Source organism: Marininema mesophilum, from assembly GCF_900106775.1.
GTDB lineage: Bacteria > Bacillota > Bacilli > Thermoactinomycetales > DSM-45169 > Marininema > Marininema mesophilum.
This window is the reverse complement of the sequence record NZ_FNNQ01000001.1, coordinates 1-57,671: the sequence shown is the minus strand read 5'-3', so window position 1 is coordinate 57,671 and position 57,671 is coordinate 1. Positions and strand designations below refer to the sequence as shown.

Sequence of the window (57,671 nt, the reverse complement as noted above, 5' to 3'; positions counted from 1 at the left end):
ACAGATATACTGGTTACCGATTTTTCCAGCTGTTATACTGATTACCTCTTGCTCAACCGTCCTGTTCTGTTTTATTGTTACGACCTAGATGAGTACCTCACAAAATCAAATGAAATGTACCATGACTACTATGATGTAACACCGGGTCCAAAAGTGGAGAGTTTCGCTTCGTTCATGGAGGCTTTGGAGGATGTGGTTAACGGGCGAGATTCCTATGATGAAGAACGTAAGGAAGTTCTCGATATCTTCTATGAGAAAAAGAACCAAAAAACAGTGACGGATCAACAGGTTGCTTATATCTTTGAACATATCTTGAAATTGGAATATAAAAAGACAGCGTCGGTATCCTCATCATCCAAAAAGGACCATCACCATTTCACAGCATAAAAAAACCCCTTAATTAAACGGGGCTACTGGATTATTATTGAATTAACCGATGTTCTTTTGCCCAACGTTGTAGGCGTTTTAAGTAATTCGATCCTTTGCGTCTTACTTCTTCCACACGGGGGCCATAAATAATAGTGATCTTCATTAGGCTTGTCCCCTTTCTAGCTAGATAAAATAACGTATGTTTGTGTATCACAAAGTATGACATTGAAAAACGGATAACAATTGCCCTTCTTTTCGCGTAACGAGTTCCCCTTAGATTTATTGATTAGTTGGAAGTAATCTGGAGGGGGTGTTGCAAAAAAGAAGGGGTTTTTTATACTCACATGAGTGTCATTTAAGTGCAATGAGGGATTAAAGTATTGATCGGGCGCCGATAGGATTCTCGGGTAGTTAGCGCACTCAATTCATTTCTGCTTCATGCAACTCCCAAGTTCAGGGGTGTACCATCACCCCGTCCCATGCAGTTAGAAATGTACCCGCATGGGCGGCGTACCTGTTACCAGTACGTTAAGTTAGACCCAGCTCTCACTCTCATGGTTTTCCTAGTAGGAGAGGTTGGTTATTAGCTACTAGAACCCCACCCATGACGTACGTGAGAACAGCGGGATGAGCACCGCTCATGCGTTCACTATATCAAAACGTGTTGCGCTTGCTTAGCACCCCCAAAAAAGCAGGGGATGCAGAGCAACGCCGACTTTCATCCCACCCTTGAAAGAAGTGGGCTTTCAGTCGGCATCAATCTGTAAAAGGAACATCATGATTGGCAGAAGGAAAAAGAATCCAACATAGAATGACTTATTGACAGACAAGAGATCGTAGTATACTCTATTATCAAAAAAATGATAATTGTTATCAGGTAAAAATCGGAGTTAAGTTGTAGTATATCCGATCTCAAAAATTCTCCAGGGGTTGTCTAAGGGATAAGTGGAGAGATATAGATGTTCCTAAAATGGGGAAGGTTAAATCATAGGCAATGGGTCTATCCAACAAGGTGATAGAGCGGGAGGTGGTTACGGGGCACATGAGTGATTGAACCAGCCCGGTATTTTTTGGTGTTAAAATGGATGGGGAATGGGGAAGCAAATAAGGAATAACAGGGAAAACAGCTCGTCAGAAAAAAAAGTTGACGATTTTCCCTAAATTTCCTGCCTAGGGGATTTTAGTTTGTGTATTTATTGTCAATGATTTTAATAGGAAAATCGTTTACCATGTTTTTATAGGCAAGTTTATCACCCATCGTAGCTTATCCACCGTTTTCATGAAGGAAACAGATCCCCTGATGTGGAATCGAATAGGCAATGGAATGAAAGCTTCAATGGGCTATACGTTTCACACTTCGGAAAAAACGGTCCAAACTGCTTTTGGGATGATAGAAATGCAAATACATAAGGCAAAGGAGAAATTTTCTATGGAAATGCACGGACAGGAAATGCAAGGACAAGAATGGGAATCACAAGAACTGGAAGAAACAATGGAGGAAAAGATCCGCAAGGTCGTTCGCGACGAACAAGCCCTTATACTTTCCGCACTACGGAATGGGCTGGATCATGCCTTGTTGCACTACTTGACAGAGCATGGTTTTGAGGAAATTCCTGAAGAGTTGCGTGCGCCAAGTAGACTAGGTACTGACGCTGATGAAGAAGCACGAGATCAAACTCCATTAGTAGACCCAGCATTAACTAAAGGAATTCACAAGAAAACGATTCAAGCAGCTGAATTAGTTGCACAAATCCTACGTGACCACGGTTCCCTTCGCTTGTCTCACTTGAAAGAGGAAGTGGAAAAACGTGGAGGTAATCTAGGTAGTAACCCCACTATCTTGATGAAAAGCATCATGAAGATCTGTCCTGCTGTGCAAAAAACAGGTCGTGGACGTTTTACCTTTCTACCGTAATTGCATCGATTTGAATTAAAAGCTCTCAGTTTATTAAGCTGAGGGCTTTTTTCTGTTTGCCCAAAAAGCACATCCAGTGGTGGGTAATAATCCCTTTTTATCAGCGGCGCCCTCAGCATAATGGTTAATCGTTACCATATATTATCCTTGATCCCTTACTAAGCTGCACCTAGGGTGCCTTAAGGATTTACTATCAGGTATGGCTGTGGAGCTATGTATCTTTTATTAGAAGGTAAATGGGGATCATCCTGCAACTCTTCTTTTTTTGAAAACAGTTTCCATTTACCGTAACTAGAATATAACGGTAATTTCAAACTTACCAAAGGATGATTCATTTTTCAAATGGATATTTACTTGTATTGCTTTGCTGATGGATGAATATGGGTGATGAGGAGAGATTAGCTGTCGATTTAGGCACTTTTTCCCCAAATCATTTGATTTACGAGATTTTTGGAAGGAGAGGTGGGAGAACCGTTGATATAGCTGGTTGTAAGAGTGCAGGGTGGTCATTTTTTATAAGATATTAGTGAAGTTAGTCCGCTGGTTAATTAGATATAAATTATCCTATTCAGTCGATGCGGGTTAATATCTAAAGGAATCATTTTCATGAGGTTCTATAAGGTTTTTTTATGTAGTGGTTTAAGGTCGTTTTGATATGATTTACTTGAGGGTTAATAAAGGAGATGACTACTGAACGTCGAATTTTGACTATGTATAGGAGATAAAGAAGGAAATATATACTCAATATCCAATCGGATATCCTGATTTTGAAACTAATTTGCTTTCAAAGGAGTGGATCTTGTTGAGTTTTATCTCGAGGCTTCAACAATCTTTTGCGCCCTTGCATGCTCCGACGGCCCAGGAATTGAAAGGTGTTTTGGATCATTTGCAAGTAACCGAAGAGGATCTCCGTACTTTTTTGGAAGATCCAGGTATACATCCTTATGGAAGAAAGATGCTATTTCAATCCGAACATGTAGAAGTGTTAATTATGAACTGGGCACAGCATTTTAAATGTGCTCCTCATGATCATGGTAACTCCCATGGCTGGGTTCATGTCGTCAAAGGGGTATCTACCCAGACGATCTATTCACTCCAACGGGAAATTCCAGTTCCTCAGCACACAGGTGTTACAGAGGAAGGGGCTAGCTTTTTTGCACCGAGAACCATGGTCCATGATATGGAGAACCAGAGTGAATCTTCATTGGTTACGCTTCATGTCTACTCACCACCGATTTCTGGAATGAAGGTGTATGATTTAGAACGATGTATGGCTTGTGTTGTTAGTGAGGATTGTGGTGCTTGGTGGCCTGAGGAACAACGTCAACGGCTTGCGGAGATGAAGTTGGATGGGGAGGCAGTGATGGGATGAGCTTTCTTCGATTAATGAACCTCGTACAGGATGATGCGATTACTCGGGATGAAATTGAGCAATTTATGTGTAGTAATACTTTTTATTTGTATGAATTTACTGATTTCAAGGAAAAAGGCCCTAATATCTTATTTAAAAATGCTGATCGTCGTTGTGAATGTAGGGAAGTAGAAGGGAAGGAAAATTCGATCCCTCGAAGATTTCCCGAAGCAAAGAAGTTGATTGGGATCGTACACAGTCGACTGCAATATGAGGAATTCTCTTTTGTTGATGGGGCTTATACGACAATCAAACGTGAGCGGATTGGTATTGGGGAGACATTGGTTATCCCTCCAGATACAACCTACCGCCTATATTCAGTGGATGAGAGTAATCCAGCTCAGGTCATTGAAGTTAGCTTATCTGATACCTGTGAATTTATGTTTCATTCTCATCCGGCAGCTCCCATCCATGGTCTGGAAACGGATCTGACCGATTACTACTACGGTTACGATGAACGCTACAAAAAGGTGTACGCAGAAGGAGGAACCCTTTGGGAAGAGGAGGGAGCAAATGAGGCTTTAGTATGGTTTGCGCAACATTATGGCTTAAAGGGTAAGCGTGTGATCGATCTTGGGTGTGGAGAAGGACGAGACAGCCTCTATCTGGCTCAGCAGGGTGTCCATGTAACAGGTGTGGATGTGGCGCGTTCCGCCCTTGAAAAAGCTAGAGAGAGGGCGAGAGCGGGGGAACTCTTCTGTACATTTTTGGAACGTGATGTTCTTTATTTGCGCAATATTCCTGCTGAAACCTTCGATTTTGCGATCAATATGGGATGCTTACATATGATTACAGAGGAAGAGCTTAGGTTAAAGCACTTACAGCGAGTTTATCAAATCGTAAAACCGGGGGGCTATTTTTTACTTGCCCATTGCCGAGAGAAATGGTTAGAGGGATTCTTCTCCGTGCCAGATTACGATACAGTGGGTCCAGTTGTACCAGGAAGGGTTATCGAAAGGAAGATCCGTACCAAAGAGGGAAGTAAGATGATTCCTTTGGAATTGTTGCCATACAAGGAAGCATCCAGCGATGAACTAACGAAGGAATTGAAAAAAGCGGGCTTTTCTGTTGTCCAGGTATTTAATGAATTTACAGAGGCCTTTGGCAATACCAATGTTCTCGTTGCTCAGAAACCACAAACATTACAGGAGGGATTTGATTGAAATTTCGTTTGTTCTTTATACTCCTGTGCTTGGTATGGGGGTCAACCTGGCTGGCAATTAAAATTGGGGTGGATCATGCCCCCCCTCTTTGGTCAGCAGGTACTCGATTCTTTTTAGCAGGGGTATTGCTCCTGTGCTGGTATCGATGGAAGCATGGGTCCTTCCGATTGGAAGGGAAAGCTTTCCGACATCTTTTCATCCTTGGAGTATTAGTCATCGCCGTAACCTTTGGTTTGATCTACTGGGGGGAACAATGGGTTTCCTCGGGCTTGACGGCTGTATTGGTGCAGGGATTGATTCCAATTTTGATGCTACTCTTTAGTTCGTTGTACCGGCAAAGTAGATTAAATGCTCCATTGATAGGGGGAATCGTCCTCGGACTATTAGGAGTGTTCGTAATCTTTATGCCTCAGGTTCAATCTCCAGATAATAAAATGGCTATTCTTGGAATGATATCGATTATTTTAGGAACCACAGCATATTGTTGGGGAGCTGTCATTAGTAAAGATACTCTCAATCAATACTCTTCCATTCTTGTATCTGGTTTAGAAAATCTACTAGGGGGTGCCATCCTGATGGTAGTGGCACCCTTTGTGGAATGGAAGGAGATCATCTCATGGGAATATGTCCACCAGACTTTTGTTATTAGCTGGTTATATCTCGTTATAATCGGATCGATTGTTGGATTTACCATGTTTACTTATCTTTTAAAAGAATGGGGAGCCATCCGTGTTTCCTTATACTCTTTTTTCACCCCGATGGTAGCGATCCTTTTGGGTACCCTCATATATGGAGAGAGGATTACCTGGGAACAGCTTCTTGGGTCAGCGATGGTTTTACTAGGTGTTTGGATAACCAACCGTTATACTTCAGAAAAAAAGCGCCAACAGCAACCTGTACAACTTCAAAGAGAGTGAGGACCTTTGTATCTTGCTAGATTGAGATAGAGGAGGAGGCCATGTACGCTAAGCTTCATTCCTGTACCGTATTAGGGATTGATGGAACGACTGTCGAGGTGGAAGTCGATATTAGCAATGGTTTACCCGTCTTCGATATTGTTGGCTTACCCGATACAGCCGTGCGAGAATCTAGAGATCGAGTTCGTTCTGCGGTTAAAAATTCAGGGTGCCAGTTTCCTTTACAACGAATCACGACCAATCTAGCACCTGCGGATTTAAAAAAGGAGGGGGCTGGGTTTGACTTAGCGATTGCAGTAGGGGTATTAGTAGCGAGTGGTCAATTACCTGCAGAGGGTTTGGAGAAGGATTTATGGATAGGGGAACTTGCTTTGGATGGGACACTCCGTCCCCTTAGTGGAGTACTCCCTATGGTGATTGCCGGTAAACAGGCGGGTTTTAAGCGTGTCTGGCTTCCGGGTGCCAATCGGATAGAGGCTAACCTCGTTGAGGGAATGGAAGTGCTACCTCTTCGTTCCTTGACAGAAGCCGTCTGCCTTCTAAAGGGGGAAGCGAAAGAGCTAGATCCATGGGAAATACAGGCAAGTACAGTAGAAGAAGACACCTCCTTAGTAGATTTTGCGGATGTACAGGGACAGGCACAAGTTAAACGAGCCATGGAAGTAGCCGCAGCAGGGATGCATAATTTACTCTTTATTGGCCCACCAGGGTCTGGGAAGACGATGCTAGCTAAACGGATTCCTTCTATATTGCCTGATATGTCTATGGATGAGTCGCTGGAGGTAACCAAGGTATATAGCATTGCAGGTAATTTAACGGAGAAAGGAAGGCTTGTAGATAGACGCCCCTTTCGTTCTCCCCATCATACCATCTCCCAAGTGGGCCTTACGGGAGGGGGAGCCATACCAAAGCCTGGGGAAGTAAGTCTGGCCCACCGAGGTGTTCTTTTTCTCGATGAGATGCCGGAGTTTTCTAAAAGCGCACTGGAAGTATTACGACAACCCTTAGAAGATCGTGAGGTTACGATTAGTCGGGCAAGGGCGGTGTTAACCTATCCTGCCCAATTTATGTTGGTCGGTTCGATGAACCCGTGTCCTTGTGGATTTTTTGGATACTCGGAGGAACGAGGTTGTATCTGTACACCTTACCAGGTGCAACGCTATCGCTCGAAATTATCTGGTCCGCTTTTGGATCGTATCGATATCCATGTAGAGGTGCCTAGGGTGGATTTTCAGACACTTTCAAGTGAGGCACGAGGGGAGAGCTCAACTCTCATCCGAGAAAGGGTAAATAGAGCCCATCAGGTGCAGAAGGAACGCTATCATGGAAAAGGTATGCTGAACAACGCAGCCATGTCCCCTTCTTTAATTCGTCAACATTGTGCGATAGATCAGGAGTCGAGCAGCCTCCTGCGCCAGTCCTTTGATGCTCTTGGGTTATCTGCTAGAGCTCATGACCGCATTCTCAAGTTAGCGCGTACGATTGCGGACCTGGAAGGTTCAGAGAGGATCGAGGTGCCGCATGTTGCTGAGGCGATCCAGTATCGGACGTTGGATCGGAAGTGGTGGGAGTGAGAAGGGCTGTAAAAAGAACACAACTTACACTAAAAAGTAAGCGAGGGAGATGCTTCCCTTAGGCTTACTTTTTTTACGGTGGCCGAAGATGGCACAGTAAATGCGGATATTTCATATAAATGGAACATGTGACCATGGTGAGGAGTGGATCGATTGAGTGGGAAAGAGCGTAAGGGCACTCGACGGAAGCAGGAGGCAAAAGGGGAGCAAAGGTCCAAGAGAGCTCGAACATCGAAGAAGAAGTATGTACAGATATCCTCATCGATTTGCGATTGTTGCACTACACCGATGCAAAAGGTACTCAGTCAAGTAGTGGGTCAACAGGTGATGTTAGTGACCGTGGCGGATCAACCAAAAACAGCACCTGTTTTCCTTAAGGCTGAAATACAAACCGTAGATAATTTTTTGATTTCTGTACAGCAAAATATGGTTACCTATGTTGTTAGCATTTTTGATGTGCTAGCCGTTTTCTTTAATGCGGATCCTGAAATAACTCTGTTACAACCTCTAACCAGCCGCAAAGGGGGGGAGTGCCTATGCAAGGAAAAGCCGTTACGTGAGCAGTTTAATACCATGATACGGTTGCCTGTAAACATTCATTTTCATAATGGATTAGTACTGAAAAATGGGGAAGTATTACGCACAGGAGAAGGTACGGTCTTACTTCAATCGAGCGATGGACAGCGTAATTGCGTGGCTTCTCTAGAGAAGATGAGCTATTTCTCTGAACCCAAGGATAACGTAGGGACTTTTGAATTGACATAGGTGAAAGATAAGAGGTAAGTATATCTACATAAATAAACGTGGTAAATTTACCACGTTTATTTATGTAGATAAGAGAAAGTTGATAAGAGAAAGTTGATAAGAAAATAAAAGGTAAACTGTGGATATGTTACACAAAAAACAGATTGAGACTAATTAAAATAGAATAATACACTTTAGTGATGTTATTATATTTAGAGGGAGAATATTTATGAATGTCATGGGTGAGTGGAGAAGGTCATCTCCTGGAAACTGTGAGAGATCGTAAAGAACTTAATTCAGTTCAAAGAATACATAAATAGTCAATAAGGAGATGATCTACATAGAAAAAAACATCCTTATATTGTTTGGTATAGTTATAAGTGCGATTGTTATATTTTTTATATGCATCAGATTGTGGGTCTGGTTTTTTGTCAAGAACTATCCCTCAAAAAAGGAGTGGGGGGAGAAGGGTCCTGTAGATAAAGTAATTGATTTCATCTCGGATGTGGTTGTTGCAACAATCCTCATTTCGGTGGGATTTCTATGTGTAGGGGTCATTGCTATGATTGTTGAGTGAGATTAAGATTATGCTTATAAACCTCTCTGGTAGTAGTCACTAAATAACTTGTACCTGTGTAACAAGGGATATGATTGAATTGAATATTGACATTGGATTATTCTGGTGATAACATTTTGTTAATTAACAACTAACAGGTGATGAAAGGTAAAACAGTTATTGCGAATGTGTTACAGAGAGTCGACGGTTGCTGAAAGTCGATACACTAGAAATAACTGTTCCCACCCTGGAGCCATTGGTGATGAGCCATATCGGATGCCCTACCGTTATTGAGGGAATTTGAGTGAACCATAACATATCGTTATGGTTAATCAGGGTGGTACCGCGGGTTAATCCTCCGTCCCTATTGGGATAGGGGATTTTTTGCGTAGCATTTCTTTTCAGGGAGTGATGGTTATGGCAGATGGTAAAGTGAATGAGAAGGGGATTACCCCTCAGTCAGAGAATTTTTCCCGCTGGTATATCGATGCGATACGAAAAGCGGATCTTATGGATTATACACCTGTGCGTGGCTGTATCGTCTTTAAACCGGATGGTTTTGAATTATGGGAGCGCATCCAGTCTGTGATGGATGGGCGATTTAAGGAGACTGGACATCGGAACGCTTACTTTCCGATGTTGATACCTGAGTCGTTTTTTCAGAAAGAAAAGGAGCATGTAGAAGGCTTTAACCCAGAACTACCATGGGTTACCGAGGCGGGAAGCGAAAAGTTGGAGGAGAAGCTTGCGCTTCGACCTACATCTGAGACGATGGTTGGTCGTATGTACAGTCAGTGGATCCAAAGCTACCGGGACTTGCCCGTTTTAATTAACCAATGGGCCAATGTGTTTCGTTGGGAGAAACGGACGTTACCTTTTTTGCGCACTTCGGAATTTCTGTGGCAGGAAGGACATACGGCTCATGCTACTGAAGAAGAGGCCCGCGAAGAGACGATGCAGATGCTTCAGATATATAAAGAAGTGGTGGAACAAGAGCTTGCGATTCCTGTTTGGATGGGGCAGAAAACCCCTAGTGAACGATTTGCAGGCGCAGTAGACACCTATTCGATCGAGGCGATGATGAAGGATGGGAAGGCGGTTCAGGCAGGTACCTCTCATTATCTTGGAGAAAACTTTGCTAGAGGATTTGATATTCAATTTTTAGATCGCGATAACCAGCAGAAGTATGTACATACCACCTCCTGGGGCACATCGACTCGTTTGATCGGATCGATGATTATGGTACATGGGGATGATCGTGGATTGGTTAACCCTCCACGTATGGCACCAACACAGCTAGTGATGATACCTGTCGGACCGGGTAAATTGCGTGAGAAGGTGATGGAGAAATTTGATCCTCTCTTTGACCAGCTGAAGGAAGCTGGGATTAGAGTAAGGGCGGATCTCCGGGATGAGTCCCCCGGATGGAAGTTTAATGAATGGGAGTTGCGAGGGGTTCCTCTTCGTTTGGAAATAGGTCCACGGGATGTTGATAACAATCAGGTGATTTTAGCTCGTCGAGATACTGGTGAGAAGGTGACTGTTGAGCTAGATCGTGTAGTGGAGCAGGTGGAGGAACTACTGGTTAAGATTCAGGAAGAGATGTTCCAAAGAGCGTTGGATTTCCGGGAGAAGAACTCATATCTTGAGATTGAAACAATAGGAGATTTAAATGCTCATGTAGCTCAAATGGAAAAGGAAAGTAAGGCAGTTGGCTGGGTATTAGCCGGTTGGTGTGGGGAGGAGTCTTGTGAGTCAAAGGTAAAGGAGGAGACAAAGCTAACTTCTCGCAATATCCCCTTTGAGGCGCCTGTGGTGAAGAAGCGATGCATTGCATGTGGCAGTGAATCGAAGTTTACAACATGGTTTGCTCGGGCGTATTAACTATCTTAATCTAAATAAGAGAGTTTATCAGAGCATAACAAAGAACGGGCCTCTTTTAGGCCCAGAAGGAGCATCGATCGATTTTGGGGCCATTTGTCCAATAAGAAGTAAACGGTATGGAAATTACGAACGTGTTTTTTGCTGGATAAAATAGAGTATAAAATGTATTATACAAATGTGAGCTTCAAAATATTTAAGGAGTGGTTACATGTCAAAATTACGTAGCTTCTTACCATTTATGCTTGCCTTTGCGCTCTTCTTCACTTTTTCAGCTCCAGCTTTAGCTGAAAAAAATCATGAAAAGGGAAAAAAAGATGCTTTTCTTCTTGATGGAGTAGTAAAAGGTAAAAGAACTTTCCAGCTTAATTTTACTAAGAAAATCAAAAATGCAAAAGGTCAGTATATCATTGTTTTTAGAAAAGACCCTAAAGTAGCCCCTAATCCTTTTTATCAGCACGCCTCCAAGGTGAATACGACTAGTAAAGACTATAAACATATTGCACCTAAGTCATTTAATCCATCCCCTGGAGTTTACGAGTTCATAGGAGAATACCAAGGAATTCTTAATGGGAAAAAATCTTTAAAAGGATTTGTTTTTAAAGTGAAAGTAGATAAAAATCTTAAAATGAAGATTATAGAACGGACTAAGTATTACTAAGGCTCATTTTTTTGACCATCTCTACGCTTACTGCACACTTTTCATGATTTTTGCAACATAATTGAACTTAAGTCATTGGCGAAAGAAGTACTTAAATAATATCGTCGAACAACAAGGTAGGTACCAGAATGGTATCTACCTTGTTGTTCTCTCACGTAGTGAGAGAAATGATCATAGTTATGAACCTGGTGTTACGGGAAAATACATTACACTTTCATTATAAGTATATACATCTTTAAAGTATTTGGGAATATTCCTACTTTTTGATGTTTTCATTGAGGACGTTTACTTACCTGCTTGTGGGGGAATGTTAGTAAAAGTGTTTTTAAAAAGGGGGAAAAGTTAAAGTACAGGTATCCTTTGGCATGTGATTCATTGTATTATTGGACTTATACTTTAAGGAGTGATTATTATCCCAGGTGCACAACAATCTCCCGAGGTCGATTGGGTGAATCAATTAATCATCCCTTTAGGCGCAGATGTAGGAGTTTTTATTGTTAAAGCGCTTATTGTCGCTTTAGTTGCTTCTTGGTTCTTTAAGAAGTATATTCACCCTTTGTTCAAAGGGAAAAGCGAGCAAGCGGAAGTAGAAGAAGTACAAGGAAAAGTAGATGAAACACAAGGGAAAGTAGATGAATAAGAAGAAAAAACAGGCCGAGAGCTCTCGGCCTGTTTTTTCTTCTTCTATGGAAGCAACTGCGAATGAGTAATCTACTCCTTTGATCCGTTAGAAAACGGAATATTTAGTTATTTACATCCATGTTAAATGCCCTTGTAGATAGCTGGTACAGAAAAGACAGGCGAGGTCACGGACCTGCCCGGCATGATGGGGTTCGTCCTTCATGTTCCAGTAGGATCGCTATCCGATCCTTCGGCCACGATAACGGGGGTCTGAACGTGGTTAGTAGGCAACAGATAGCCACCAATAGAACATAGAAGAGTCAAGATACAAAAGAGGAGTTGCAATTTTTTCCTCAAAAGCGTCCTCCTAACTTATTCAGTTGTAGTTGTACTTCATACATATTACGGATATGTTTTTGAAATTCCACTTCATTAGTTTCTTCCCAACATTGAGCGAGTCTTAGAAGTGCTTGGTATTCTTTTTCTTTTAGATGATGCTGATGACAAAGTTCATAACAATGTTGATAATAGGAAATCGCTTCTTGGGATTCTCCCTGAAGACGATAAAAATCACCCATGGTGTGTAAAGCGTAGGTTAATCGCGGAATGTCATTATACTCTTTACCAAATTGGATGGATTTTTCGATAACTATTTTGGCATCTTCCCAGGCATTTAATTGGATATAGAGAACGCCCAGACGAGCATAGGTAACAATGAATTTGTGTTTACTGGAGAGAAACTCTTCCAACTCCAATGCACGATTAAAACATGTTTTTGCTGAATCCCAATTCTCATTATCCATATAGACGCTACCCAGGACTGTCCAAAGATCGTACATAAGATTGTAATTGGTATTACGGCGAGCTTTCTCTAAGCCTTCTGTAGCAAATAGGATGGCATCCTCATATACCTTGGACCGTCGCAGAAGCTCTGAGCGTAACCAATAAAAAGTGAGGACCATATTGGATTCATCGATGAAGGGTAGACTCTCCCATACTGACTCCACCACCCGCATGCTTTCACCAATTCGACCAAGCCTTTCGAGGTAAACGGCTTTATTTTGCTTGAGAACAAATTGAACATGGGGTCGATCTCCTTGAGGATCGAAGGCAGTTAACCCGTTCTCCGTATATTTCAAAGCGCTATCCAGATCGTTTTGATAGTAACTACAAAGGCCTAATTCGGCAAGGGAGGCTGCTTCGATGTTATGGGTAGGGTCTCCTTGGTTGGTAAGTTGCACGGCTTTGAAAAGGATCCGTTCTGCTCGTTTCCAATTTTTCTTTTGGATATGGCATTTGCCGATAAGATAAAGTACCGTACTTGCATAAGGATGACCATCGTCAATATCAAGTTGTTCTAATGTATGTAAGGCTTTATCAGTATGTTGGGTCGTACACATCGATTCGATGGATAATAATTGAAAATTTAGGTCCTGATGCTCTTTTTGTTCCTTCATGATTAGATCAGGAAGGTTATGTAAGTCAATATCTAATTTACTCAATAGATAGTGGGCTTTCTTCATACTTACATGAGGAACGCCACGCTCAATATTACTGATGGTAGCTGGAGATATATTTTCATCTGCTAGATCTTCTAAGCGCAAGCCCCGTTCTTTACGTACCTTGCGTACGATTTCGCCGATTTCATGAATATCTAATGGATTCATTTGTCTCCCCTGCCTTGTCCATAGTGAATAACCATAGTTTAACCTAAGGCGAGTCATTGAAAAAGGATAACTAGGGGAACCCTTCTATATCTAATGGATCTTTCAAAAAAAAACGAAATATTAATATCCAACCTCTCATTTTTCTGTGGGGTTCATGGTAGGATAAGAATAGATTTCGAAAAGGGGGGATGTATCGATGCATGCACCCACATTACAAGGGATCATTTTGATTTCTTTAGTCGCGCTCCTACTTTTTGGACCGAAGAAATTACCTGAGCTTGGTCGCTCGGTAGGAAAGGCGTTACGAGAATTTAAATATGCGACCTCCGGTATGTCAGGTGAGGAAGAACGTAAAGACCATGGTGAGGAACGCAAACAGTAGTTGAACTGAACAATAAATATGCCTATGGAAGTTCATGAAGCGTCATGGAACTCCCATAGGCTTTTCTTTTGGTCTTTTTGATTTATTTTCTGAGCAGGTAAGGCACGGTTGCGACCACTATATTTTTTCGACCACGTAAGAGAAACCGGATCAAGATCGCGGTTTGGTTGTGTAAAAATCGATGCCACCATTTTCGGGTGATAAATTCGGGGATGAGCACGGTAATGTGGCGGCCCTTAGCGTGTGTTTCAACGAGGTGAATAAATCGAGTTAACGGTTGGGAGATGCTTCGGTATCGGGAAAGAGTGGTCACTAAACGGATATCAGGGTTCCACATTTCCCACTTGGTCTCTACTTTTTTGATGGTTTCTTTGTCAAATCCTACATAAAAAGCAACGATGTCGCCGTCGAGAGATTGAGCATAGGAAACTGTATTTTTTACGACCTGGTTAATGCCACCAATCGGGAGTACAATTACATGATCTTTTGGCTCTGGACGCTCATTATTACAATCAATGCGTAGTTCATTGGCGATAGATTCATAGTGGCGACGGATTTTGTAAAAGAGAAAGATAAAACAAGGAATGACGAGGACAACAATCCATGCTCCCTCGGAAAATTTAGTGATAGCAAAAATCAAAAGCACACTGAACGAGACGGCGGCTCCAAGAGCATTTAATGCGAGCTTGGGAAGCCAGCTATGCTCACGGTGAACCCACCAGCGACGAACCATTCCCGATTGAGCGAGAGTAAAGGATAGAAAGACACCAATGGCATAAAGAGGGATTAATCGTTCCACATTTCCTTTAAAAATGAGGATTAAAACGATCGCCGCTATGGCAACGAGAATAATACCGTTAGAAAAGTTGAGACGATCGCCTCGAACTGCAAACATCCGGGGCATAAATTTATCACGTGCCATGATCGAGGCTAAAAGAGGGAAACCACTAAAGCTGGTATTAGCAGCGAGGATTAAGATGAGGGCTGTCGTTCCTTGAATATAAAAATAGGGAAAGGTACGACCAAATGTATGAGCGGAGATTTGCGATAACACGGTTTCTGTATCGCGAGGTACAATATGGTAAAGGTAGGCTAACAGACTGGTACCAGCAAACATGCACCCTAGCAGTAGACCCAGAATTAGTAGGGTGCGAGAAGCTTTTTTGGTCTCTGGTTGTTGGAAGCTGGGAGTTGCATTAGAAATCGCCTCGACACCTGTAAGTGCTGAACAACCAGAGGAAAAAGCACGAAGAAGCAAAAACCATGTTAATCCAGTAGGCAGATAGGTGGGTATTTGAACGATTTGGCGATCCGTAACATGGGTAGCTACGCTGAAGAGTCCAGTGATGACCAGACCGACGATTCCAATAATAAACAGATAGGTCGGAAAAGCGAAAATTGTACCAGATTCACGCATTCCGCGAAGGTTTAAAGCCATAACAATAATAACAAAAAAGACAGCGATTAAGGTGACATGCTTATGAAATGCGGGTATCGCTGAACTAATAGCCGCCGCTCCTGCAGATACACTTACAGCAACAGTTAAAGTATAGTCAATCAAAAGGGAGGCGCCAGCGATTAAGCCCGTAAACCACCCTAAATTATCCGAAGAGACAATATAAGCTCCCCCACCACCAGGGTATTGGAAAATAATTTGACGATAAGAGAAAATCAATAAAGTTAAAAGACCGATAATCGCTGCTGTGATCGGCAATGAATACCACAAAGAAGCAGCTCCGACCATGGATAATACAAGGAGAATTTGCTCTGTACCGTATGACAAAGAGGATAAGGCGTCCGACGATAAGATGGGTAGGGCTTTCCAGATAGGCAATTTCTCTTCTTTTAGCTGTTCGGTTCGTAAGGGTTTGCCGATTAGTAATCGCTTGAGTGTCGAGAACATCCTATAGCCTCCTTGGTCCTGGTTATTATCTGTACATAGGGTTTCGTTATACAATTAAGAGACCACTTCAAATAAATCTCCCCGCTGGGAGATTTATTTGAAGTGGTCTTGAGGCGGTGGAGCTAAAAAAGGATTTCCTTTGTTGCTTATTCTTTGGCGATAGTAATACGAATCCCTATACTAGCACCTGGATTGAGACAGAGAATCAAGGTGAGTACGAGTTGTTCATTCCCTTCGCAAAGAAGAAAATCTAAACTTGGCCCCGAAAAAATAGCAACCTCTGCTCATAAGTATCAAATATCTTGAGTTAGGGGGTGGGTTGTCGGTCTAGCCGGATGGTACAGAGTGGATATCTGGCGATCAGCTTTTGGGGGGAGAAAAATGGATGACTTTAAAAAAGATTTACAAGAACTAAGCCTTAATGAATTTTCACAGAGTGAAACCGTTCCATGGGATTATCCAGATCCCAACAATCCTGAGGTAGCTCAGCGATGTTTTAGTTTTAGATGTGCTGGATGCGCTGGATGTGTTAGATGTGCTGGGGCTTGCGGGGGTTTCCGTTGTGCTGGGGCTTGCGGGGGTTTCCGTTGTGCTGGGGCTTGCGGGGGTTTCCGTTGTGCTGGGGCTTGCGGGGGTTTCCCTTGTGCTGGGGCTTGCGGGGGTTTCCGTTGTGCGGGTGCCTGTGGGTTCCGCTGTGCAGGGTGTGTAGGTTGTGTGGGCTGCGTAGGTTGTGTGGGGGTATGTGGAGTGCCCTTTCCTTTTCTACTGTCGTATCCCCCATCCTCATATCCCCCTTCAGCATATCCACCCTATGGGCCATAAACATGAAAGTGTGATTCCTTTTAGCAGAGCACCAAACTGCCAACGATTGTTGGTGGTTGGGTGCTCTTTTCTAGGTCAATAAGCAAGTAGGTGATACATGATACATAAAATGGACGAGAGGAGGTTGATTCGGGTTTTCGCGGGACATTAGGCAAGGGGGAGTCGATGATGACTAGCTTACAATCTTCCACACGTTTAAAGATGAATGGAGATACTTTTATTCTTCCAGATGTGAATGGTGGGGTGTATCTGCGTAACAATCGTTGTTCTTTCCGTTTGGATGGGGAGGGGATTGCCCAATGGATTGAAAGGTTGACCCCTATGTTTGATGGGAAGGAGCCATTGAGTGAATTGACCGAAGGATTACCGAAACCCTACCAAGAGCGTATATATGAGATTGCGAATATGTTGCACAACCAGGGTATGGCACGGGATGTAAGCCAGGATCAACCTCATCATTTATTCCAGGAGGTCGTAGATAATTTTGCATCCCAGATCGCCTTTTTAGAGGCATTCGGGGACTCAGGAGCCTATCGATTCGAGCGATTTCGTCAGACTAAAGTTTTGGTAGTAGGAGCAGGTTCTACCCTGATTGCCCTTGTAGGCGCATTATGGCAATCAGGGTACCCTCACGTTCATCTTCTTTTATCAGAAGAAGAGGAGACGGATCGAGAAAGGTTGGAGGAGCTAAAGGAACAAGCACGATCAATGGACCCCGAAGTAGGACTAGCGGAAATCTCGATTGGTGGATTTAATGGAGAGGATCTATCTAGTTGGGAAAAAGTGATAGCACCTTATGAAGTAGTCCTACTCCTAGTTAAAGAAGAAAGATTGGATCGACTGAGGCTCTTGCAAAGGGTGTGTCAAGAGAAGAAAACGGCACTGTTGCCTGGGATTATCGCCCGTGATCTTGGGTGGGTAGGTCCATGGATGAATACCGAAGGAAAAGGATGCTGGGAATCCGCTTGGTGTCGCATGAACCGACAGGTGTGGGAGAGTGGACAGAGTGATTCTTTCTCGATAACGACAGATGCTATGCTAGCCAATGTGATGGCATTTACATGTTTTAAGGAGTTGACTCAGACCAATTTACAAAGTGAGCAACAAATTTATCTTCTTCATGGTGAAACATTGGAGGGAAGCTGGCATTCCTTTATCCCTCATCCTCAGTTTGGAAGCATACAATCACCTAAGCGCGTGACACAGGAATGGTGGAGTGCGGAAAAGGGGGAGGGAGATCGGAAAGAGGAGGAGATGTTTCTTGCTTTTGCTGGCTGGACCTCGCCAGTAACTGGGATTTATCGCCATTGGGAGGAAGGAAGCTTAGGTCAACTCCCCCTCGCCCAATGTAAGGTCCAAGTGATGGATCCTGTAACAGAAGGGCTAGCTGATCCGCTACACGAGCGAATCGGAGTAGGGATAACCCATCGGGAAGCACGACGGGAAGCAGGCTTAACTGGTATGGAGACCTATGTATCACGATGGTTGAAAGAAAAAGGGGGTCAACAAAGGTTTATCGGGCTTGGCGCAGGTGCTACATTGGCGGAAGGAGTTTGTCGTGGATTACAAAAATGTCTGGTTAAAGAATGGAAAAAAAGTTTAAGGGGAGGGGTTCCTCGGATATCCAGTCTGCGTTTAGGAGCGATGGAGGATCGTGATTGTCGTTTTTATCTGGAAGTGTGGTCACGAAGGGGTGAGCTCCCTCGATTGGGGCGAGGTGAAGAAGTTTGTGGATTTCCTGTTATCTGGGTAGGGGATGGGGAGTCTTGGTATGGAAGCATTGGATTCCATGAGTCCTTCGCTTTGAAAAGGGCTCTGCGGTACGCGCTCGGCAGACAGCTAAACCCACAAGCGTGGCTTACGGAGGATGGGATGGAGGTTACTACCGTTACCTTGGAAAATAGCAAGCCAAGGAATCTTGAAGTTTCCATGAACATAAGAGAAGTTGATTTCATCCAAGACACGCAAAAGATTTTGCAACGCAATCAGCGGCAATTGGAGATTGTGGATTGCACATTGGAGCCATTTATGAAGGAGGGGTTGGCGGGAGTATTTGGCGTAACCCTGTTAAGAAAGGAGGATTCCCAGTGAGTGGAGTAATGGGCGTTTTCGGAGTGGGAAAATTAGCAGAACGGGTTATTGCGGATTTGTCTAAGGAGAATACACTTGTGCATCAAGCCGATTTATCTGATGAGATACCAGAAGGTTTGCAATTTGCTTTAGTAGTTCATGATCAGTGGCAACCAGCGGTACATATTCAAGCAGAGAAAGTGTTTCGTTTACGAGGAGTTCCTTGGTTGCGAGGGTTTGTCTCCTTTGGTCAGGGTGTGATCGGACCTCTCGTTCAACCTCACAGCGCGGGATGCTCCCAGTGTGCGGATCTTCGTACCCTGATGGCTGGGAATGATCGTAGAGAGATGTGGGGGATACGACAGAGGTTAATAGAACATGGAAGTCCACTGCGTGGAGATATATGGTCAACAGCGAGTGGATTTTCGTATATGGCCACTATGCTTGTCAAGGAAACGAGGCACATGATAAATGGGCAAGATGTACTTACCCAGGGGCATCTTTTTTTCATCCATTTAAAGACCTTAGATACTTCCCAACATGTCGTCTTACCAGATGGAAAATGCCCATTTTGTGGAGAATTACCTGATGACTCTCCGTTCACCGCGCAAATTACCCTGAAACCCTCTCCGAAAATTTCTCTAAGCACCTTCCGTACTCGATCCATGACGGAATTGAAACAGGTATTGCCGAGCAATTATCTAGATAGTCGCACAGGCTTGTTTAATGGAAAAGCACAGGATTTTGATACCACCTTTGCGGATGTGACGGTCAATCTACCCCTTTTTATAGGGGATGAGGCGACTGCAGGTCGTACCCACTCCTATGAGGAAAGTGAAATGACAGCGATTTTGGAGGGCTTGGAACGGCATTGTGGATATGCACCACAAGGGAGACGGCCTACTGTGCGAGATACTTATCGCAACCGAGAGAACGAGGCTCTTTATCCCCCGCAGGTGGGGCTTCACCGTGCAGAGCAGTACGCAAACGAAAAGTTCCCCTTTAAACCCTTTAATCCTGATCGTGATATGGATTGGGTCTGGGGATGGTCATTAAACGAGGAGCGTCCCCTCTTGGTTCCTCAATTGTTGGCTTACTATAGCTTTAGTTGTAGTGGAGGGTATGTTTATGAAACATCCAATGGATGTGCCATGGGAGGGAGTTTAGAAGAGGCGATATTTCATGGAATCATGGAAGTAGTGGAACGTGATGCCTTCTTACTCACTTGGTATGCACAATTGCCACTGCCACGGTTAGAACCAACCTCCGCAAAAGATCAGGAACTTCATTGGATGATCGATCGCATGCGAGCGGTGGCAGGTTATGAGGTTCATTTATTTAACGCCACGATGGAAAATGGCATCCCGGCTGTTTGGGCGATAGCGAAGAACCAGCGTTCACAAGGGGTTAATCTCATCTGTGCAGCAGGGGCTCACTTGGATCCGATTCGGGCGGTAAAAAGTTCGATTTATGAATTAGCTGGAATCCTTCCCATGTTGGATCAGGAATTCACCACGAATAAAGAGAAGGCTATCTCGATGCTAAAGGATCCGATGAAGGTAAGAGAAATGAAGGATCACTCCCTCTTATATAGTTTGTCAGAAGCAGAGGAACGATTGGGATTTTTATTAGAGGGGGAGCGACCAAAGCAAAGTTTCGAGGAGGCATTCCCTCAGGTATCTGTATCAACAGATATCACTGAGGATCTAAAGGGGGTTTTAGCACGGTTCCAAGAACGGAATCTAGAGGTGATCGTAGTAAATCAGACATCTCCTGAGGTTGCTCGCCATGATCTTCACTGTGTCAAAGTGTTAATTCCGGGAATGTTGCCCATGACCTTCGGGCATCATTTCACTCGTCTTGAAGGATTAAAGCGGGTTCTACATGTGCCTAAGGAGCTGGGCTATCTTTCGCAATCATTGACAATGGATCAGTTGAATCCTCATCCTCATCCCTTTCCTTAAGTTTCAGCTAGTTCATGGTGGGAGGTGTTCCGATGCAATTCCGTCAATTTTTACATGATCTACATTTTGCAGTAGAGAAAGTACGCCCTTCTGATTGGGATGTGGATTGGGAAAATGCCCCGCTTCCTTATAAGTTGTATCAAGGGGCATCAGCCGTGAATTTTCCAGGCGGCATTCCTTTTTCTCTCTGCAGGTTAGAACAAGACCCTCTAATTGATATGGATTGTGTGGGCCATTTTTTGTGGTATGTCTATGGTTTGACACAGTGTTTGGAAACACCAGAGTTATTGGGGGCCTCTCCTGTCACACGGCGATTTGTGCCTTCAGGTGGTGGACTATATCCTACAGAACTATATGTGTACTTAAGGATCGATGGTTTGGATACAGGAGTCTACCACTATGATGTCGCCCATCATCAGTTAGTGCTATTGCGAGAAGGAGATGTAAATCCGTACCTGATGAGTGCTCTTGGAGGACGGTGTGATCTAACGAATAGTTTTGGGGTCGTCTTTCTCACAACGATGTTTTGGAAAAACTTTTATAAGTATCACAACTTCTCTTATCGCTTACAGGGGTTGGACGCCGGCGTGGTGATCGGGCAACTAAATGAAGTTGCAAAACGATTTGGTTTTTCTACAGCAACCTATTATTGCTTTTTGGATCGGATGGTGAATGACTTGTTAGGCCTTGCTGAGGAAGAGGAGAGTACCTATGCTATTCTTCCTTTGTATAGAGCATCTGGCAAGGTTGTAGAAAAAAGGAAAGAAGAAGATAGCTGGGAAATCGAAAAGGGCATTGAACAACTACAACAACTACCCCCACTCCAAGTGGAGATACGTCATTCTACTAGACGAAAGGTAGAATACCCTGTGCTAGTAGCGATAAATAAGGCCTCAATGATAGAATCCACCTCTCTTTTTCCACAGGAAAAGAAAGAAAAAGTAGTGAGAGGTCAGATCGAAGAGAGGGAGGAATCGGATGAACCCTCGATTCTACTCCCCCGAGTGGGACATTTATCCTATGATTTTACGAAGGTAAACCGACGACGATATTCACCGGGCATGGATTTCATACTGGAAAAAGTCGATCCGGAGCCATTTGCACAATTGTGCTACGAGGTAGCTGGCTCTTTAGGGGGTAGAAGAGGGCCAGAGAAACTATGGGAGGATACACATCAACCACTTACCTTATATGTGTGCTTGTATGGAGTGAAGGGAATTCCCGATGGAGCCTACTATTATGATGAAAATCGCCATGGATTGAAGCTGGTTCGATCAGGTGATCATCGCCTCCCGTTACAACAGGGATTAACCCTACATAATGTGAATCTGACTCAGGTGCCGCTTTGCTTTCATATTGTAGGGGAGAGGGAGTATGGGCGGGAGAGATTGGGTGAACGAGGGTATCGCATTCAGCAGATGAAGGCAGGTATCATTGTTCAGCAGTTATTGTTAGCTGCTTCTGCAGTAGGTTGGGCTGGACATCCTCTTCTAGGATTCGATGCGGTATTGTGTGATACACTTTATGACCTTTCTCCTCTAAAGAAAACGTGCCTCATTCAAATTCCTATCGGTCCCTATCGTAGTCGAGCGCAGTTAGTTGGGATATTACATGGATGATAAAAAAATAAGCACCGAGGTGTGCCTATTGTTCAGACGCTTCTTTGACCTCCCATTCTAGTTGGAACAATGCGAAAACTAATAAGATGACCAATAGGATAGCTACCATCGCTTCTTCCTCCCTTCAATTCGGGTTGGGGGGCTTTTTTATGTGTGCGATGTGATTAACGATGGTTCTCGTAAATAGGTTTCGAAATGTTAATATTTCATGAAATTTTCAATGGATCTAGGATTATTCGAATAAAGAGAGAAGGGATGGGACTACTACGATAGTATTAACGACAGGATGATATATCTCTTATATACTATAAGAGATATATCATTAAATTAAGTATTGGGGGGGAATTCGATGAAACATCGTCTTTTTACTTTCATATTAGTTAGTGTCTTGATGATGACAAGTGGTTGTTCTATACTGCAGGATCACCTTAAGGCTACTAAGAGTTCGAGTGAAAAGAAATCTGCTAAATCTTCCGAGAAAAAAACCCTGATCCCTGTAGAGGTTCCAGAGGAATTGAAGGGAATCGATGTGCTAGCTGGACCTGGTAAATATATAGGGGATGCATACGATGTAAAGAAGGTAAAAGCAGAGGTCAATCGATTTCCAAAGAATCTTAAAGCAGAGGAGTATTTAGACAAATTTCATTCCTTAGTTAGTGAAGATTACCGTCCCTATATTAAACTTTATAGTGATTTTAATACTATAGCCAAGGCGAACGATGAAGAACCTGGTGGTGCAAGAGCTGCAAAATTACCACAGGGTAAAAAGGTAAACGTACAGATCTTATTTGATTCGAGTGGTAGTATGGCAGGGAAAGTGGATGGTGGGGTAAAGATGGAGCTTGCAAAAGAGGCCATTAAAAAATTTTCTAGCCAATTACCGGAGGGTGTAAATATCTCCTTAAGAGTCTACGGACACAAAGGGAGTAACAGTAAAAGTCAAAAGGGAATCTCATGCAAAAGCACTGATGTAGTATATCCAGTAGGCCCTTATCGAGAGGGTGTATTTCAGAAAGCATTAAATAAATTTCGCCCAGCAGGTTGGACCCCTTTAGCTAATTCCATCCGAGCAGCAGCAAAGGACCTCAATACAAAGAAGGGGGATCAAGTTGAAAACATCATTTATGTAGTAAGTGATGGAGTAGAAACATGTGGCGGGGATCCAGTTGCAGAAGCCAGAAAATTAAGTGGGTCCAATACACAGACCATGATCAATATCATCGGTTTCGATGTCGATAATGCAGGTCAGCGGGCATTGAAAAAGGTAGCAGAGGCTGGCAAAGGTACGTACTCTAAAGTAGATTCAGAGGAAGCATTGGAAGAATATTTTGAAGGAGAAAAAGCGCGACTAATTGCAGAATGGGAGAAATGGGAGAGTCGGAATGTGGACGACTCGTATAAATCAGAATCGCAAAAGTTGAGTGCATTAGAGTCGAATGAGAGTAAAATGGTGCAATTAGCAGAACTAGAAGAAGAACGTATCCGAAGTTTTACGCAATACATGGAAAGTCGGGGATGGGATTCTAGTATCACTATTGACATTCGTTCGTTAAACAGTACGAGAGGGATTAAACTTCGCGACTATGCTCGAGATACAGGTATTAATTTAAGAGATGAAGTGCGTAACAATGAGTTGGACCGCAGAAACAGTGCACGAGATAAAGCCTTAGATAAACGGAATAAGCTTCGGGAATAACGGTTGTAACACTAAACATTCTATTAAGCAATGGATCTGATGTCTTCGTGCACAATTTCCAGTCCCCATGGAGTCCCTAAGGACTCCTTCCCTAAAATAAATAAATTTCGTAGAATATAAGTAGCGAGATAGGGAGGGGATACGGGTGGTCTATATCATGATTGATCCTGGTCATGGTGGTGGGGATCCTGGTGCTTCCGGTTATGGTTTACAAGAGAAACTGGTATCTCTCCAACTTTCTAAGTTTCTTTACGACGAGTTACGCCGCTATGAGGGAGTAGAGGTCGATCTGACGCGGTGGAACGATCAATATTTGAGTCTAGATCAACGATGTGATTTGGCTAACGATACGGATGCCGACCTATTTATCTCCATGCATTGCAATAGTTTTTCCGATTCCGCTGCCGCAGGGTATGAATCCTATGTGGTTTATGGAGCTCGGGACTATATGACCAATGCCGCACGCAAGCAAGATATATTGCACAAGCATGCCATGAAGTTATTAAAGGAGTATGGCGTTCGTGATCGAGGGAAAAAAGAAGCTGGCTACTATGTTTTACGGTATACACGAATGTCCGCCATCTTGTTTGAAAATCTGTTTATAACCAATCAGGAGGAAAATAAGTGGTTAGCGGATAAGGATTTTTTAACAAAAATGGCACAAGCTTATGCAGCAGGGATTGCAGAAGCTTATCAATTGCAGAAAAAAGCAGATGATGAACCGGGGCCAGTTGAAGAAGAGTTGCAAGAATATTGGCGTGTTATCAAGGATGGAGAAGAAGTAGGGGTCTTTGATTATAAACCGCATGCGATATTGTCAGGCTCTCATGCTGCGCGAGCAGGTCTAATGTATGGTGAGAAGACAGTGACAATCACCTATGAGCGGGTGTTGCGGGCCAATCGTGGAAAAAAAGAGGACCCAGCGTTACAAGAAGAAATGGTTACCTCTTCATTACCATAAAGTTTCCCTTATATAATGTAGCTACTCGATGAATTCTAGTAAAGGGACCTTGTTATGTGTGAATAAAATAGATAGAAAGAAGATGGCCTACTCGACGAGTAGGCCATCTTCTTTCTATCTTTCCCCTCAAAACCGAAACCGCTGCAAATTATTGAAAAACTCCTGCAAAAACTCAAAGAATAGCTTCTCCGAAGGAGGTAACTCTCGGTTACTAGGGATGACGGCTCCTACTGTTCGGGTAAGCTCAGGCTCACTCACAGGTACTTTCACCGTTGTACGGGGGATGCTCTCTAATAATGTAACTTCAGGCAATAGTGTTACGCCAAGTCCAGCGGCGACAAGGCCCTTGATGGCATCGATATCTTCCCCTTCAAAGGAAACTTGGGGGTGAAAGCCCATTTGGTGACAAGCGTCCGTAACGATACGATAGAGAACAAAACCTCTGGGAAATAGGACAAAGGGATCGTCTTTAATTTGATCGAGCCGGATTGCCGGTTGATCTGCTAGATCATGGTTAGCGGGAAGCAGGGCAACGAGTTTTTCTGAAAAGAAGATGTGTCCCTCTACATCTTTTTCATCCTTTGGGACTGGGGCGACGAAGGCGATGTCTGCCTCGCCGCGGCTGACTGAATCAATGAGGTTACGGAATGAACCTTGGCGTAATTGAAAGCGTACATCCGGGTACCGAGCGCGAAAGGCTGAAATCACCGAGGGCAAGATATGGGAGGCAAGGCTACTTGGAAAGCTGACCCGGATGGTTCCTTTTTCAGGATTGAGGAATTCATCGATTTCGCGGCGGGCGATTTCCATTTCGCGCATGGCCTTTTCGGCGTGTTCTTGGAATATTTTACCAAGAGGAGTAAGGCGTACGTTGCGTCCTTCACGTAAAAACAATTGTACGCCTAGTTCGGTCTCAAGGTTGGCGATTTGCCGGCTAATAGCTGATTGAGCAACATGTAGGTTATGGGCGGCTTCGGTCACATGTTCGCGTTTGGCAACTTCGATGAAGTATTGAATCTGCTTGAAATCCACGAATTATCGCCTCGCAGGATTTTATTGATCTCAAAATGAGATTGATCTGATCGAAAATATATATTGTTAATATGAATCAACGCATATAGAATAACAAGAACAACCACTATCGGCAAGATAGTGCGTCTTTGCGGAGACAAGGATGTCTCTGACGGTAGGTACCTTGCGGTTTGGACTATGAGAGTCCAAACACTACACATCGACGTGCGAGGGGTGATAACCATGATCAAAAAAGGATTACCGCAGAAACAGGGTCTTTATGATCCAGCCTATGAGCACGACGCGTGCGGAATCGGCTTCGTTGCCAGTTTAAAAAAAGAGGCGACCCATGAGATTGTGGAACAAGGACTGGAGATCCTCCGCAGATTAGAGCATCGGGGTGGACAGAAGGATGCTAATGCGGGTGACGGTGCAGGAATCATGGTGCAAATCTCCCACGATTATTTTCAAAACTTATTGGACATTCAGTTGCCGCAGCCGGGTAACTATGGCGTAGGAATGCTTTTTTTACCTACAGATCCTACTCGGCGAACCATTTGGGAAAATCGACTGGGTGTCATCGTTGAAGAAGAAGGGCAGCAACTTTTGGAATGGCGGGATGTTCCCGTGGATCCTAGCTGTCTTGGAGAATCATCCATGGAAAGCCAGCCAACTATCCGCCAGGTGTTTATCGGGATGGGTGAAGGGCAAGAGACGGGCCTTCCCTTTGAGCGGAAATTATATGTGATACGGAAACGTTTGGAACAGGAGGCGCGCGATGAGCTGTATGTTGTCAGCCTCTCTAGTCAGACGCTTGTCTATAAAGGGCTTTTAACTCCAGAACAAGTAGGCGGTTATTATGAGGATCTGCGTAATCCGCAGTATACCTCAGCGTATTCCTTGATTCACAACCGTTTTAGTACCAATACTTTCCCTAGTTGGCACAGAGCACACCCCAATCGGTATGTCCTGCATAATGGGGAGATCAATACCCTACGAGGTAATGTCAACTGGATGTATGCTCGTGAGAAAATGTTTGAGACAGATGTGTTTGGGAACGATCTGGATAAAGTTCATCCGATCATGGATATGGAGGGAAGCGACTCTGCGATTTTGGATAATTGCTTTGAGTTCTTAGCGTTATCTGGGCGCTCCCTTCCTCATGTAGCGATGATGATGGTTCCTGAACCTTGGGATAAAACCCCGATGGATAAGGAGAAACATGCGTTTTATGAGTACCACAGTTGTCTGATGGAGCCTTGGGATGGGCCGACAGCGATTTCTTTCTGTGATGGTCATCAAGTTGGAGCTGTACTTGATCGCAATGGACTTCGCCCGGCTCGGTATTATGTGACCTCGGAGGATATGATTATCTTCTCCTCTGAAGTGGGTGTAGTAGATGTCCCAGAAGAGACCATTGTGGAAAAAGGTCGTCTTCAGCCGGGTCGGATGTTACTCGTTGATTTGGAGGAAGGGCGGATTGTCTCTGATGGGGAGTTGAAACACCGAATTGCTACAGAGCATCCTTATCAGGAATGGTTGGATGAGCACCTTCTTCCTTTAGAGAAGTTAGCTGATGCGCCAGTAACGGAAGACCGCATCGATGAAGAGACACTGTACCGCTTGCAAAAGGTTTTTGGTTACACCTATGAAGAGCTTACCAAAAACTTGGCTCCTATGGTGACTGAAGGAAAAGATCCGATTGGTTCCATGGGGAATGATACCCCCTTGGCTGTTCTCTCGGATCGCTCGCAACTTCTCTACAACTACTTTAAGCAATCCTTTGCCCAGGTGACAAATCCTCCGATTGATGCGATTCGGGAAGAGTGTATCACCTCGACCCTGACAAATCTGGGGGCTGAGGGGAATCTTTTGCAACCTGAGCCGAATCATTGTCATCGGATTCGTTTAGAATCGCCGATGATTTCCAATGAGACGATGGCGAAATTACGGTATAACTCGTACCCGGAGTTTCAATCCCAGACGCTTTCTCTTCTTTTTCCAGCGAAAATAGAGGGGCAACAATTAGAGAGCGTACTCGATGCCCTCTTTACGAAAGCGGATCGTGCGATTGAAAATGGCATTACTCTGCTTATTCTCTCCGACCGTGGAGTCGATCATGAGTGTGCGGCCATCCCTACGCTCCTTGCAGTAAGTGGATTACACCATCACTTGGTTCGCCAGGGAACACGGACGAAGGTAAGCCTTTTGGTGGAGTCAGGGGAAGCGCGGGATGTGCACCACTTCTCGATGCTCCTTGGCTATGGTGCTGATACGATCAATCCATACCTTGGTATTGCTACGTTGAGGCATATGGTAGAGGAGCAATTGGTCGAAGGTGTTACAGCGGAAGAAGCTGTGACAAAATATCTCACCACGGCAACCGAGGGCATTGTGAAAGTAATGTCCAAAATGGGGATCTCTACGATTCAGAGTTACCGGGGTGCGCAGATTTTTGAAGCGATTGGCATTGGGCAATCCGTAATCGATCAATATTTCACACGGACGACCTCCCCCCTTTCTGGAATCGGTCTCGATGTTATTGCCCAGGAAAGCTTGATGCGTCATCAGGAGGCTTATCCTCCACGGGATAATGGAGAACGAACCTTAGATCCAGGAAGTGAATTGCAATGGCGGCGCAATGGTGAGTACCACGCCTTTAACCCGATGACGATTCATACCTTGCAACAGGCATGCCGCCTTGGAAGTTATGATCGGTTTAAGGAGTACTCTAAGCGTGCAAATGAGGAGCAGATTGCCTTTCTCCGTAGCCTTCTCGACTTTAATAGTGGACGTAAATCGATTCCGATTGAAGAAGTGGAATCTGAGGAATCGATTGTCCGCCGCTTTAAGACAGGAGCCATGTCCTACGGCGCCTTGTCTGAAGAGGCACATGAAGTTCTTGCCATTGCCATGAACCGTATTGGTGGGAGAAGTAACAGTGGTGAGGGTGGGGAGGACCCTGCTCGTTTTACTCCCGATGTGAATGGAGACTTCCGCCGTAGTGCGATCAAGCAGGTTGCCTCGGGGCGTTTCGGGGTATCCAGTCACTATCTGGTGAATGCTGATGAAATTCAGATCAAGATGGCCCAGGGGGCAAAGCCAGGGGAAGGAGGTCAACTCCCGGGGAATAAAGTGTATCCCAAGATTGCAGGAGTACGGGGTTCCACTCCGGGTGTGGGACTGATTTCTCCACCACCTCATCACGATATCTACTCCATTGAGGATCTTGCACAACTGATTCACGATCTGAAAAACAGTAATCCAGCAGCAAGAATTAGTGTCAAGTTAGTATCCAAACCAGGTGTAGGGACGATTGCCGCTGGTGTTGCTAAGGGATTAGCTGATGTGATCGTGATCAGTGGTTATGAAGGTGGGACAGGTGCCTCCCCGCGTACGAGCATCAAACATGCAGGCCTTCCCTGGGAGATGGGATTGGCTGAAGCCCATCAGACGCTCCTTCTCAATGATCTACGGGACCGTGTCGTCCTAGAGAGCGACGGGAAAATAATGACGGGCCGGGATGTTGTCGTAGCCGCTCTACTTGGGGCAGAGGAGTTTGGCTTTTCTACGGCGCCGCTAGTAGTCATGGGATGTATCATGATGCGGGCTTGTCACTTGGATACGTGTCCTGTAGGTGTTGCCACGCAGAACCCTGATCTTCGTAAGAAATTTACGGGTGATCCAGATCATGTGGTGAACTACATGATGTTCGTTGCTCGGGAAGTCCGAGAGACCCTGGCGGCACTTGGCTTCCGTAGTATGGAAGAGCTTGTTGGGCGTAATGATGTCCTTCAAATGGCGGAGCGTGCAAAGTCCCACTGGAAGGCACAAACCCTTGACTTAACCTCTCTGTTGTATCAGCCAGAGGTTCCTGAGGGAACAAAGCGCCACTTCTATCGTCCGCAAGATCATCGACTCGATGCAAGCCTAGATCGACGCGAGTTGATCCCGGCATGTAGCAAGGCGTTGGAAGAAGGGACAGAAGTAGAAGCTGCCTTCCCGATTCGCAATGTAGATCGGGTGACGGGGACGATTCTGGGTAGTGAAGTAACGAAGAAGTATGGGTCGGATGGACTGCCTGAAGATACAATCCGGCTTCATTTCCAGGGGTCAGCTGGCCAAAGTTTTGGAGCATTTGTCCCTAAAGGGATGACGCTGACCGTTGAAGGAGACGCCAATGATTATGTAGGAAAAGGATTATCCGGCGGGAAAATTGCGGTTTTCCCTTCGAAGAAATCGTCCTTTGTTCCAGAGGAGCAAACCCTGATCGGTAATGTCTCCTTCTACGGTGCAACTGCTGGTGAAGCTTATATTCGCGGAATTGCCGGGGAACGCTTCTGTGTACGAAACAGTGGAGTTCATGCGGTCGTAGAGGGTGTAGGGGATCACGGTTGTGAGTATATGACCGGTGGCCGCGTTGTCATCCTCGGTTCTGTGGGGAAAAACTTTGCCGCAGGGATGTCTGGAGGAGTCGCCTATGTGCTGGCGGAGGATCTGGATGTCTTCACCGCCTCCTGTAACCGGGAACTTGTTGATCTGGAATCCCTGGATGAGGATGAAGATATTGCTGAAGTAAGACAGATGATCGAAAATCATCTACACCATACAGGTAGTGAGCACGCGCGCAGGATTTTGGAAAACTGGGAAGCATCCCTTCCCAAGTTTGTCAAAGTGATTCCACATGATTATAAAGAAGTGCTACAATCCATTGCCGACTTAATGAGTGTAGGGATGAGTAGAAACGATGCTGCTACAGAGGCTTTTAAACGGAAACAGATGGATCAGCCGGTGATGCTCTCTAAAAAAGGAGAAGGAGAACCGGTACTCACAGGATAAGGAGGGGAGTCACATGGGAAAAGCCACAGGTTTTATGGACTATGAACGGAAAACGGCAGCTGAGAGGGATTCTTTATCCCGGCAAGAGGACTGGAAAGAGTACACCTTGCCATTTCCTGAATCCGAACTGAAAAAACAGGGCGCCCGCTGTATGGACTGCGCGACCCCCTTCTGCCATACAGGAGTTCAGATTAACGGGACGGACTCAGGATGTCCTCTCTATAATCTAATTCCCGAGTGGAATGAGCTGGTCTATCGTGGTAAATGGAAAGAGGCCCTAGAACGCCTGTTGAAAACCAACAACTTCCCTGAATTTACGGGTCGAGTCTGCCCTGCTCCTTGTGAAGGGGGATGTACAGTGGCGATTAACGATCCTGCAGTTGCTATTAAAAGCATTGAGCGGGAAATTATCGATCGTGGTTTTGCTGAGGGATGGATGGTGCCAAAACCGCCGACATCCCGTACAGGAAAGCAAATCGTTATCGTAGGCTCGGGTCCTGCTGGCCTTGCCGCCGCGGATCAACTGAATAAAGTGGGTCACTCGGTGACGGTATATGAGCGAGATGATCGTGTTGGTGGCTTGTTGATGTATGGCATTCCCAACATGAAGTTGGAGAAATCTTTGGTAACGCGGCGCGTAGAGTTACTTGAAGCAGAGGGTATCCGTTTTGTTACAGGGGTAGAGATCGGAAAAGATATCTCCCTTGAGCAGCTTCGTGCGGATGCAGATGCTGTGATCCTATGTGCAGGCGCTCAAAAACATCGTGAGCTTTCTCTTCCAGGACACGATCTACCTGGTGTGCATCTGGCGATGAAGTACTTGACTCAATCGACAAAGGCTCTTCTCGATGATGAGTACAAAGCGGATATCGATGCGAAAGGGAAGGATGTCATCGTTATCGGTGGCGGAGATACAGGGGCGGATTGTGTAGCCACGGCCCTTCGTCAGAAATGTAAGAGTGTCGTGCAGTTTGGCCGTCACCCTCGTCTACCTGAAGAGCGTCCAGAAAATAATCCATGGCCCCAAATGCCCCATGTCTTCACCATGGATTATGCCTATGATGAAGCAGAGGCCCGTTTCGGTCGGGATCCTCGCCGCTACTCAATCATTACAAAAAAACTAGTAAATGATGATAAGGGCAACCTGAAGGAACTTCACACAGTAGAAGCAGAAAAAGTGATAGCGGAGGATGGTAGTCATACCTTCCGTGAAATTCCTGGTAGTGAAAAAGTATGGCCTGCTCAGTTAGTATTTGTCGCTACTGGTTTTGAAGGAACTGAGGATGCCTTGCTGGAAGGTTCTGATTTGGATCATCAAAATCGTCGTGTCACCGCAGAATACGGGAAATATGCAACCAATCTCGATGGAGTATTTGCCGCTGGTGATGTTCGCCGAGGGCAGAGCTTGATTGTGTGGGCGATTCTCGAAGGCCGAGAAGCTGCTCGTGAGTGTGACCGTTATCTGATGGGTGAAACGGATTTGCCATAAGAAGTTGCCGCCGCTGGGCGGCTTTTTTTTTGTGAAATATGTTTGCATCAAAAAATCAATATGATAGACAAAGGGATTTTCGGGTTTTATCCATATCATAATCTCGTGTAAAATATAAAAAAGAGGGAATGTATTGAAAATAACCTGATTAATAAATTCTGTTTTACTGGTCCAATACTTTAATTAATAAAGGAGAATCTTGATGGTCCAAATAACAAATAAGTTGGATAATTTAAATTGGAATGAACTTGAGTCAGTCTTTCTGTCGGCTGGGTGGAAAAAACATAAGAAAGATCTTTTAATAAGGGTTTTTTTGGCTAGTTCTTTCGTGGCAATAGCTTATGAGGAAGGTAAGATTGTTGGATGTGGTCGAGTACTTTCTGATGGTGAAATGTATGCTTGTGTCTATGATGTTGTGATTCATTCCGAATATCAAGGAAAAGGGATTGGAAAAGCGATAATGAGTAATATTCTTTCAGAGTTAAAGGATATTCCTTTTGTCCATTTAACAGCTACGACTGGTAATGAACTGTTTTACACCAAGCTCGGACTAAAAAAACATAATACTGCTATGGCAAGATCTCTCAATCCTGAGTATACGAATGAATACTTAAGTAACTTTTAAAAACTATAAACAAAGCTGGAACGTTGATTGTAAAATCGCGTATTGTAATGAAAATAAACAATAAAAAGGTGGCTTCAGACTTGTGAACAGTACCGCGAGGAACTGGTGGCCCCTGGATCCTTGCAACAATAATATATTTATCTATTTTGGACACAAAACAAAAATTAGCTTCGAATAATAGAATGGAAGCGTTTTTCCTTACTCAAAGGGGTCTTGATTGGGACACTGGCGAAAGCTAGTGTCCTTCGCTTTGATGAGAAGCTGGGTAATGGTCAGCTTCTTTTTTTTGTGATATACCAGAAGGAACATTTACTCTGCGGTGCTCCTGTATTAACATAGGGATATTGGTGACTAATCAGCCCGAGTGAATGGACGAACCCTCCTTTAGGATATTATCTCCCTTTGTGAAATCCCTTGAATATCACTGTAACTAACTGCTAGATGCATGGGTTGATATAAGTGTGGATGGTTCGACTTGTAGTTCCTCAACCAGTTTGATTTAACTTATAGATTAAGAGAGTTCTGTACTCTTTACCTGAAAGTGATTATTTATAGAAGAAGGGAACTTACCCATGCTGGACACTGTAGAAACACTTGAAATTAGTCGATACCTTCGCCTTCATCGTGAGATGAAAGAGCATGGAGATACTGATCGAGCTGAGAAGTTACTGGACCTTGCCCGAAAAGCCCGTTCCCAGGAATTTGTGTTGGCGCTGTGTGGTCATTTTTCTGCGGGGAAGTCGACTATGCTGAATGAACTATACGGGGAAGAACTACTCCCGACCAGCCCGATTCCAACCAGTGCCAATGTGGTTGCTGTGCGCAATGGCGAGGATCGGGTGGTACTGACACTACGGACTGGAGAGCGGTTGTTGTTCAATGGGGCCTATACTGAGGCAGAACTAAAGGCCCTGGCGAAGAATGGGGATGAGGTAGTTGCTGTGGATCTTTGGCGTTCCAATGGTCGCTTACCTGAGGGGACTGTACTCCTAGATACCCCTGGGATCGACTCCACAGATGATGCCCATCGAGTAGCGACAGAATCCGCGTTGCATTTAGCGGATGTCCTTTTCTATGCCATGGATTACAACCATGTCCAGTCCGAAGTGAACCTTCAGTTTGTGAAGGAATTAAAACAACGGGGCAAGCGAGTCTACCTGGTGATTAACCAGATAGATAAACATCGAGAAAATGAACTTTCCTTTGCTGACTATCAAAAGAGCGTTGAGAAATCTTTTTCTGATTGGGATATTGATGTGGATGGGTACTACTATACATCGCTCAGACAAAAGGATCACCCTCATAATGAATGGGAGCAACTAAAATCCACCTTTATTCAAATGATGCAGGAACCTGAGCAATGGGTTACGCGAAGCATTCACCAGGAAGCCAAGTACCTTATCGGTGAGCATATCGCGGACCAAGAGCGTCGCTTAGTAGCTGAGGCAGGGAAATTTGAATCACCCGAATCCTGCGCTACCCTTGAATCGGAGATGGCTGGAAAGAAGCAAGAAAAGGCATCCATCCGACAAGAGTTGGATCTAAAAAAATCGGACTTCCTACGTAGTTTAGAAGAGATCACAAGTAACGCGTACTTGTTTCCCTTTGAGATGCGAGAGAAGGCGAAGGATTATTTAGAGACACAGTTAACCGATTTTAAAGTGGGATTCCTTTTCTCCAAGGGGAAAACGGAACAGGAACGAGAACGAAGGAAACAGGTCTTTTATGAAGCGTTGCGTGAAGCAGTAGATAATCAGCTGGATCGGCACGTACGTGAAACGGTCGTCCGCTTTCTGAAGGAAAATGATGTGTACAAAGAGGAACGCGGACAGGAGATCTATGGTGCAGATCGTACCTTTAAACCAGAGATGCTAGAGGAGATGGTGAAGACAGGGGCCAGGCTTACAGGGGACTATGTACTGAAGTATACTCAGGATCTCGCCGCGGCGATCAAGGGAGTTAGCCAACGCCAAGCAAGGGAGTGGCTCGAGAGTTTCATCGGTGAAATCGAGGGAAAACTATCTGGCCGACTCGATGAGATTCATGCTCAGCTAGAAGAGCTAGAGGGACAACTCACCCATCATCGTGAATTCGCTGAACAAACAGCGCAACTATTCTCCTACAAGGAACAACTAACAAGAGTCCTTACATCCAATCAACCCTTTGAGGATGAAAGCATTACGGAGCAGGAACTTACTGTACTTGGTTTAGCCGAGATGGAAAAAGGCTCAGGAGAAACGATCACTGCCTCTATAGCCGATTTAGTTTCTTCAGATGCGCAATTATTTGAGCATGTCGTAGCAATGGCATCGACTGAGGAAGTCCCCGAAGTGCTAGAAATGGCATCTGCAACGAAAACTACTAGAAGCACAATTAGAGAGGAACCTGAACAGCAGGTGATCACTGGAGTAACGAGAGTGGAAGAGATCCTTGCTGATCTAGAGAGTCTCTCGGCCCATAGAGAAGAGTTAGCCAGCAAACGGAAACGAGCAGAGGAACGCAAATTTACCGTCGCCCTTTTTGGAGCATTTAGCGCAGGGAAATCCTCCTTTGCCAATGCCCTAATCGGTGAGAGAGTCTTGCCCGTTTCCCCGAATCCAACTACAGCAGCAATAAATCGGATTGGCCCTCCAACAGCAGAGCATGCTCATGGTGAAGCCGTCATTACCTTTAAAACAGCGGCAACATTGCTCGAGGATATGAAACAGGTATATCGCTTGTTCCATCAGGAGATCAGTACCCTAACAGAAGGGCTATCTGGGATTGCGGAATTGCTCAAGCAACCGATCACCCATCCACGTCAAAAGACAGCTCTTCCTTTTCTCAAGGCAGTAAGTGCAGGGTACGACACCTTCTCCGAACGCCTAGGAAACACTGTCACCCTTCCCCTTGAAGAGTGGGCTACCTGGGTGGCGCAAGAGGAAAAAGCCTGTTTTGTAGAGGTTGCGGATCTATATTACGATTGTCCGCTTACTCGTAAGGGAGTAACCCTCGTCGATACTCCTGGAGCCGACTCGATCCATGCCCGCCATACGGATGTGGCCTTCCGCTACATTAAAGAAGCAGATGCTATCCTTTTTGTTACCTATTACAACCATGCATTCTCCCGGGCTGATCGTGAATTTCTCATTCAGCTAGGACGAGTGAAAGATGCTTTCTCCATGGATAAAATGTTTTTCCTGATGAACGCCGCTGATTTGGCTGCTTCTGAGGAGGAGAAACAAGGAGTACTCCATTATATTCAGGATCAACTCCTTACCTATGGTATTCGCAACCCTCGTCTCTTCCCTGTTTCTAGCCTCTTAGCCTTAGAGGAGAAGAATGAACAAAAAGAATCAAATCAACCCTCAGGCTTAGCCGCCCTTGAGGAGGCCTTTTATCGCTTTTTGAGTAGGGATTTACAGACAGTCACCCTTCATAGCCTTCAGAATGGGGTAAAGCGAGCACTGAGCATGGTGCAAAGCCTGCTTGATGCGGCAAAACAAGGCAACGAAGCAAAACAAAAGCAACGAGAAGAGCTACAAGCTCAGCTTATCTCCTTCCAGCAGGCGGTTGGTAAGGTTGATGGTGGAGCAGATGAACAGGCTCTGCGTCGCGAAATTGAAGAGCTTCTCTACTATGTGCGTCAACGGATGTTCCTCCGTTATAAGGATGTGTTTGGGGAGATATTTAGCCCCGGGGTGTTGCGGGAGGATCGAGGGGAGATCAAAGAAATCTTCCGCTCCTGTATCCTGGAGCTAATCGATTTTATCCGTCATGATTTAACACAGGAGCTACGAGCCACTTCCCTTCGTATCGAAGGTTGGGAAGAGAATCGATTAACCGATCAGGCTAACGAGTTAGCTTCAACAAGTCGAGGGATTAATCAGGGGCTGCTTCTCTCTGAGGAACCAGCGTTTTCCGCCTCGATTATCGAGTGGGAGACTCCTTTCCCAGAACTATCCCTCGATTCCTTCAAGAAAATTGCTAATTCCTTTAAAGGAAGCAAATCCTTCTTTGCCAAGGATGATAAAGCACGAATTCGCGAAGAGATAAAGGAAGTATTGGAGACAGCGGTACAAGGGTATGCAGAGATCGCTGGTGAAAAAATGTACCTGCACTATCAGGATGCATGGCGAAATGCGCTTATCCAGTTGAAAGAGAAAGCCAACCGTGAAGGAACACGCTGGTTTGAAAGTCTTCTCCGCGCCCTGTCAGATGATACGGATCCAAGTGTTCTCGAAAATAAAGTGGCCTCCCTACAACAGGAAGTCACAGAAATGGAACAACTGTTGAACCGGAAATGATCATGATCAGGGGAGCTACGTGATATCAGAGGAGAAAATGGAATCTGTTATGGGGATAGGTACATTAGAACGTAGAAGGTGAATGACTTGCGTGGGAAAGTACAATGGATCAGCATGTTAGTGACCAGTGTTTTACTGGTAGTATTGGGTACGAGTATCTATTTGTTTGCCATCTCGAGCAAAAACCTAGATGAAAAGCCTAGAACGAAAAAAATAGACTTTCAACAAACAAAACATAGAGAGACAGAGAAGAGACAAGTAGTGCCTCTAAGCCTCCAGCAAAAGAAAGTAGAACAAGTGTTAATGGATTACGAAGGCCGCTCTCCTACTTATTGGGGAGAAAGTGTACCAGGTGTTAAACATCACTTGGATACAAAGAAAAAAGTAATGACCCTTACCTTTGATGCTTGTGGAGGGCCTAGAGGTAGCCAAGTAGATAAGAGGCTCCTTCAGTATCTAGAAAATGAGAAAATCCCTGCAACTCTCTTTATCAACAGCCGTTGGATCGATGCCCATCCAAAACGGTTCCGTCAACTTGCAGCAAACCCATTGTTTGAAATAGCGAATCACGGAACCGAGCATCGTCCTCTATCTGTAAATGGTCGTTCCGTCTATGGAATCAAAGGAACCCAGGGTATCCGCGAAGCACTCAATGAAATTTTGTCCAATCAGCGAAAAATTGCTTCTATCACAGGGAAAGCTCCTCGCTATTTTCGTTCAGGAACCGCCTACTACGATGATGTATCCGTAGCAGCAGCGCAGAAGTTGGGGGTTCAGATCGTCAACTTCGATATCCTCGGGGATGCTGGTGCAACTTATAATCGTGAACAGGTCAATGAAGCGTTATTACACGCCCGTGCAGGTTCGATCATCATTCTTCATATGAACCAACCCGAGAGCGAAACAGCAGAGGGCGTACGTGATGCAGTGCCTGTGTTACGGAAGAAAGGGTTTCGCTTTGTGAAGGTGGGAGATGTAGGGGCGAGATAATAGGGAAAGTGAGGGAACGTTTTTAGTTGGATAACGCAATACGTAGCTATATCCATAAAAACACCTAAAACATCCCTTTTCAGGAAAATTTTATATATCTGAAGGTCTATGAAAAAGGGGTCACTTTGCAACCTTACAAAGATGTAAGGTTGATGTAAGGTAAATCCATAGTAAGAGACCGACTCGCCCAGTAAAGTAAGAATCAATGTGATGTGTTCAATAACCTACATGAATGAGTAGAGTCGTGCAGGACAAGTTAAATGATTTAACCGGAGGGACTACAGCAGAGGTTATAGCGGGATGTGGGGTGGGCTGTCGATAATGGAGATGACGTGATAAACTTGTCTTTAGGCTCCGAATATAATGTGCCCGATGAACCATTAGCTAAACTAGAATAGGGGATCAATCAAGGAGTCTCCGTATTAGGGTATTACTTAGCGATTTTTAACAACTATACTTAGAGAAAAACTGGGGGAGTTGGAGTGAAAAAAGTAAGTGCTGTCTTGTTGTCTTCTGCTTTGGTAGTCGGGGCAATGGGTATTACCCTGAATAATCCTACTATTCATGCAAAGGAAGCCGCTGGAAAGGTATCGATCACGAACGAGTGGACTAAAAATAAAATTGCCAAGGGAGTAAAGACCCGTGGCAGTGAACGGACTAAGGTTCTTGTAGAATTGGCGGCTTCACCAACAGGTGTTGCGGCAATGAACAAAAGCGTGTCCACCTCACAATTAAATAAACAATTGACTTCACAACGGGATCAAGTCCTCAAAGTAGCGGAGGATGAAGTACCCAATATACATAAGAGTCGTAACTATGATTCGGTGTTTTCTGGTTTTTCTGCTACATTACAAGGACAAGATGTTAGTAAGCTGGCAAAGATACCAGGTGTTAAACGCATCTGGCCCAACACTCGCTTTAAAGCTAGTTTGAAAGAGAGCGTGCCCCTGATAGGCGCTCCTGATATTTGGAAGAGGAAAGATTCAAAAGGATCAGCTATTAACGGTAAAGGGATCCGAGTGGCTGTTGTAGATTCAGGTGTAGACGCTACCCATCCTGATTTGAAAGGGAACGTCATCGGTGGCTACGACTATATAGAAAATGATAAAACTCCCCAGGATGAATTTTTTCATGGTACCCATGTCGCAGGAATCATTGCCGCGAATGGGAAATTAAAAGGTGTTGCACCCGGGGCGTCAATCTTGGCCTATCGTGTGATGGGTAAAGGGGGTTATGGTACCTTAGAGAATATCCTAGCGGGTATAGAAGGGGCTGTAAAAGCGAAAGCCGACATCATGAATCTCTCCTTGGGGTTGCCCGAGCATAATTCACCAGAAGATCCCGTAGCAATCGCAGTAGATATAGCTGCATTAAAAGGAACAATCCCTGTAGTTGCCAATGGGAACGAAGGGCAGGAGGGCGACTGGACTTTGAGGTCACCTGCCACTTCCCGGGAAGCTATTTCCGTGGGTGCGTCCATGAAACCCCTTGATGAACCTCATTTAAAGTTTGTAGGGGAACGAAAAGTTGCCAATATGATGATGGTAAATGGGTCCCCTAAATTCCCATCAGGTAACCTTCAAATAGTCGATGTAGGAAATGGAAATGCATCGGACTATAAAGGGAAAAATGTAAAAGGGAAATTGGTAGTGGCTAAGCTTGAGGGTAATCTTAACGTTAAATCGACTCTTGCTAAGAAAAATGGTGCTGTTGGATTGATTCTGGATGAGGCTGATGCCAATTTAAAGTTGTCAGGCAAAGGCTCTCATGCTCCAACAGCGAGTATTTTAGAAGATTCGAGAGATTGGTTTCTCAAGAACTTAAAGGCAGGAAAAACCGCTACAACAGTAACCAATACGAAACAAGAACTGATGGCTGATCTTAGTTCCAAAGGTCCTGTCGCTGGAAGCTGGGCAATTAAGCCGGATGTAACCGCACCAGGTATGGAAATTACAAGTACCCTGCCCCATGGAAAATATGGTAGCGAAACGGGGACAAGTATGGCGGCACCTCATGTGGCAGGTGCAGCTGCGCTCATCAAACAAGCCCATCCCGATTGGGGAGGGCAGGAAATCAAAGCAGCGCTAGCGAACACGGCTACCTCCCTTCACGATAGTAAGGGAAAGGTATATCCTGCCTATGTGCAAGGATCTGGACGGATCGATATTCCAAAAGCGATAGATACTCAGACATTGATCATGCCATCCAATTTGAGCTTTGGTAAGCTGGAACATCGTTCTGGGACAGTTCAGGTTCACCGGCAGACAGAAGTTAAAAATCTAGCAAAAACGGATAAATCCTATCAAGTGAAGGCACAGCTTTTTAATGGAAAAAGTAAAATTAAGGTGGATGTGCCGAAGTCATTAACAGTGAAAGGCACCAGCAAGTCAGAATTAAATATCGGTCTAAAGGTGGATTCGAGTCTACCCCGTGGAATATACACCGGTCAAATACAATTACAGGACGGTAAAAAAACGCTGAAGCTCCCTTTCACCGTATTGATTGATCCTAAAGATTATCCATTAGTAACCGCTTTTGCAGTAAGTCCAAATGCATTCTCCCCTAATAGTGACGGGATTATTGATAAAGCGGCCCTTTCTTGGTATCTGCCTACGCAGGTAAAGAGCCTCAATCTATCTGCGATCAAATTAAACCAAGACGGGAAGCCTGCTGGTCGATACACTATTTTTAGTAAATCTTATCCTAAGGATAGAATGAGTGAACAAGTTTGGGGTGGGAAGGATGAGAAGGGCAAAGCTCTACTAGATGGGGTATTTAATATGAAACTGATTTCTAATAATCAAGATAGAAAATACAGTCAATATCAGCCAGCAGTTATTGATCGGAAAGCACCGAAAGTGAAAATGGCAAGTACCTTCTCCTCAGCAAAGATCAAAGGGAGTATTCAAGATTTGCTGTTGGAACCTGTAGCGATCCAATCAGGACTCTCGCCTGAGCCTGTAAAAGTAACTTGGAAGAAAAAAGGGACCAAGTATAAGACGTGGAAACCGATTCCTGTGATGGACAATTACAATGGTAAAAGCCTACTACCCTTCTCCTATAGTTTCAAAAAAGGAACCTTCAGTAAAGGAACAACAAAAGTTTGGATCAAAGTAGTGGATGATGCTGGTAACGAGACGAAAAAAGAGGTTAAAGTAACCATCAAATAATTCGCCTAATCCTAACAGTGAGAAAAAACGTCCTCTGATAAACCAGAGGACGTTTTGTTATGAATCAGTGGACTCGAACCTAGGCAACGATTTAACCCTCTATCGATGGTAATTGCGGTTATTAATCAGGTGACCTTAGAAAACCGGGATACTCTGTTTAGGTTGATCTTAAGGGGATGTCTAAAGATTTATTACTATGGCTAGATTGGGATCAGGCGTGTTGATTACTTAGAAAAAATAGGGGTAGTACTAGAGGATCTGTTATCAGGAAAAATACCTAAATAAAGTAAAATCTATCGGTAAGTCTCGGGATATGCTATCATCATTTAATTTGATGGAGTTAAAGAATAAGACATCCCTTAGAGAAAATTATATGATAGACTATATTTGGTAGTAGCCTATTGGGCGGGCGGTCACACGAACCCTCGAAGGAGGGGGGTGAGGCCGATGGAGCTTCTTAGTCTGATCGCTAAGGTGGCTGGTGTAGTAGTACACGCATTAGCTGTCTATATCGCGTATCAGACACTCAAAAAGAAGTAACCCGCTCCCAGGCAAAGGTCTGCGGGTTACTTCTCGCTAACTGTGGCCGTTCGTCTTCGGCAGCTACCTGGCGGTAGGGGGGCACCCTGCCGCCGTTACTATTTCTATCCAAAGGATACCATGGATATGCTTGTGCTGTCCATAGAATAGGGGTAAACTTTGGCACTTAAACAACAATTGGGAGTTCGATATACGAAGGAAAGGAGTCCGCAAAAAATCCTTTTGTGCGCTTCTCTAAGCCCTTTTAAATTAGACAGCAGGGTAGGGAATTGGTTTCTTTCTATGAATTGGCACGCCGAGAGCCGGAGCACCCAAGGCTTTTCTGATGAGCATAGTGGGAATTATCAGTACCCCGATGGTCGCTTGAGTTGTTGTTAGCGTCCGCTACTCTGGTCTCTTTTTGGACATCGGTCAAAGATAAGAAAAATGGGCCGAAAGAAATGAATCTCTTGACATAATTAAACAACATAAAATATGATCGATATTGCTTAACTATTTATGAAAATAGGTAGTCGATTATTATGATATTGACATCAACATAGAGGTAATAGATTTGAGAACATATTTTTTATAATATAAAAAGGAGTGAATACTAAATATTATTTATAAAAAGGATTTTCAAGAGGTTCGGTCGTTTTATTTGTAATGCAACGTTAACATTGCTTCAATGGGCTATTGAAATATCCCTTGAAATATGGGGACATATCATACTTCCTTTTATGTTGTTATTCTGGCTGATAAAATGGCTTGTAAAAAAAGTTAAACAAACATTTTGATTGTTTTTTTATTCTGCTAAAAAAACCAAGGTGTAAGTGGTGAAATCATGACGAAATCAGGCTTTGTCCATTGTGACATGGATTCTTTAGATGACAATGAAAACTTTACGCAGCTTTTTCTTCTATCAAACTTTGGCAGTGTGTTTCTGTGACATATAAGCTAGAGATAACGCCAACAAAGCTGACTGCGGCAAATAATAAGAGGCCACCAATGTAGTCATGAAAGACGTATTGAGGTTCACCATTTACTACATTACCATTACTACTTATATCCATGATCCATCCAAAGATAGATTGTAGCAAAGCAACTCCCAAAAAGATTCCCGCATTGAGAAATGCTAGGGCCATGCCGCTAATGGAAGGAAGTACTACCTCTTTGACTACGGCAAAAGTAATCACAATCTGAGAGGCAGATGCTCCAACAAGAAGGTAAAGAAGCCAGCCACTCCAACCAGGATTCCATGGTAGAAAAGCAAGCCCTACCCAGCCGACTAAAGAGAGTAAATTTCCTAGAATAATCATGGGTTTTCGTAATCCAATTCTATCGGAAAACCAACCAATCCCTAGTGAGGCTAAACCATAGGCGGCAAGTGCCAAGGTGGTATATAAAGAAGCATCGTTGTTGGAAAGATGGAAGCCATCTTGCAATAATGGAATGCCCCATAGTCCAGCAAAGGCATAGAACGTGGAGTTTGTTCCTATGCCGGCACCTAGGGTAAACCAGATATTTTTATTGTGTAAAATCGTTTTCAAATCGAGTAGCCATGGCTTTGTAGAGACCACCCGTTGAGTTTGGATATATTGATTGCCAGGCTTAAAACCTGCATCTTGTGGTGAGTCACGAACAAATAAATTGGTGAGGATTGAGAGAGCGATAGAAAGAATCCCAGCTCCAATAAAAATACTTCGCCAAGAAAACCATTGTAAGAGCACGGCTAATGGTTGGGCAGCTAAGACGGATCCTAGATTGCCAAGTAGCATGGTGATCCCACTGATCCACCCATATTGATTTTCCTGAAACCATAAACTGTTGCTTTTCATAATGCCCACAAAGATGGTGGAAACACCAAGTCCAACAATGAATGGTCCTAGACTAGCAACAGCAAAGGAAGGAGCCAATCCAAATACGATGGAACCTAATCCAGCAATGACCGCCCCAATGCTGACGTTTAAACGTGACCCCCATCGATCAATTAGGATACCTGATGGAATCTGCATCGCAGTATAAGTATAGAAATGCATCGAGGCCAATGTACCCAGCGCCGCTGCTGAGATATGGAACTCACCCCGTACAGCCTCCGAGAAGGCTCCTGGTGCAAAGCGATGAAAGAAACCAAGGATGAAGGATAAGGTTAGCAAAGTGAAAATGGTTCTACGAACTCGAAGAAAACCGAAGGTAGATAGATCAGTCATGGAAACTCCTTTGTAGTGAAGGGTGGCCCCTACAGGCATCAATCTCATTAATTTAAGTACTTGTCCAAGACTTAATTATTCACTTCATGGGACTACAATTGCTAGTAGTCGGGTTGGTTTGGTCCAACCGCCTCTTGTTGGTATGTTTTCTCTGAGGACTGTATCCCGTAGTATATAGTTGTGTTGTTCTTCGAAAGATAAGATTTATTTCTAAAGGTAGCAAGAATTATTTAGGAAGTCAAATTAGTTAACGCATATACTTTGTTAATAGGAATAATTAAATACTAAGAAAGATGCTACTTTAAAGAGTAAATATAGCGTAAATACTATGTGTGACAACTAATTAATTTAGGGAAGGAAATATATTATTATGATTATCAAGAGCAAATCTTTTCAGTTAAATTAAATCAGATATGTATAGTAAAAAGAAAAGGGGGTAAGTGTTTAGTTAGATGAAGTCAGATTGAAAAAAGACCTTTCATTCGACTCAATAGAGTCGATTGTGAAGCGTTTTGGAGTAGATGTTTATCGTGTAACAGTTGGAGATAAGAAAATGTTATTAAAGATTCATTCACAGAAGGATCTTTTTCAACGTGAGACGAAGTGTTTTAGAAAGGCTAAGGTGAGTGGTTGAAATGAATCTGGATAGTAAGGATTTTTCATTTTTACTTAAACAATCTAATTCTATAACGAAAAATTATCATATTAAAGAATTGAAAGGAGGGTTATCTGGAGATGATAAGTTCCTGATTGAGAATGAAGATGGAACGAAGGTTATCATGCAACTATTTAATTTAATAGAATAAAATCGTAAAAAATATGAATTTAATGCACTTCGAAAGTTAATCAATATAATGTAAATTGCCCACGAGCAATTGAATTGAAAAAGGTTGATAAAGAAGGAAAAGGATATATGATCGTATCATATATTGAAGGAGATAGTGTGGAAAATGAACTAACATACCTTTCTGAATCTGAACAATTTCAAATTGGTTTAGAATCAGGGAAAGAATTGAAAAGAATTCATCAATATAGGGCACCTAATAATATAGAGCCATGGTTTAATCGAAAGTTAGAGAAGCACAAAAAATATGTAGATCAATATTTAGCTACAAGTATTAGGTTTCATCAAGATAAAGTAATCTTATCGTTTATTGAAGAAAATATAAAATTTATGAAGGGGCGCCCAAATTTATTTCAACACGATGACTTCCATATAGGAAATATCATTGTTAAAAATGGAAAATTAGCTGGTATAATCGATTTTAATTCACATGATTGGGGAGACCCTGTTCATGAATTTATCAAAATTGGGATGTTTAGTAGACAAAAAAGCATTTCTTTTTGTATTGGTCAAATCCTAGGGTATCACGATAAAACTGAGCCTCCAGAATCGTTTTGGATTCTATATTCTCTCTATTTAGCGATGTGTTTGTTTTCATCAGTTGTCTGGTCTTTAAAATTTATACCCGAGGAAGTAGATTGTATGTTGAATAAAATATATACTGTAATAGATGATCATAATTCCTTCAAAAGTATTAAGCCTAGTTGGTATAAAATATAGAAGGTAGATTTATATGTGATATCATTTATATCGGAGAAACAGATGATTCAATGTCTATTCTGCAATAGGATGTAAAAACGAGGAGCGGCCTAGGCTGCTCCTCGTTTTATAACCCCCACTAAAAAGTTCAACATCGCATAGACCGCAGTAAACACGGTAACCGATCCTACATCCTTCCGAGGATCGAGGCAGACGATGTCCATCGCTTTTACCTTGGGATGATTGCCTGCGATCAGCATGGCTTCCAAGAGCTCCTCTGTTCGCATCCCGCCAGGCATGCCCGCTGGGGTGCCTGGGGCAGAGGAGAGATCAAGGACATCCATATCCAGGGTGAGGTAAATCGTGTCTACCTCCTTCTCTAATTGAGAGAGGGCGTGACGAATGGTTGCTGGGACCCCTTTTTTACGTGCTTCTTTCAACGTAATACCATTAACTCCTACCTGATCAGCATACTTTTTCAAGGATCGGGAGTTAAAGAAACCATGTAACCCGATGTTCCAGACATCAGATCCTCTTAGGGTACCACTTTCGATCAAATTACGAATGGGGGTACCATTGGCAGGCCCAAACTCCTCGAGAGGGCGGAGGTCATAGTGGGTGTCTAGTTGCAAGAGTCCGATTCGCTCCGACGGGTGAGCTTCCTTCCACCCCTGAACGAGCATCGCGGTGATCGAATGATCTCCCCCGATGGTGATCGGAAGTGTTTGTGGTAGGTGTTTTCTAAAGGATGCCATTGCTTCACGGATGTTGCTGTGACACTGGGAAATATCTGTGACATGTTGGCGTACATCACCAAAGTCCGCTACACGAAGAGGGGTTAGGTCTATTTCCTCCTCCAGATGATAAGGGTTAAAGGAACGCCATGCCCGCCGGAAAGCGTCCGGGGTTTCACTTGCTGCCGAGGAACTGATTGAGGAGCGAGACAAGGGTACACCCAGAATAGCCACATCGATATCGTCTGCAAAGGGGGATGTGCCATCAATATTTAAAGGATGAATCCATTCATGTACCTTTGGTTCAGTAACTTTTTCATCCCGATGCCAGCGAAAAGGTGGCGGATTGAGCATGGGGTAGGGGAAAGTTTTCATGGGGGAACCTCCTTGATAGAGTCGATAACTTTAAATAGAAAGGAGGTGAAAACGAGTGATGCAGGTTTTCCACCTCCTCTGCCATTAGTAGGTAGCGTTTACACCCGCAAACCATCACGGACAACCACTTGACCAGTCTTGATGACTGTGCGTGCATGGTTGACCCCATAGGCATACTGTAAGCTCCGGTAGTCGGATACATCATAAAGTACGAGATCCGCTTTCTTACCTTTTTCCAGGCTACCGACTTCATGTCCACGCCGGATGGCATGGGCGGCATTGATCGTCGTTGCGGTGAGGGCTTCTGCTGGAGTCATCCCCATTTTAAGGCAACCTAGATTCATGATAAGGGGTAATGAAACCGTAGGGGAGGAGCCTGGATTGCAGTCGGTGGAAAGTGCGACTGCGACTCCCGCATCGATCATTGCACGGGCATCCGCAGAATCGGCCATGAGGAAGAAGGCGGTTCCGGGGAGAAGGACAGCGACCGTGCCTGCCTCAGCCATCGCGCGAATGCCTTCCTTTGAGGCGCGGAGGAGATGATCCGCGGAGACAGCGCCTACTTCTGCGGCCAACTCTGCACCAGCGTAGGGTTCGATCTCATCTGCGTGAATTTTAGGGGCAAGCCCGTGTTTTTTCCCAACTTCTAATATGCGGCGGGATTGCTCGGGAGTGAAGACACCGCGCTCACAGAAGACATCGTTAAATTCGGCTAATCCCAGGCGTGCCACTTTTGGAATCATTTCATTAACCACGAGGTCGACAAAATCGTCGGGACGATCACGGTACTTGCTGGGAACAGCATGGGCACCCATAAAGGTAGAGACGATATCGATCACATGGGTACGGTTTAACTCCTGGGCCACTTCTAACTGTTTCTTTTCATGTTCCCACTCAAGTCCATAGCCGCTTTTCGCTTCTACGGTAGTCACTCCCTGGAGCAGGAATGCATCCAGACGACGGCGACTTTCGGTGAGAAGCTGTTCATGATCCGCTTCCTTAGTAGCACGGGTGGTAGAGTGAATGCCTCCGCCTGCGGCCATAATCTCCATGTACGTAGCGCCCTGGAGACGTTTTTCAAATTCATTTTCCCGGCTGCCTGCATGGACAAGGTGGGTGTGAGGATCAACGAGGCCAGGTGTTACTAGGCGACCGGTTGCGTCGATCTCCTTCGCCTCTGCGAGACGATCCTGGTATTGGGTGAGAAGTTCTGCATCGGTGCCCACAGCTTGGATACGTCCATCTTCGATCCAAACGCTACCATCTTCGATAATCTTTAAGTCTTCCATAGCATTTCCTGTTAAGGGTGCCTTGGAGCTACCCGCTAGGGTGACAAGCTGAGTAGCATGGCGGAGAAAGAGGGGGGAGTGTGTGGACATGGTGTTCATAGAATCTCCTCCAAATAAGTTGGTCAAGGGGTTCGCCAAACTGATCCGTGATCAAACTACTGATTCTCTATACGTCCAAGATATCAGGATTCGTTATCCTTTAGCATCGGGATGTGTACACCGCGCTCTTGGGCAGTTTCTACCGCTTTTTCATAGCCAGCATCCACGTGACGGGCAACACCCATTCCTGGATCGCTGGTTAGGACACGCTCCAAACGCTTGGCGGCAGCTTCGGTACCATCTGCGACGATCACCATGCCTGCGTGGAGGGAGTAGCCCATTCCAACGCCGCCCCCATGATGAACTGAGATCCAGCTTGCTCCACCGACTGCGTTGACGAGGGCGTTTAGAATTGGCCAGTCAGCTACCGCATCACTACCATCCTTCATGCCTTCGGTTTCACGGTTAGGCGAAGCTACCGAACCAGAGTCGAGGTGATCCCGTCCGATGACAATCGGGGCTTTTAGTTCACCCTTAGCTACCATGTCATTGATGATCTGTCCAAAGCGGGCACGCTCGCCATAGCCGAGCCAGCAGATACGGGAGGGAAGACCTTGGAAGGCGATTTTCTCCTGTGCCATGCGGATCCAGTGGCAGAGGGCTTTGTTGTCCGCAAATTCCCGGAGGATCACTTCGTCTGTTTTATAGATATCCTCTGGATCCCCCGACAGAGCAACCCAGCGGAAGGGACCTTTGCCTTCGCAAAATTGAGGACGGATGTAAGCAGGTACAAAACCAGGGAAATCAAAGGCACGCTCTATGCCCTCGTCCTTGGCAACCTGGCGAATGTTGTTCCCATAATCGAAGGCGATAGCACCCATCTCCTTCATATCCAGGATGCTTTGAACATGAATCGCCATCGACTGCTTCGCTTTAGCTACAAGGTTAGTCGCATCTCTTTGCCGGAGTTCTGCTCCTTCGGAGAGAGTCATCCCCACAGGAAGATAGCCATTAAGGGGATCGTGGGCAGAGGTTTGGTCGGTAACGATATCAGGGATGAAGCCCTGGGCTACCATTTGGGGGAGGATCTCCGCCGCATTGCCGAGGAGACCGATGGAGAGTGCTTTCCCAGCTTGTTTTGCTTCTTCAGCAAGGGTGATCGCTTCTTCGAGGCTCTCCACCATCTGATCGAGGTAACGGGTATCGAGACGACGCTGGATACGCACCCGATCCACTTCGATCGCGATAACGACACCGCCATTTAAGGTAACCGCGAGGGGTTGTGCACCACCCATTCCACCAAGCCCTGCGGTAACCGTAAGGGTGCCTTTTAAGGTGCCTCCAAAGTGTTGGCGGGCGCATTCAGCGAAGGTTTCATAGGTGCCCTGCACGATCCCCTGGCTACCAATGTAGATCCAGCTTCCAGCAGTCATTTGGCCATACATCATAAGGCCTTTTTGATCTAACTCATGGAAGTGATCCCAGTTCGCCCAGGCAGGGACGAGGTTGGAGTTTGCGATTAGGACCCGGGGGGCATCACTATGGGTTTTAAAAACAGCCACCGGTTTACCGGATTGAACGAGCATGGTCTCATCTTCTTCGAGGTTGATCAGGGTGTTGACGATGGCATCGAAGGATTCCCAATTGCGAGCTGCTTTTCCGATACCGCCATATACGACAAGGTCTTCTGGCCGTTCTGCTACCTCAGGATCTAGGTTGTTCATCAGCATCCGCAGGGCGGCTTCTTGTACCCAGCCCTTTGCCTGTAGCTCAGTACCACGCTTCGCGCGTATGACGCGCTTGGTTGCCTGTTTCTCCGTCACACTCTTCATCCTCCTCGAAAATAAGTTCTCCCTTTGAGTATAGGAAGGAAACATCATCCACCATAGAAGATTTTTAGCAGGGATTTGCACTCATTTTGGCGATGAACGAGAAACAAGGACAAATTCTTATACAGAAAGTGTCCTTGTTTTATCTTTCTTCCCTCTCTTTTGATCACGGTAGGCGCGAGGGGATGTGGTAGTCCGTTGTTTAAACAAACGGCTAAAGTAATTCGCGTTACAAAATCCCGTTTGGGTAGCTACTTCTGTGATCGGTAGGTTTGTATCCTCTAAAAGTCGCCGAGCTTGCTTGAGTCGGATTTCCGCCAGCAATTCGCGAAAAGGCTTCCCGTGGGTACGAGATAATAGGTGACTAAGGTAAGAGGCATTCCGGTGGACATGCTGGGCAATTGTCTCCAGATTTAACCTAGGGTCTGCGTAATGATCATGGATAAATTGAAGGGCCTGTCTTGCTGGGTCTGTGGCTATGTGTTTCTCCTCTGCTACAGATTCAAAGAGGGCCTCAATGAAGAGGAGTAGATCCTGTACAATTCGATATAGCACAGGCCCATGCAAAATTGAGTCAAAAATCCGATGATAGCGCTCTTCCAATACAGGCTGTTTATCCAACTCCCTTCCTTGCATATAACGCCGAATTTGGGCAAGGAGACTGGTGAGACGAGTACGAAGAAGACTTGGATCAGGGAAGGGTGGATCAATGCGTAGAAATTCCTGATGCATCCAATCCCCAAGGGCCTCACGGTCGCCGCGCTCTAACATATGAATCCACTCCTGTTGCTCCTCCGGAGTGAGAAAGGGATCGAGGGGTTGCCAGCGAACGGGGGCTGTGAGGGGAATGACTTGTCGGGTACCTCGATAAAATCGCCACTGGAGAGCTTTTCGAGCGGTTAGATACTGCTGACGAAGAGAGAGGGAAGGGTCGGGGAAATGAATCACGACGGTAAGGCCATCCCCTGTATGTTCACTCCAGGTGTCTAAAAGACGATATCCTTGCTGGCGTAAAAGAGACTCTGTGGTATCGGGCCGATTGGGAAAAAGACAAGCCACGGCATCATCCAAGGGGAGAATTTGTGGTGGCTGATGAAAAGGATGTTGCTCTAAATAAGAGATCAGTGTGGGTAGCCGTTCAATTTTCTCAGGTTGAATGAGAAACAGGAGATGTTCTCCTCCGCGAGTTTCAGTATCTAAATCTAAAAAAAGAGATGGATAGCTTGTAGTAGCCGATATGAGTGACAAGGGATCACCTGTAGAGTTTAACGTCAGTTCACGACAGAGCCGACCTAGCACCCGTGGGATTCGAGTAGGATCAAGGGGCTTTGTCCATAAATCGGTAGCTCCTAAACTGATCGCTTGTTCCGCTCGTTCGAAGGTAGCTTCAGCTGTGATAGCAATCACGGCTTTAGAAAAGCGCTTGATCGCCTGTTTTACCTCCTCCCAGTGCTCTGGGGGGATACCATCTAACTCTAGGCAAACAATATCCGGGGTTTGTTGTTCCAATGTAAGTAGCAACTGCGGAGGATTTTCCGCAAGTAATATCTTCTCAAAGGGAAGGGGATGGGATCGGGCAAGCCACTCAAGACCAGTACGCTCTTTATTGTCCCTGTCGGCGATTAGAAGTTTGGTCATGGAGAATGTTCTCCTTTTATGAAAGTTTATTAGATAAGAAATTCGACATCACTGGGTTTGATCTCCTGTGGAAGGTTTAGGAGATAGTAGAGTGCAAAGATGAAGGCGAATACTATTGGCAAATCGTCCATTTTATACCGTAGAATAGTAAGATAGGTTCTATATCCATAGTCATCATCATATAATTATTGTAATATATAAAATATGATTGATAGGAGGTGTGCTCCGTGAATGATCACGTGTTCGGAGTTGCTTTAGTACCTCTGATTATGGGTATGGTAGAGCTGGCTAAAATGTGGGGCCTGCCAGTTAAATGGTCAGCGTTATTATCCGTTGGGATAGGATTAGTAGCGGGTGTATTCATTGTATCTCCTGAAGAGTGGGTACAAGGAGTCGTGGTCGGATTAGCGATGGGGCTATCCGCGACAGGGCTGTACAGTGGTACCAAAAATATTCATCAAGATATTTCGAACCGACGCCAGAAAAAGAAAGCAAAATCGACTAAACATAAAATCAATGGTTAAATGCAGGAAAATTAAAACAACAACTCCTTAACTTAGGAGTTGTTGTTTAGTATGGTTAGGAGTTAATTGTTTGCTGTTTTTGTGGAGGAAGAGTGAACTAATATTTCTCTCATTATTCATTTTTGGTGGCGGCTTGGTTAATCGTACGAGATTCCTCTGTTGCTTTCCTACTCATAATATTCCATATCACTAAAGTCACAAATAATAGGCCAGCCAGTGCATAGAGGATTGTCTCCAAATTCACAGCTTCGATCAGAATACCGATTAACGCTAGAGAGGCTGGCAAACCCGCCTGCTCAATTACACCAAAGCTTCCAAACACGCGACCTCGATACTCATCATCTACCTCTGTTTGTACATAGGTCATGTTGCTAATCCCTACAAGAGAGGAACCAACACCAAAGCAGATGGCACTTATGTATACAATGATAATAGTAGAGGAGATCGCTGTTCCATAGATAGCCAATCCCATGATAAAGAGACCAAAGGTTGTATACCGTGTTGGATTTAGACTTTTTCCGTATTTCGACACATAGGTGCTGATCAGTAGAGAACCTACAGTAATTAAGGCGAAAAAGATCCCGAACTCCTTTGAGCCAGCCTCAAGTTGCTTCATCTTTAAAGGCATTAAGGCTTCTAGAGGAGTGTAAGCTATCTTTGTCAATCCGAAGATAATGGGGACCATGAGGAGCATCTTTGATGAGAGTAAGTAGGTAAACCCTTGTCGAATATCGATCCAGATTCCAGTGTTATTCTTCGTTTTTTGCTCACGTATTGGGAAGTGGATCATCCCGAGGAAGATCGACATGATAAAAAAAGATAGACTGTTGATGAAGATAGCTGTTAACGTCCCTAGCCACGCCACGAAAATGCCACCCACAGCAAAGCCAAAAAGGATAGCAATTTCGGCATTCATATTATTGAGAGCATTAGCCCTACCCACCTCTGTTTTGGGAACGAGACGAGGGAGGAGGGAGCCAAATGCAGGAGCGTAGATGACTCCAACGACTCCTAAAGAAAACGACACACCATAGATGACCGTTATCGAGAGATGATCATACCAACCTAAGAGGCAGATCACTAGCATTCCTACCCCGCGAAGAATATCACCAACTACAAGGTATTTTTTCATATCCAACCGGTCTACCAATGCACCAGCTAATGGGCTAAAAAGATAAGGAATAGCCGCTACCGCCAATGTTATCGCTGTATATTTGGCATTCCCAGTAAGGTCTAATACTAAATAAGTTAAAGCGACGATATACAGTGCCGTTCCTACACGAGATTGAGCACTTCCTAACCATAATAAAGTAAAGTTTCGATTCCAGAGGGTTTTAGTATTTGATTTCAATGATAATAAATTCTCCTCATATGATAGATTAGTTTATTTTTAGTATATTTAAATTTCATTGTAACATAGGAAAAAACGAAGAGGGAGAGTTATCGATCTTTGGCAAGGAATAAGAAAAGGTGACCATTGCCCTAATGGTCACCTGAAAAAGGGTTTGATCAGTGATGTGGATGTGCCTTTTGACTTCGTTCATGCTCCATCATATCGATAATAAATTCTTTTAAATCCACCATGCGCAAGCGCTTTGGCGATATCTCTGTACCCGTAACGATAAGAGGAAAGTGGGAATCGATATGGTGAAGGGAGCCATGGGCGCCGCCTCCCTTGTGATGAGGAGAGTGTTCTCCGGATAGTTCGTATCCGGTCTTGGCTTCGACAATCATAAAACGAGCGGGATGGGAGTGAAGGGAAGCCTGAAGGCGAGCGAGTGCGTCAGGGTAAGCGCCAAATTGAAGTGTTTTTGCCTCTGTGTCCGCGGTGATGTCTAGCGCTGCAAAATCTCCTTTAAACTCCCACTTCTGATCGTAGGAATCCGTCCACTCTTTGGCCGGTCGGAACCAGCATTCGGTTTTTCGGCCTGTATGAAGCACATGGATCCAATCATCCTCCTGTAGCCAGGTTATAAGGTCAATGCGCGTATCCTGACGAAGTAGATTGGCGATCTCCTCCATATGGATATCCTCTTGAAGGACGTAAACAAAGGCAGAGCGTTCATTTACGCAGAGCACGATTTCTGTATCAGGGGTGGCTGTGCTTCCTGGAGAAAGCATTTGGTAATTGACGAGAAGTTGGTCTAACGGGATGATTGGATTATTCTCAGCCGGGTGAATTCCAGTATGACCACTATCTCCACAAATGACCCAAACTGCGTTTGTTATTGCATTTTTCCATGAACCAAAGGCATCCATCATCTCGCCTAATTCCTTATCGAACTGTTCGAGTCCTTTCATATCGGAAGGCCCTTTTTTATGTAAGGAACTGTCGATATCCGATAGATAGGCCAGGGTTAAATGGGGGAGTCGATTGTTTTGGATCAGCCAACGTATGACAGCTACTGGATAAGCATCACTGAAGCCAAAGTCGTCGGTAATCCCCTCGGGCAGCTCCACTTTATCCTGGAGAGGGTTAGAGAACGTACCAAAGGTGAAGAAATCAGGTCCCTTAACGTTAAGGCGTTCAGGTAGTGAGGTGGGACCGGATAGTAAAGGAGGAAAGGTTAGGGTATGTGAAAAGGGGCCACGGTAGATCATGGCATTGACGGCACCTGCTTCAAAACCCCGTTGATGGATAGTATCAAATAAGGTTTCTAGATGAGGATTGAGATGATCCTTGTTCAGGTGGATGACAGCATCCTCTAACGCTTGATTGGGGCCATTGCGCACAGCTTCCTCGAAGGCGGTACCATAATTAACAATTCTTTTTTCTCTGGAATCATACCAAATCAACCCTGGGACATGGTGTTGATCCGGGTAAGTACCTGTGATCAGCGTGCTGTCAATCGTGACCGACATGGTAGGATAGGAGCTAACCAGTTCACGATGAAACTGACCATGCTGGATAAGAAAAGATAGCGCAGGTAGGGTTTTACTATCGATTCCTTTATTGATGGAGTGGGTCATGATGGAATCCGTCATCAGCCAGATGATCGGTTTTTGCCCCTTTAGTGGTTGAATGCGATTAAGATCCGTTTCATGCTGACGCGGTTTTATCCGATAAATGACCCATAGGATTACAAGGATCAAGAGGATCAGCCATAGCCATTTCATAAATGGGTTCCACCTTTAAAATAAGTTCATATACTTAAATGGTGGCTTTTTTCAAAGTGATTTATACAAAGAAAACCACATAAAATGAATGGTTATTCATTCACTTTATGCTATACTGAAAATAAATGAGGAGGGAAGGCTCTTGAAACATCAATTTGAAGTGATTGCTCGTTCTACGGATGTGGATATGATTGGACATGTAAACCATGCGAAATACCTAGAATATCTAGAGTGGGCACGGTTTGATTGGATGAAGGAACTCGGTTTTACTATGGAAGAGATGAAACGCCGTCAACTTATGCCTGTCGTCGTCCATGTCAGCATTCACTATCGTAAGGAATTGTTGATCGATGAGAAAATACGAATATTCTCAGAGCCGACACGGCTGGGTGGAAAAAGCGCAGTACTCACACAACGGATGTATGATCGTGCAGGAAACCTTGCCTGTGAAGCGGAAATTACTTATGTATTTATTGATGCAATCAAACGTAAATCAGCACCAATTCCCGAAGAGTTTAGTGCCATGTTTGAGGCTTTAGAAAGCAAAAAACAAAAAGTATGAAAAATTACTTAAAATTTTCACTTTATCTTTTTAAGCGAATGCCTACTCAGATCTTATATTTACTTCTATAACTTAGCTTGATGCAACAGACTATAAGTCTCCTTCTTCTATCTGTTATGATAATAATCAAGGAGGTATGGTTATGGGGCGTAGATACATTCTTCCAGGTGGGTCTGGCTTTTTAGGGGCAAGCTTAGCAAGGGACTTGGTTTCTCGAGGCCATGAAGTTACTGTTTTGACCCGGGGTGCCAACCGTTTTGAAGACGGGATCTCCTATGTCTACTGGGATGGGAAGACGTTGGGAGATTGGAAGGAAGAAATAAATGGTGCCGATGGAGTAATCAATTTCACTGGGAGAAGTGTGAACTGTCTTTATACTAAAAAGAATCGCAAAGAGATCCTCTCCTCCCGCATTGATTCCGTGCGGGTTCTTCATCAGGTGATACGGGAGTGTAATGAGCCACCAGAAGTTTTTGTGCAAACGGGTTCTCTGGCGATCTTTGGTGATACCCGTGAGGTATGCGACGAGGATGCCCCCCACGGAGATAACTTTTCTGTAGAAGTTTGTCAGCGATGGGAGGAAGCTTTTTTTACCGAAAACCTATCTGAGACGCGTCAGAGCCTTTTGCGGATCGGATTTGTGCTCGGAAGGGACGGTGGAGCTCTTGAACCCTTACAAAAATTAGCGAAATACGGATTAGGAGGGACGATTGGTTCTGGAAAGCAGTATATTAGCTGGCTTCATATCGATGATCTTAATGCGATGTTCCGTGAAGTGCTTACCAATGAAAAAGAGGGTATCTATAACGCTACTGGTCCTAATCCTGTAACGAATCATACATTTATGAAGACTCTACGAACTGCGATAGGTAAAGGGTGGTCACCACCCGCACCGGCTCCATTTGTGCGATTGGGTGCTGTTTTAATTATGCGAGCAGATCCAAGCTTGGCCCTCACAGGACGCAATTGTATCCCTCGTCGCTTTTTAGATGAAGGGTTTCACTTTAAACATACGGATTTGGTGGAGACATTACGGGAGTTAACTTAGGGTCACCAGACCGTTGCGGAAAATTATTCACGAAGACAATGGAGCTGTGAAAAGTGGAAAAGAGTTCAACTAAACCCATTGTCTAACACAGTGGGTTTTTACAGATGTTTGCCGACTGAAAGCCCACGGTTTCAATCGTGGGATGATAGGCGGCGTTGCTCGGTATCCCCTTATGGGGATGCTTAGAGCATCAATTTTTTGCCTTTATTTTTTTGTTTGAATGTAGCTGTGCGATTGATGCCTGATATAATTTAACTATGGAACAAGAAACTGATTCTCCATCCGATATGATGGCAAGAGTGAAAGGAGTGACTTCAAGACAATTAAGACAAGAATTTAACCATTTGGTGCATCTGCAAAGCCTTTGGACACGTTCTTTCTTTGTTAGCACAGCAGGAACTGTATCGAGTGATACGATTAACCGTTATGTCGAAGCCCAGAAAACAAGGGGGTGAACATATGCCTACGATCACACTGCGTTTAGAACTGCATAAACCCACTCAACCGAAACAGCAGATGTATCAACGAATGACAGAGATGAACACGGCGTTTGCTAACTGGCTTCTTTTGCACCCAGAGGTCAATAAGGCATCCAGCACGATCTTTAAGGAATTTTCAGATCAATCATTTCCATCGGCTGTTGTCAATCAAACCATTCGTGAAGTAAAGTCTCAAAAGAAGAATCAACATGCGAAAGCTTTTCGCAAAAGATGGTGTTGCTTCAACAATCAAAACTTGAAAGTAGAAAAGAAGGAACTCTATACCGTCTCTTTTCCCACGCTTGAAAAACGTATCGGCGTTCCAGTGGTAACAAAACCGTTCCAAGTCGCGTGGCTCAACAAGATCATCGATGGAACCGTAAAACAAGGAGCAGGAAAACTATATAAAAAGAAAAAGAAATGGTATCTTGCGATCCCCATCACGTGGCATGTGGAATC

39 protein-coding genes, 2 pseudogenes and 1 other annotated feature (1 of these 42 running past the window's edge) are annotated in these 57,671 nt (G+C 44.5%); of the genes and pseudogenes, 30 read left to right on the top strand and 11 right to left on the bottom strand.

Annotation, left to right across the window (positions count from 1 at the left end; translation table 11 throughout):
• From BLV90_RS00200 to BLV90_RS00150, 10 genes are all read left to right on the top strand, one after another.
• A protein-coding gene (locus BLV90_RS00200) for a CDP-glycerol glycerophosphotransferase family protein (protein WP_091734495.1) crosses the window boundary here: on the top strand, positions 1-387 show its end. 972 nt of this gene lie to the left of the window's left edge; the window shows 387 of its 1,359 coding nt (coding positions 973-1,359); its start codon lies off the left edge, out of view; its stop codon occupies positions 385-387.
• Positions 388-1,798: 1,411 nt separating this feature from the next.
• The gene (locus BLV90_RS00195; protein ID WP_143034958.1) at positions 1,799-2,284 is read left to right on the top strand and encodes a Rok-like winged helix domain-containing protein; all 486 of its coding nucleotides are present in this window, start codon (positions 1,799-1,801) and stop codon (positions 2,282-2,284) included.
• Positions 2,285-3,086: 802 nt separating this feature from the next.
• A complete protein-coding gene (locus tag BLV90_RS00190) occupies positions 3,087-3,656 on the top strand; it encodes a cysteine dioxygenase (protein WP_245726199.1) in 570 nt (189 codons plus the stop codon).
• Positions 3,653-4,858 carry a class I SAM-dependent methyltransferase gene (locus BLV90_RS16380; RefSeq protein WP_218142270.1) on the top strand — a complete coding sequence of 402 codons (1,206 nt, stop codon included), beginning with the start codon at positions 3,653-3,655 and terminating at the stop codon, positions 4,856-4,858. Before BLV90_RS00190 ends, BLV90_RS16380 begins: the two co-directional genes overlap by 4 nt.
• Positions 4,855-5,775, top strand: coding sequence for a DMT family transporter (locus BLV90_RS00180; protein WP_091734491.1), 921 nt, complete (start codon positions 4,855-4,857; stop codon positions 5,773-5,775). Before BLV90_RS16380 ends, BLV90_RS00180 begins: the two co-directional genes overlap by 4 nt.
• A gap of 41 nt (positions 5,776-5,816) precedes the next feature.
• Complete coding sequence (locus BLV90_RS00175) at positions 5,817-7,349, top strand: YifB family Mg chelatase-like AAA ATPase (RefSeq protein WP_091734490.1); 1,533 nt, start codon at positions 5,817-5,819, stop codon at positions 7,347-7,349.
• Positions 7,350-7,502: 153 nt separating this feature from the next.
• Positions 7,503-8,114 carry a hypothetical protein gene (locus BLV90_RS00170; protein ID WP_091734488.1) on the top strand — a complete coding sequence of 204 codons (612 nt, stop codon included), beginning with the start codon at positions 7,503-7,505 and terminating at the stop codon, positions 8,112-8,114.
• 687 nt (positions 8,115-8,801) lie between these two features.
• Positions 8,802-9,018, top strand: a binding site (T-box leader).
• Positions 9,019-9,066: 48 nt separating this feature from the next.
• On the top strand, positions 9,067-10,533 hold the full coding sequence (gene proS, locus BLV90_RS00160) for a proline--tRNA ligase (RefSeq protein ID WP_091734484.1): 1,467 nt from the start codon (positions 9,067-9,069) through the stop codon (positions 10,531-10,533).
• Between the two features lie 208 nt (positions 10,534-10,741).
• Positions 10,742-11,191: a hypothetical protein gene (locus BLV90_RS00155; protein ID WP_091734482.1), complete on the top strand. Its 450-nt coding sequence runs from the start codon at positions 10,742-10,744 to the stop codon at positions 11,189-11,191.
• Positions 11,192-11,639: 448 nt separating this feature from the next.
• Positions 11,640-11,831 (top strand): hypothetical protein, encoded by a 192-nt coding sequence (locus BLV90_RS00150; RefSeq protein WP_143034957.1) that lies wholly within the window; start codon positions 11,640-11,642, stop codon positions 11,829-11,831.
• Between the two features lie 200 nt (positions 11,832-12,031).
• Here the strand turns inward: BLV90_RS00150 and BLV90_RS16070 are convergent, their stop codons facing one another.
• Both BLV90_RS16070 and BLV90_RS00145 read right to left on the bottom strand, forming a co-directional pair.
• Positions 12,032-12,169 carry a hypothetical protein gene (locus tag BLV90_RS16070; RefSeq protein ID WP_177167817.1) on the bottom strand — a complete coding sequence of 46 codons (138 nt, stop codon included), beginning with the start codon at positions 12,167-12,169 and terminating at the stop codon, positions 12,032-12,034.
• Positions 12,166-13,479: a helix-turn-helix domain-containing protein gene (locus tag BLV90_RS00145; protein WP_091734479.1), complete on the bottom strand. Its 1,314-nt coding sequence runs from the start codon at positions 13,477-13,479 to the stop codon at positions 12,166-12,168. The genes BLV90_RS16070 and BLV90_RS00145 overlap by 4 nt, the downstream gene beginning before the upstream one ends.
• Before the next feature lie 196 nt (positions 13,480-13,675).
• On the opposite strand from BLV90_RS00145, the gene BLV90_RS00140 reads away from it, so the two are divergent.
• Entirely contained in the window at positions 13,676-13,861 is a 186-nt protein-coding gene (locus BLV90_RS00140) for a twin-arginine translocase TatA/TatE family subunit (RefSeq protein ID WP_091734477.1), read from the top strand.
• Positions 13,862-13,943: 82 nt separating this feature from the next.
• Here the strand turns inward: BLV90_RS00140 and BLV90_RS00135 are convergent, their stop codons facing one another.
• Complete coding sequence (locus BLV90_RS00135; RefSeq protein WP_091734475.1) at positions 13,944-15,764, bottom strand: APC family permease; 1,821 nt, start codon at positions 15,762-15,764, stop codon at positions 13,944-13,946.
• Between the two features lie 526 nt (positions 15,765-16,290).
• Here BLV90_RS00135 and BLV90_RS16065 point away from each other — a divergent pair.
• The 6 genes from BLV90_RS16065 (at position 16,291) to BLV90_RS00105 (ending at position 24,896) form a co-directional block, all read left to right on the top strand.
• Positions 16,291-16,473, top strand: coding sequence for a hypothetical protein (locus BLV90_RS16065; protein WP_177167816.1), 183 nt, complete (start codon positions 16,291-16,293; stop codon positions 16,471-16,473).
• 281 nt (positions 16,474-16,754) lie between these two features.
• A complete protein-coding gene (locus tag BLV90_RS00125) occupies positions 16,755-18,677 on the top strand; it encodes a putative thiazole-containing bacteriocin maturation protein (protein ID WP_177167815.1) in 1,923 nt (640 codons plus the stop codon).
• Positions 18,674-20,620, top strand: coding sequence for a TOMM precursor leader peptide-binding protein (locus tag BLV90_RS00120; RefSeq protein ID WP_091734471.1), 1,947 nt, complete (start codon positions 18,674-18,676; stop codon positions 20,618-20,620). The genes BLV90_RS00125 and BLV90_RS00120 overlap by 4 nt, the downstream gene beginning before the upstream one ends.
• A 32-nt stretch (positions 20,621-20,652) precedes the next feature.
• The gene (locus BLV90_RS00115; protein WP_091734469.1) at positions 20,653-22,239 is read left to right on the top strand and encodes a SagB/ThcOx family dehydrogenase; all 1,587 of its coding nucleotides are present in this window, start codon (positions 20,653-20,655) and stop codon (positions 22,237-22,239) included.
• Between the two features lie 349 nt (positions 22,240-22,588).
• Positions 22,589-23,935 (top strand): VWA domain-containing protein, encoded by a 1,347-nt coding sequence (locus BLV90_RS00110; RefSeq protein WP_091734468.1) that lies wholly within the window; start codon positions 22,589-22,591, stop codon positions 23,933-23,935.
• Between the two features lie 145 nt (positions 23,936-24,080).
• Positions 24,081-24,896 (top strand): N-acetylmuramoyl-L-alanine amidase family protein, encoded by an 816-nt coding sequence (locus BLV90_RS00105; RefSeq protein WP_091734466.1) that lies wholly within the window; start codon positions 24,081-24,083, stop codon positions 24,894-24,896.
• Between the two features lie 126 nt (positions 24,897-25,022).
• On the opposite strand, the gene gltC is transcribed toward BLV90_RS00105, so the two are convergent.
• On the bottom strand, positions 25,023-25,928 hold the full coding sequence (gene gltC / locus BLV90_RS00100; protein WP_091734464.1) for a glutamate biosynthesis transcriptional regulator GltC: 906 nt from the start codon (positions 25,926-25,928) through the stop codon (positions 25,023-25,025).
• Between the two features lie 222 nt (positions 25,929-26,150).
• On the opposite strand from gltC, the gene gltB reads away from it, so the two are divergent.
• From gltB to BLV90_RS00070, 6 genes are all read left to right on the top strand, one after another.
• On the top strand, positions 26,151-30,746 hold the full coding sequence (gene gltB / locus BLV90_RS00095) for a glutamate synthase large subunit (protein WP_091734462.1): 4,596 nt from the start codon (positions 26,151-26,153) through the stop codon (positions 30,744-30,746).
• 13 nt (positions 30,747-30,759) lie between these two features.
• On the top strand, positions 30,760-32,235 hold the full coding sequence (locus BLV90_RS00090; RefSeq protein WP_091734460.1) for a glutamate synthase subunit beta: 1,476 nt from the start codon (positions 30,760-30,762) through the stop codon (positions 32,233-32,235).
• A 202-nt stretch (positions 32,236-32,437) separates the two neighbouring features.
• On the top strand, positions 32,438-32,860 hold the full coding sequence (locus BLV90_RS00085; protein ID WP_091734458.1) for a GNAT family N-acetyltransferase: 423 nt from the start codon (positions 32,438-32,440) through the stop codon (positions 32,858-32,860).
• 572 nt (positions 32,861-33,432) lie between these two features.
• Positions 33,433-37,146: a dynamin family protein gene (locus BLV90_RS00080; protein ID WP_091734456.1), complete on the top strand. Its 3,714-nt coding sequence runs from the start codon at positions 33,433-33,435 to the stop codon at positions 37,144-37,146.
• Between the two features lie 87 nt (positions 37,147-37,233).
• Entirely contained in the window at positions 37,234-38,136 is a 903-nt protein-coding gene (locus tag BLV90_RS00075; RefSeq protein ID WP_245726198.1) for a polysaccharide deacetylase family protein, read from the top strand.
• Positions 38,137-38,618: 482 nt separating this feature from the next.
• On the top strand, positions 38,619-41,306 hold the full coding sequence (locus BLV90_RS00070) for a S8 family serine peptidase (protein ID WP_091734454.1): 2,688 nt from the start codon (positions 38,619-38,621) through the stop codon (positions 41,304-41,306).
• Between the two features lie 1,421 nt (positions 41,307-42,727).
• Here the strand turns inward: BLV90_RS00070 and BLV90_RS00065 are convergent.
• Positions 42,728-44,035, bottom strand: coding sequence for an MFS transporter (locus BLV90_RS00065; protein ID WP_177167814.1), 1,308 nt, complete (start codon positions 44,033-44,035; stop codon positions 42,728-42,730).
• Between the two features lie 635 nt (positions 44,036-44,670).
• On the opposite strand from BLV90_RS00065, the gene BLV90_RS16060 reads away from it, so the two are divergent.
• Both BLV90_RS16060 and BLV90_RS00060 read left to right on the top strand, forming a co-directional pair.
• On the top strand, positions 44,671-44,841 hold the full coding sequence (locus BLV90_RS16060; protein ID WP_177167813.1) for a hypothetical protein: 171 nt from the start codon (positions 44,671-44,673) through the stop codon (positions 44,839-44,841).
• A 74-nt stretch (positions 44,842-44,915) separates the two neighbouring features.
• Entirely contained in the window at positions 44,916-45,599 is a 684-nt protein-coding gene (locus BLV90_RS00060; protein ID WP_177167812.1) for an aminoglycoside phosphotransferase family protein, read from the top strand.
• Between the two features lie 89 nt (positions 45,600-45,688).
• On the opposite strand, the gene BLV90_RS00055 is transcribed toward BLV90_RS00060, so the two are convergent.
• From BLV90_RS00055 to BLV90_RS00040, 4 genes are all read right to left on the bottom strand, one after another.
• Positions 45,689-46,687, bottom strand: coding sequence for an agmatinase family protein (locus BLV90_RS00055; RefSeq protein ID WP_091734449.1), 999 nt, complete (start codon positions 46,685-46,687; stop codon positions 45,689-45,691).
• Positions 46,688-46,785: 98 nt separating this feature from the next.
• Positions 46,786-48,066 (bottom strand): imidazolonepropionase, encoded by a 1,281-nt coding sequence (gene hutI, locus BLV90_RS00050; RefSeq protein ID WP_091735369.1) that lies wholly within the window; start codon positions 48,064-48,066, stop codon positions 46,786-46,788.
• Between the two features lie 92 nt (positions 48,067-48,158).
• Positions 48,159-49,838: a urocanate hydratase gene (gene hutU / locus BLV90_RS00045; protein ID WP_245726197.1), complete on the bottom strand. Its 1,680-nt coding sequence runs from the start codon at positions 49,836-49,838 to the stop codon at positions 48,159-48,161.
• Between the two features lie 126 nt (positions 49,839-49,964).
• On the bottom strand, positions 49,965-51,482 hold the full coding sequence (locus BLV90_RS00040) for a helix-turn-helix domain-containing protein (RefSeq protein WP_091734445.1): 1,518 nt from the start codon (positions 51,480-51,482) through the stop codon (positions 49,965-49,967).
• A gap of 227 nt (positions 51,483-51,709) precedes the next feature.
• On the opposite strand from BLV90_RS00040, the gene BLV90_RS16055 reads away from it, so the two are divergent.
• Positions 51,710-52,006, top strand: coding sequence for a hypothetical protein (locus tag BLV90_RS16055; RefSeq protein WP_177167811.1), 297 nt, complete (start codon positions 51,710-51,712; stop codon positions 52,004-52,006).
• Positions 52,007-52,118: 112 nt separating this feature from the next.
• Here BLV90_RS16055 and BLV90_RS00030 read toward each other — a convergent pair whose 3' ends face one another.
• Entirely contained in the window at positions 52,119-53,357 is a 1,239-nt protein-coding gene (locus BLV90_RS00030; RefSeq protein ID WP_091734443.1) for an MFS transporter, read from the bottom strand.
• A gap of 158 nt (positions 53,358-53,515) precedes the next feature.
• Complete coding sequence (locus tag BLV90_RS00025) at positions 53,516-55,123, bottom strand: alkaline phosphatase family protein (protein WP_091734441.1); 1,608 nt, start codon at positions 55,121-55,123, stop codon at positions 53,516-53,518.
• A gap of 142 nt (positions 55,124-55,265) precedes the next feature.
• Here BLV90_RS00025 and BLV90_RS00020 point away from each other — a divergent pair, with 142 nt between their 5' ends.
• From BLV90_RS00020 to BLV90_RS00005, 4 genes and pseudogenes are all read left to right on the top strand, one after another.
• The gene (locus BLV90_RS00020; protein WP_177167810.1) at positions 55,266-55,685 is read left to right on the top strand and encodes an acyl-CoA thioesterase; all 420 of its coding nucleotides are present in this window, start codon (positions 55,266-55,268) and stop codon (positions 55,683-55,685) included.
• Positions 55,686-55,827: 142 nt separating this feature from the next.
• Positions 55,828-56,733 (top strand): TIGR01777 family oxidoreductase, encoded by a 906-nt coding sequence (locus BLV90_RS00015; RefSeq protein ID WP_091734437.1) that lies wholly within the window; start codon positions 55,828-55,830, stop codon positions 56,731-56,733.
• Positions 56,734-57,002: 269 nt separating this feature from the next.
• Positions 57,003-57,188 (top strand): annotated as a pseudogene (locus BLV90_RS00010) (transposase); the annotation flags it as partial.
• A gap of 4 nt (positions 57,189-57,192) precedes the next feature.
• A pseudogene (locus tag BLV90_RS00005) lies at positions 57,193-57,671 on the top strand (RNA-guided endonuclease TnpB family protein); the annotation flags it as partial.

Bases quoted from the DNA above. Each gene is read 5' to 3' on its own strand.
- BLV90_RS00195 (WP_143034958.1), top strand. From the start codon at position 1,799: ATGGAAATGCACGGACAGGAAATGCAAGGACAAGAATGGGAATCACAA.
- BLV90_RS16380 (WP_218142270.1), top strand. From the start codon at position 3,653: ATGAGCTTTCTTCGATTAATGAACCTCGTACAGGATGATGCGATTACT.
- BLV90_RS00175 (WP_091734490.1), top strand. From the start codon at position 5,817: ATGTACGCTAAGCTTCATTCCTGTACCGTATTAGGGATTGATGGAACG.
- proS (WP_091734484.1), top strand. From the start codon at position 9,067: ATGGCAGATGGTAAAGTGAATGAGAAGGGGATTACCCCTCAGTCAGAG.
- BLV90_RS00155 (WP_091734482.1), top strand. From the start codon at position 10,742: ATGTCAAAATTACGTAGCTTCTTACCATTTATGCTTGCCTTTGCGCTC.
- BLV90_RS00145 (WP_091734479.1), bottom strand. From the start codon at position 13,479: ATGAATCCATTAGATATTCATGAAATCGGCGAAATCGTACGCAAGGTA.
- BLV90_RS00140 (WP_091734477.1), top strand. From the start codon at position 13,676: ATGCATGCACCCACATTACAAGGGATCATTTTGATTTCTTTAGTCGCG.
- BLV90_RS00135 (WP_091734475.1), bottom strand. From the start codon at position 15,764: ATGTTCTCGACACTCAAGCGATTACTAATCGGCAAACCCTTACGAACC.
- BLV90_RS00125 (WP_177167815.1), top strand. From the start codon at position 16,755: ATGACTAGCTTACAATCTTCCACACGTTTAAAGATGAATGGAGATACT.
- BLV90_RS00115 (WP_091734469.1), top strand. From the start codon at position 20,653: ATGCAATTCCGTCAATTTTTACATGATCTACATTTTGCAGTAGAGAAA.
- BLV90_RS00110 (WP_091734468.1), top strand. From the start codon at position 22,589: ATGAAACATCGTCTTTTTACTTTCATATTAGTTAGTGTCTTGATGATG.
- gltB (WP_091734462.1), top strand. From the start codon at position 26,151: ATGATCAAAAAAGGATTACCGCAGAAACAGGGTCTTTATGATCCAGCC.
- BLV90_RS00090 (WP_091734460.1), top strand. From the start codon at position 30,760: ATGGGAAAAGCCACAGGTTTTATGGACTATGAACGGAAAACGGCAGCT.
- BLV90_RS00085 (WP_091734458.1), top strand. From the start codon at position 32,438: ATGGTCCAAATAACAAATAAGTTGGATAATTTAAATTGGAATGAACTT.
- BLV90_RS00080 (WP_091734456.1), top strand. From the start codon at position 33,433: ATGCTGGACACTGTAGAAACACTTGAAATTAGTCGATACCTTCGCCTT.
- BLV90_RS00065 (WP_177167814.1), bottom strand. From the start codon at position 44,035: ATGACTGATCTATCTACCTTCGGTTTTCTTCGAGTTCGTAGAACCATT.
- BLV90_RS16060 (WP_177167813.1), top strand. From the start codon at position 44,671: ATGAATCTGGATAGTAAGGATTTTTCATTTTTACTTAAACAATCTAAT.
- BLV90_RS00055 (WP_091734449.1), bottom strand. From the start codon at position 46,687: ATGAAAACTTTCCCCTACCCCATGCTCAATCCGCCACCTTTTCGCTGG.
- hutI (WP_091735369.1), bottom strand. From the start codon at position 48,066: ATGTCCACACACTCCCCCCTCTTTCTCCGCCATGCTACTCAGCTTGTC.
- BLV90_RS00040 (WP_091734445.1), bottom strand. From the start codon at position 51,482: ATGACCAAACTTCTAATCGCCGACAGGGACAATAAAGAGCGTACTGGT.
- BLV90_RS00025 (WP_091734441.1), bottom strand. From the start codon at position 55,123: ATGAAATGGCTATGGCTGATCCTCTTGATCCTTGTAATCCTATGGGTC.
- BLV90_RS00015 (WP_091734437.1), top strand. From the start codon at position 55,828: ATGGGGCGTAGATACATTCTTCCAGGTGGGTCTGGCTTTTTAGGGGCA.